The following is a 45,601-nucleotide window of genomic DNA, read 5'->3' as shown; positions in this document are numbered from 1 at the left end:
GCGCGGGCCTCGGCAGCGCATCGCGCACCGCTTCCGGCGTCGCCTCCAGCGCGAGCCGCGCCGCCGCGGCCGCCACGCCCTCGCGCGCAGCGCGGGCGCGGCGGCGCAGTTCGGGCAGTTCCTTCACCGCCGCAAGCGCCGTCGCCCGCAGCGGCTCCAGCGCGTCCACCGCGTCCTGCACGGCCAGCACCGCGGGATCGCGCGGCAGGGCGGCGAGTTCGGCCGCCAGCGCCGCCGCGGCGTCGGCTTCCCGCCGGGCATCCTCCGCCGCCTTCGCCCCGGTGGCCTTCAGCCCTTCGAGCGTCGCCGCGGCCTCGGGCGGCAGGCGCGGCGCGTCGGCCACCTCCGCCAGCTGCGCCCGCGCGGCGTCGAGCCGCAGCAGCACCGGCCGCACGCGCCGCAACCGCTGCAGGCGCGACGCCTCGGCCGCGAGCGCCAGCGCCTCGGCGCCGAGGGCCGCGATCTCGGCCTCGGTGCGGGCCAGTGCCTCGCGCGCCTCGTCCCATTCGGCGGGCCTGACCGCGGCATGGTCCAGCCGCTTCTGCGCCTCCTGCCAGGCATCGGCCGAGCGGGAGAGGCGGCGCGGCTTGCGCCGGTCGCCGTGCAGCTCGTCGGCGGCGCGGTCCAGCCGCTCGATGGCGCGGCGGAGATGCGGCAGGCCCATGCCTGCCGCGATCCCCGCGCCGGCCTCGCCCTTGTCCTCGACCAGCGCGCGCGCGCCTTCGCGCAGGCGCACCGAATCGAGGCCGTAGAAGCGCTGGAACAGGTCGCGCGTGGCGCCGCCGAGCAGGGCGCCGAGCGCCGCCTCGGGCAGCGGCAGCCCCGCGGCGTCCACCAGGCTGTCCTTGCGCTTCTTCAGCCGCACGAAGGACAGGCGCGACCCGTCCCGACCCTCGACCTCCATGCCGAGGCGGAGCTTCGGCCCGTCATGCAGGAAGGCGAAGCGGCTGCGTTCGGGGAAGCCGAACAGCGCATCGCCGATGGCGGCGAGGGCGGTGGACTTGCCCGCCTCGTTGGCGCCGAGCACGACGTGCAGCGCCGCGTCGCGCCGGAAGCGCAGCCGCACCCCGTCGAGATGACCGTAACGCTCCAGCTGGAGCGACAGCAGCCTCATGGCGCGGCCTCCGCGGTGATGGCCGCCGCGGCCGCGTCCCACGCCTCGTCCAGCAGCCGCGCCAGGCCCAGCACGTCCCTCGGCACGTCGAGGTCGCCCTGCACCGGCGCCGGCACACGGTTGCGCAGCGTCTCGAACTCCCTCAGCAGCGCGGCGGCGAGGTCGCGATCCTCGAGGCTGGCGCGGAAGGCGTCGCGCAGCGGCTCCAGCGTGTCGGCGGCGACCACGCGCGGCGGCATGGTGCGCAGCCTGAGCTTCTCGATCCAGAGCCGCCCGCCCGTGGCCGCCGCGGCGTCCAGGGCCAGCGCCATCACGCGGTCCGGCTCCAGCGCCGGCGTGCCGTGCACCGGGCAGTCGCCGGCCAGGACGAGCCGGGCGAGCAGCGGCCGCCCCTCGGCCTTCGCCAGGGCGTCGGCGACGGCGGCGGCGATGCGGCGCTCCAGCGCCGGCTCGTCGGCGCCCGCCGCGTCAACCTCCAGCATCGCCCAGCGGAGGATGTCGAGGCTGCGGTGCTCCACGGCCACCACGCGCCCGTCCTCCACCGTGACCAGGCTTGCCCCCTTCGCTCCCGTCTCCCGGATGTGGCGGCCCTGGAGATTGCCGGGGAAGACGATCCAGCAGGGTTCCCGGTGCAGCACGCGGCGCTGGTGGATGTGGCCGAGCGCCCAGTAGCCGTAGCCCTTCAGCCGCAGCGTCTCCGGCCTGCACGGGGCGTAGGGGTCATGCTCCCCGGGGTCGTCGCCCGAGGTGTGCAGCACGCCGATGTTGAGCAGGCCGGCGACCGGCGCCGGATAGGCGGCCGAGAGGTCGCGGGTCACCGCGCGCTCGGCGAAGGAATGGCCGTGCAGCGCAACGCCGAGATCGGGGCGCTGCACGGTCTCGCACCGGTCCGTGGCGAAGACGTGCACGTTGGGCGGCAGCGGCAGGCGCCGCGTGATCACCGACTCCGCGTCATGGTTGCCGCGCAGCAGGAAGCACGGACGGGCGAGCCGGCGCATCTGCTCCGCCACGAAGAGCCCGGTCGAGAAGTCCTTCCAGTCCCCGTCGTAGAGGTCGCCGGCGATCACTAGGAAGGCCACATCCTCCTCGATGGCGAGGTCGATCAGCTTCGCGAAGGCGCGGCGGGTGCAGCCCCGCAACTCCTCCCCCAGCGGCTCGGCACGCGCATGCAGGCCGGCCAGCGGGCTGTCGAGGTGGATGTCGGCCGCGTGCAGGAACTTCATGCCGGATACGGTATGGCCGCCTGTGGTCCCCCACAATGCCCGCCCGCGCGCCCGGCGCAAGCCCGCTCAGCGTTCCAGCACGTAGCTCCCGGGCGCGTCCATCAGCGGCTTGTGGCGCCGGCTGCCCATCGCGGGGGGCTTCACCCTCTCGCCGGAGCGTCCGGCCAGCCAGGCCGTCCAGTCGGTCCACCAGCTGCCCTCCTGCCGCCGCGCGCCCTCGCGCCAGGATCGCGCATCGACCGAGGGCGGGCCGTCCGGCGCGGTGAACCAGTAGCCCTTGCCGCCCGGCGGGTTGATGATGCCGGCGATGTGGCCGGAATTGGCCAGCACGAAGCGCACCTCGCCGCCGGCCAGGCGCGTGATCTCCCAGGCGGCGTCCCAGGGGACGATGTGGTCGCGTTCCGCCCCCACCGCGTAGACGGGCAGGCGGATGTCCTTCAGGTCCAGCTGCCGCCCCGCCAGCGTCACCCCGCCCGGCCGCACCAGCCGGTTCTCGACATAGGTGTTCCGCAGGTACCAGGAATGCGCCGCGCGGGTCATGCGCGTGCCGTCGGCGTTCCAGGTCAGCAGGTCGAAGGCGGCCGGGCGCTGGCCCATGAGGTAGTTGTTCACCACGTTCGACCAGATCAGGTCGTTGGCGCGCAGCAGGTTGAACATGTTCGACATCTCGCGCGCGTCGAGGTAGCCGCGCGCCATCATCTGCCGCTCGATCAGCTCCACCTCCGGCTCGCCCATGAAGACCGCCGTGTCGCCGACGCGGGAGAAGTCCTGCAGCGACACAATGAAGGTGGCCGCGTCGAAGCGCGCATCGCCTTCCTGCGCCAGCCAGGCCAGCGCCATCGCCAGCAGCGTGCCGCCGATGCAGTAGCCCATGACGTTCAGCGTGCGGGCCTTCGCGATCTCCCGCACCGCGTCCGACGTCTCCAGCACGCCGAGCCGCATGTAGTCCTCGAAGCCCAGCTCCTCCATCGTGGCGTCGGGGTTCTTCCAGGACACGACGAAGACCGTGAAGCCCTGCGCGACCAGGTGCCGCACCAGGCTGTTCTTCGGCTGCAGGTCGAGGATGTAGTACTTGTTGATCCAGGGCGGGATCAGCAGCAGGGGCGTCGCGTGCACCGTCTCCGTCGCCGGCGCGTACTGGATCAGCTCGCACAGCGCGTTGCGCAGCACCACCTTGCCCGGCGTCATCGCCAGGTTCCGCCCCGGCGCGAAGGCCGTCTCGTCCGCCATGGAGAGCCGGCCCGCAGCCAGGTCCTCCATCAGGTTCCGCGCCCCGTCCGCCAGGCTCGCGCCCCCCGTCTCCAGCGCGCGCTGCATCGCGGCGGGGTTGGAGGCGAGCAGCAGCGCCGGGCTCATCGCATCGGTGAACTGCCGCAGCTGGAAGACCAGGCGCTGCTTCTGGCGCGGTTCCATCTCCTCCTCCTCCGCCCGGCTCAGCAGCCAGTCGGAGGCGAGGAGATAGGCGTCGCGCAGCATCCGGTAGGCCGGGTTGGCCTGCCAGGCCGCCGCCGCGAAGCGCTTGTCGGCGGGCGCGGGCGCCTGCGCCTCGCCAGGGCCGAGCAGCAGGCGCCGCGCCGCGGCGGTCCAGGCTTCCGATGCGCTGCGCCACAGGTCGGCCTGGAGCGCGACCGATGCGGCGAAGGCGCGGCCGGGATGGGTGGCGCTGCGCAGGCCGATGGTCCGCAGCGCCCAGGCGACCTCCGCCCAGTCCACCGGGATGACCTGGCGGAAGGGGTTGGCGTTCCACAGCCGGTCGAGGCCCTTCAGCACCGGGTGCGCCGCCACGCCATCCGCCAGGCGTGCGGGATCGGCCAGGCAGTCCGTCCAGGCGGCGGCCAGGGGAGCGGCCGTGGCCCAAGGGGGCATCGGCGTCCGGGGCATCGGCATCTGCGGCATCGGGGCGCGTTCCCCGCCGCGGCGGCCGGCGTCGTCGTCTGGCATGGCGCATCCTCCCCAATCCCGCGTGAACGCGCGTCGGCGCCCGGCGTTGACCCGCCATCGCGACGGGAGGGCGGCGCATGGCGGCGAGGAAGCGGCAGCAGGAAGGCGGCAAGGCCGGGGGCGCGAAGCTCAACCCCGGCGACGTCGCCGCCCCCGGCACCCCCGGCACGGGCGAGGCGCTCTGCCCGCAATGCCAGGGCAAGGGTCTTTGGGAAGGCGCGGGCTGCCCCACCTGCGGCGGCACCGGCAAGGTGATCGAGGGCATCGCCGGCGGCTGATCTTCCCCGCGCCGCCGAACCGTCCTAGGTCGCGCCCGCATGACCGAGGCGCGACCCGTTCGAACCATGGAATCCCGGGCCTGGGTGCGCCTGCCCTCCGGCCGGCGGCTCGACCTGCTCGCGCCCACCCCCTTCGACTGGACGGATGAGGATCTGGCCGTCGGGCTCAGCCGCACCTTCCGCTGGGGCGGGCATTCCGTATGGCCCGCGCCGCTGTCCGTCGCGCAGCATTCGCTCGCGGTGCTGGCCCTGCGGCGGGCAGCCAGGCCCGCCGCCACGCACGACGCGCTGCGCCGCGAATTGCTGCACGACGCGGAGGAGGGGCTGACGAACTTCGACTGCATCTCCCCCCTCAAGCCGTTCCTCGGCGAGGGCTTCCGGCTGTTGCAGCAGCGCCTGTCCTCCGCCATCGCCTCCCGCTACGCCCTGCCGCCCTGGGGGGAGGAGGAGAGGAAGCTGCACAAGCGGCTCGACATCGCCATGGCTGCGGCGGAAGCGGTGCATGTCGCCGGCTGGGCGCGCGCCGAGGTGCGCGCCACCCTCGGCATCCGCGCCGCGGTGATGGAGGCCGACCCGCTGGCGGCCGGGTATGGCGGCACGCCGTGGGAACCCTGGCCCCCCGAGCTGGCGGCGGCGCGCTTCCTGGAGGCGCTCAGGACCCTCGCCTGACGCAGCGATCCGCAGGCCGCGGCTCGCAGAGCGCGCCGCGCAGCGCGCGCAGCCGGGTGTCGTCGAAGGGATGCGTGGGTACCAGGTGGCCGCCCTCGTCATTCTCGTTCCAGGCGTAGAGAAGCGCGGTGCGCGGCGCCTGGCGCGCGGCGAACTCCACCGCGCGCCCGACATGCGCGGCGAGTTCCGCGGGCGTCGCGGCCGCATACCAGCGGTCCATCCCCTCGCCGGGGCGCTGCCAGCCCTCCCACGGGACCGGGTTCTGCACCCGCGGGCGCCGGTCCCAGCCGGTCATGGCCGTCGGCACCACCGAAATGCCGAGCGCGGCATGCGCCGCCCAGGCGCGCTCGGCATGGGTGGCCAGGGCGGCATAGGGCGCTTCCCGCGCGCCGGCCTGGAGCGCATAGGCCGAGACCGCGTCGGCGCCCAGCAGCGGCACCCAGCGCCGCGCCTGGTCCGGCACCGGCGTCATGACGACGATGTAGGGGTTGCGCCCCCCGAAGGCCTGCACCCGCGCGCGGAACTCGTCGATCGCGGCCCGCAGCCCGGCCGTCCCGCCCCAGGCATCCGCCAGCGCCTCGTCCGACAGGAAGGCCAGGAAATACAGCGGCCGTCCCCCTGCCGCCGTCATGTAGTCGCGGTCGGTCATCAGCGGCGGGTGTTCGGCGAAGATGTCGGAAGGTGCCCCCGCGCGGCCCCAGCGCACCAGCTCGGTGACGAAGCAGAACCTCACGCGCGACCGCTGCGCGCTGGCGCGGTACAGCCGGAACCCCTCGCTCATGGAACTGCCGCGCGGATACGAAAGGAACGCCCAGTAGTCGAGGCCGGATCGCGCCGCGAGGTCGACCTGCCGGTCCATCACCGCCTGCGTGGGGGCCGGGAAGCGGACCGGCGCGCCATCGGCCGGCACCTCGGCGAAGAAGGGCGCCCGCGCCCGCCAGGGCGCGGGGGACAGCGCGCGCGCCATCGCCTCGGTCGGGCCGCTGCCCGGTGCGTACCAGGCGTCCCACCGGATCGCCCCGACGCTGACGGGCGGGCGGGGCTGCGCGCGCGACGGCGCGGCGGCAAGCACGCCGAGGCCGGCAAGGAGGCCGCGGCGGGTCGGCGTGCTCCGGGGGGCGTGCTGCGTCATCGCAACGCCGCCATGCGCCGCGCCGCCCCCCGCCGTCAACCGGCGCCCTTGCACCGGCGGCTCCAGGGTCTAGGTTGCGCCGCCATGGCCACCACGGAGCCCTTCTGGACGCGCAAGACCCTCGGCGAGATGACCCGCGCCGAATGGGAGAGCCTGTGCGACGGCTGCGGCCGCTGCTGCCTGCACAAGCTGCGCGACGAGGCGACCGAGGAACTCGGCTGGACCAACGTCGCCTGCCGCCTGCTCGACACCCATAGCTGCCGCTGCTCCGACTACGCCAACCGCAGGGCGCGCGTCCCGGACTGCGTGAAGCTCACGCCCGCGAAGGTCGCCGCGATCGACTGGCTGCCGCCCACCTGCGCCTACCGCCTGCTGGCCGAGGGGCAGGGCCTGCCCTGGTGGCACCCGCTGGTCTCCGGCACGGCGGAGACGGTGCACGAGGCCGGGATCTCCGTCCGCGGCAAGGCCGTGGCGGAGCGAGAGGCCGGCGCGCTCGAGGATCATCTCGTCACCTGGCCCGGCCGCATCCCGCGCGCCGCGCGTCCCCAGAAGCCAACCGGAAGGACCACGACCCCATGAAGGACGCATTGTTCGGCGGCATCAACGCCGCCGCCCTGACCGCGATGAAGCCGGACCTGTCGCCGGACCTCGACACCTATGCGGCGCATTGCAAGTGGCTGCTGGCCAATGGCTGCAACGGGCTCGGCATCCTCGGCACGACGGGGGAGGCGAACAGCTTCGGCTTCGACGAGCGGAAGCAGATCCTGGAAGGCATCGTCGCGCGCGGCGTGCCGGCCACGAAGCTGATGCCCGGCACCGGCACCGCGTCGCTGACCGACACGGTGGAACTGACGCGGCACGCGAAGGCGCAGGGCTGCCGCGGCGTGCTGGTGCTGCCGCCCTTCTACTACAAGGGACCGTCGGATGACGGGCTGTTCGCGTATTTCTCGGAAGTGGTGAACCGCATCGGCGGCGGCATCGCCATCTACCTGTACCACTTCCCGCAGCAATCCGCGGTGCCCTTCAGCCTCGACCTCATCGGGCGACTGCTGAAGGCCTTCCCGGGCACCATCAAGGGCGTGAAGGATTCGTCCGGCGACTACGCCAACATGAAGGCGATGATCGACAACTTCGCCAAGGACGGGTTCGAGGTCTATTCCGGCGCCGACAACTTCGTGCAGAAGATCCTGGCCGAAGGCGGCGCGGGCTGCATCACGGCCGCCGCCAACGTCAACGCCCGCTTCGGCCAGGTCGTCTGGCAGAAGCGCACGGGGCCGGAGGCGGATGCCGCGCAGGCGGTGCTGGACGCCACCCGCAAGGCCGCGACGGCGGTGGCGCTGATCCCCGGCCTGCGGGAGATCATCGCCCGCAGCACCGGCCATGACGGCTGGCGCACCATCCGCCCGCCGCACCTGCCGCTGCGCGGCGAGGAGGGCCAGAAGGCGTGGGACGCGATGCAGGCCGCCGGCGCGCTGCCCCTGCCGGGCCTCGGCATGAAGGCCGCCGCGGAATGACCGAGCCGCTGCGCTGCCGTGCCCCGGCCACGGGCACGGTGCAGATCGACGACGACAAGGTGAGGGTCACGCGCTGGGACTTCGATCCCGGCGCGGAGACCGGCTGGCACCGGCACGGCATGTCCTATGTGGTGATGCCCGTCACCGACGGCACGCTGCTGCTGGAACTGCCGGGCGGGAAGACCATGACGGCCGAACTGAAGGCGGGCATGAGCTACGCGCGCGCCTTCGGGGTGGAGCACAACGTGGTCAATGCCGGCACGCAGCCGCTGTCCTTCGTGGAAGTCGAGCTGAAGTCCCACCAGGGCTGACCCGCCCGCCGCCCGTTCCCCTGCCCCGCTCCGCGGGGGGAGGGGAACGGGTTCCGTCACCGCTTCCCCAGCGTCACCAGCACCACGCCGCCGAAGATCAGCCCCGCCGCCGGCAGCGTCAGCCAGCCCGGCACCTCGCCGAAGAAGGCGAAGCCCCAGCCCAGCCCCGCCAGGGTGATGAGGTAGCTGACCTGGCTGGTGAACACCCCGCCGCGCGCGACCAGCAGGCGGAAATAGACCAGGTAGGCCAGCGCCGTCAGCACGCCCTGCGCCACCAGCAGCAGCGCGATCCCCGCCGAGGGCGGCAGCCCGAGATGGCCGAGCGGCAGCGCGATGGCCACCGTCGACAGCGTCGCCCCCGCCAGCGTCCCCGCCGCCATCGACAGCGCGGATGCGCCGCGCGGCGCCAGCTTCACCGACAGCAGGTTCGCCACCGCGTAGCAGACCGGCGTCAGCAGCATCAGCGCCGCCCAGGGCAGCACCGCGGGGTCCGGCAGCGCCGCGCCCGGCGCCATGGCCAGCGCGACGCCGGCCACGCCCATCAGCGCGCCGAGGAGCACGCGCGCCGTCAGCCGCTCGATCCCGGCGAGTGCGAAGAACACCACGCTCAGCAGCCCCGACAGCGGCACGAGAAGGGCGAACAGCCCGGCCGGCGCGCGCGTCAGCCCGGTGAAGCCGAACAGGTTCGCCAACGCCAGGCCCACCAGCCCGCCCGCGCCGTAGTGCAGCAGATGCGCGCGCGTCCATCGCGGCGCGTCGCGCCGGCGCCAGGCAACCGCAAGCAGGGTGAGCGCGCTGACGGCGGCGGCGATGGCGGCGACGCCGAGGGGACGCATCCCCCCCGCCATGGCGAGCTTCGCCATGGCCGGGGTCAGCCCCCAGATGGCGCCGAGCACGACCAGGCCCAGGACGGCGCGCAGCAGGGGCGACATGACGGGGACGAGAAGCTGCGACGGAACGACGCTTGTCAAGCGGTTGAACGCGGACGGCGCGGCAGGCAAACCTGTGGCGATGAGGTTTCCCGAATCAGAGTTCGTCACGCTGCCCGCGCCCCCCGGCGCGCTGGCGCCGGCGATGGAGATTCCGGTGCGCTGGCGCGCCTCGCCGCGCGCGCGGCGCATCTCCATGCGGATCTGCCCGCGTGAGGGCGAGGTGGTGATCAGCATGCCGCCGCGCGCCACGCGCCGCGCCGGCCTGGCGCTGCTGGAGGAACACGGCGCCTGGGCGATGGAACGCATTGCGGCGCTGGCGCCGGCGGTGGACTTCGCGCCGGGGGCGGAGCTGCTGCTGGGCGGCGTGCCGCACCGCATCCGCCACGCGCCGAAAAGCCGCGGCGGCGCCTTCCTCGACGGCACCGACATCGTGGTGACCGGCGGGATCGCCTTCCTGAGGCGCCGCGTCGCCGATTTCCTGCGCGCGGAGGCGAAGCGGCGCATCACCGTGCGCGTCGCCCCGCATGCCGCGGCGCTCGGCGTCACGCCGCGCGCGATCCGGCTGAAGGACACCCGCAGCCGATGGGGAAGCTGCGCGCCGGACGGCACGCTCGCCTTCTCCTGGCGGCTGGTCATGGCGCCCGGCTGGGTGATGGACTACGTCGTCGCGCATGAGGTGGCGCATCTGCGCGAGATGAACCACTCCACCCGCTTCTGGGCGCATGTGGACCGCCTCGTGACGGTGCGGGAAGCCGCGGTCGAATGGCTGCGCGTCGAAGGCCCGGCGCTCTTGCGCGTGGGCTGACGCCGCCACACATGGCGCCTCCGGAAACGGGGGGCATCCCATGCCGCAGGGGGAAGACGGGTCGCGCGCGCTGCGGCGGGTGATGCGGTGGGTCGTCGCGGCCTCGGCCCTCAACACCGCGGGCTTCGTCGCGCTCAGCGTCGCGACCGGCGACTGGACCTGGTTCGCGCGGTCGGGCGCCGTCCTCACGGCACTCGGCCTGGTGCTGGCCAGCCGCAAGGTGCTGATCGCGCGGGCCGACCTGCTCTCGCTGCTGCATGACATGGAACGCGTGGACGGCGCCGAACGCACCGCCCGGCTCGACAGCTTCAAGCGCCTGCAGCGCGACATCGACCGCCAGACCTTCGAGAAGGCCGGCTTCGCGCTGCTGGTGCTGGGCACGCTCGTCTGGGGCTTCGGCGACCTGCCCGGCCGGCTGTAGGCGAAGCGGGGACAGGCCCTTCCCCGTGGCGGGGAAGGGCCGGATGCGCCCCTACCTGCCGGCCTCCGCCAGGTAGGCGGCGATGTCGGCGCGGTCGCGCGCATCCTCGACCCCGCCGAAGGGCATGCGGTTGCCGCGCACCACCGCCTGCGGGTCCTCCATGAAGCGCTCCAGGCTCCCGGGATCCCACACCACCGCCGCGCGGCGCATGGCCGGCGAGTAGCGGAATTCCGCCAGCCCCCCCGCGCGCCGCCCCAGCACGCCCTTCAGCGTGGGGCCGACGCCGTTCTCTCCATCCAGGGAATGGCAGGCCTGGCATTGCGCGTAGAGCTCCCGCCCCCGCGCCGCGTCGCCGGCCTGCGCGGCCCCCGCCGCGGCGCAGAGCAGCGCCGCGGCCATCGTCGCACGAAGCATCATCGTCCGCCGGCCCTCACGCCTGCACCAGCGGGCCGGGCGCGCGCATGTAGCTCCGCTTGATGGCGTCCGCCGTCCAGTAGGCCAGCGCGCCGACCGGGCCGGTCGGGTTGTAGGCGGCGTTGTGCGGGAAGACGCCGGCGCCCAGCACGAACAGGTTGTGCATCTGCCAGCTCTGCAGGTACTTGTTCACCACGCTGTTGCGCGGCGTGGTGCCCATGATGGTGCCGCCGGTGTTGTGCGTGCTCTGGTACGGCACCGCCGACCAGCTGCGCCGCGGCCCCGCCTGCGTCACCCGCGCCGCGCCCATGGTGCCGGCGATGCGGTTGATGACACCGGCCACGTGCTCCGTCATCCGCACCTCGTTCGGCTTGTAGTCGAAGGTCATCCGCATCAGCGGCTGGCCGAAGACGTTGCGGTAGGTGGGGTCGAGGTCGAGGAAGTTGGCCCGGTTCGGCATGACGCTGCCGGAGGAGCCGATGTTCATCGCGCCCTGGTACCACTTCCGCGCCGCCCGCTTCCATTCCGTGCCCCAGCGCGGCGTGCCGGGCGGCAGCGGCCGGTACTCGATCGGCCGCCCGTTGGACCCGCCCGCCGCGATGGTGCTGCCGCCGATGTAGTTGTGCGGCCGGCGGTCGAAGGCCCAGTTGGTGTTGAAGTCGTCGATGTTCTGGCCCCAGGACCCCGTGGCGATGAAGGGGTTGAAGAACTTGTCCTCGAAGAACAGCGTCGCGCCCGTGCCGGTCTGGTAGCAGTAGTTCTTGCCGAGCAGCCCTTCGCCGGTGGCGGGGTTGTAGATCTCCCCGATGCCCGACCACATCATCAGGGCCGCGTTGTTCAGCCCATAGGCCGCCAGGATCACCATCCCCGCCGGCTGCTCCAGCTCCTCGCCGTTCAGCATGTTGACGTAGCTGACGCCGGTGGCCTTCCGCCCGTCGCTGTCCTTGTTCACCTTCGTCACCCAGCTGTGGGTGCGCAGCGTCACGTTCGGGTTGCGCAGCGCGGCGGGGATGACGGTGACGTTCGGGCTGCCCTTCGCGTTGCTCTCGCAGCCGTAGCGTTCGCAGAAGCCGCAATACTGGCAGGCGCCGAGCCGCGCGCCGTCCGGGTTGGTGTAGGGGCGCGACGCGTTGGCGGACGGGCGCGGATGCGGGTTGTAGCCCAGCTCCTTCGCCGCCGTGGCGAACAGCACGCCCGACAGCGGGTCCTCGAGCGGCGGCAGCGGGAACTCGTTGGCGCGCGGGTCCTCGAAGACGTTGCCGCCCGCGATGCGCTGCCCGCGCAGGTTGCCCGCCTTGCCCGAGACGCCGGCCACCTTCTCGAACTTGTCGTAGTAGGGTTCGAGCTCGGCATAGGTGACGCCCCAGTCCTGGATCGTCATGTCCTCGGGGATGAAGTCGCGCCCGTAGCGCTCCTCGTATTTGCTGCGGATCTGCAGCTCCATGTCGCCCCAGCGCCAGGTGACGCCGTTCCAGTGGCTGCCCGCGCCGCCCACGCCCTCGCCCGGAAGGAAGGACCCCAGGCGGCGCATCGGCAGCGCCTCCTGGTCGGGCGTGTTGCGGATGGTCAGCGTGTCCTGCGCGGTGTTCATCATCAGGTCGGTGCGGTTGCTGAAGCGCAGCTCGTCGCGGATGCGCGGGACCTGGAAGTCCTCCTCCGGCCGGCGCATCGCGCCGCGCTCCAGCACCACCACCTTCATCCCGGCCTCGGACAGTTCCTTCGCCAGGATGCCGCCGGTCCAGCCCATGCCGACGATGACGACGTCGGTTTCGGGAAGCTTGCGTGCCATGGTCCTCGTCTCCCCTCAGCTCATGTCCGCGATGGAGACGGGGTCCGCCTCGTAGCGCCGGTTGCGATAGGCGACGACGTGGTTGCGGTTGTTCTGGATCACGCCGGGGAAGCCCACCATCCGCCAGCCGGCCTTGTCCTGGTTGCCGCCATAGATCGGGTCGCTGAACATCCCCTCCATGACGTTCTGGTAGACCACGCCCCAGAAGACCCGCGCCGGCAGCCCGCCCTCGAAGGTGACGCGCCCGGCATCGAGATCGGCCAGCACCGCGTTGCGCTGCGCCTCGGTCAGCTGATCGAAGGGCCGGCCATGCGCCTTCACGCAATGCGCGTTCGTCGCCTCGATCCCCGCGCGCCACAGCTGCGCGGGCGTCAGCGCCAGCTGGTAGCCCTGGTTGGGGTGGCCCTGCCGCCACGGCCCCTGCATGTAGAGCCGGTCGCCCTTGCCCCAGCCATCGGCCAGCGCGCGGTCGATGAAGATGTTGATCCCCACCTCGGTCCCGCGCGGGCTGAACTCGTCCGCCGGGATCATCGTGTCCACCAGCGCCTCGACGAAGGCGGCCTCGTCGGGCTTGAGGAACATGTAGCCGGCCGCGCCGGACGCCGCCGGCGCGGCGGCGGGTGCCGCGGCCGCCGCGCCGGCCGGAGCCGCGCCGCCCTGCGCGGCGGCGGGAAGCGCGGTGGCGATCGAGGATGCGGCGGCGCCGCCCGCGGCCGCGCCCTTCAGGAAGCCTCGGCGATGGAGGCCGGTGTCCTGTGTCATGTCGTCTCCTTCCCGTGGCGCGCCGTCGATGCGGCCCGCCTTCCTTGACCCGTGCGTCGCCGCACGGGCTGACCGGTATCGGAGCAAGACCGGCCGGTTCCGCGGCATGCCATTGCATCGTGGGAGCCATTCGCCATCCGCGCATGCCGGTGGCAACGGATGAACGGCGCTTCGGCGGAAGTGCCTGAGCGGAATGGAAGAAGGGTCGGGCGCCTGTCGGCGGCATGACGTGCCGGACATGATGCGCTGCGGCACACGCGGGCGCGAGGCGCGGCGGCGCGCCGCGCCGCGCCGAAGCGCCGCCGGCGCGGCGCTACGCGCCCGCCATGCGCTCCGCCTTCGCCACCATCGCCTCCGCCTGGCGGATGCTGGCGATGTCGAGCAGCCGGCCGTCCAGCGCCACCGCCGCGCGGCCCGCGGCCTGCGCCTCCTCCATCGCGGCCAGCACGCGCCGCGCCTGCGCCACTTCGCGCTCGTCGGGGGTGAAGGCGGCGTTGATGGAGGCGACCTGGCCGGGATGGATGGCCATCTTGCCCTCCGCCCCCAGCGCGCGCCCGCGCCGCGCCGCGGCCTCCAGCCCCGCCGCGTCGCGGAAGTCGCCATAGGGGCCGTCGATGGGGCGCACCCCGGCCGCCCGCGCCGCCGCGATCACCCGCGCCACCGCGAAATGCCAGGGGTCCAGCATCCCGCCCGGCCCCGCGTAGTCCGGGTTCAGCCCGCCGATCTGCGTCGTCCGCATCCCGAGGCTCGCCGCCAGGTCGGCGACGCCGAGGTGCAGGCTTTCCACCCGCGGCGAGGCGGCGGCGATCGCCTCGACCTGCGCCAGCCCCTTCGCCGTCTCGATCACCAGGCCGAGCCCGACGCGCCGCGCGCGCCCCGCCGCGGCCTCGACGCCGGTGCAGAGCAGGTCCATCGCGAAGACCTCCCGCGGGTCGCCGACCTTCGGCACCATGATGACGTCGAGCCGCTCCCCCCCCTCCTCGATCAGCGCGATCACGTCGCGATGGGCATGCGGCGTGTCGAGCCCATTGATCCGCACCGCGAGGATCTTCCGCCCCCAGTCGATCTCCCGCAGCGCCTTCACGACATTGGCGCGCGCCTCGGCCTTCTGCGCCTCCGGCACGCTGTCCTCGAGGTCGAGGAACACCGCGTCCGCCGGTCCCGCCGCGGCCTTCGGGAACAGCTCCGGCCGGATCCCGGGGACGGCAAGCTCACTGCGGTGCGGGCGCGTCATGGCGTGTCTCTCCGTTTCCGTCGGCCAGCGGGTGGTGGTCCTCCACCAGCTTCCGCAGCCGCTCCTCCAGGACCTTGGTGTAGATCTGCGTCGTCGCGATGTCGGCATGGCCGAGCAGGATCTGCAGGCTCCGCAGGTCCGCGCCCCGCCCCAGCAGGTGCGACGCGAAGGAATGGCGCAGCACATGCGGGCTCACCCGGTCCGGGTCGAGCCCCGCCGCCAGCGCCGCGTCCTTCAGGATGATGCCCACCGCCTGGCGGGTGATGTGCCCCCCCGCCGCGCGGGAGGGGAACAGCCAGCGGGACGGCCGCGCCCCTTCCTTCGGCGCCGGGCGCGCGGCCAGCGCCGCCTCCCTCGCGCGGTTGGAGACGGGGACCAGCCTTTCCTTGCCGCCCTTGCCCATCACCGCGACCAGCGGCGCACCGGGGCGGAGCGCGGCCGCATGCAGCGCCACCAGTTCCGACACGCGCAGCCCGCTGGAATACAGCAGCTCCAGCAGCGCCACGGCCAGCGGGCCGCGATGGCCGGGCAGGCGCGCGGCCGCGCCGATCAGTGCCTCGACCTCCGCCTCGGACAGGGCCTTGGGCAGGCTCGCGGGCAGCTTCGGGCTTTCCTGCAACTCGGTCGGGTCGTCGGGGCGCACCCCCTCCCGCGCGAGGAAGCGGAAGAACTGCCGCAGCGCGGAAAGCCGCCGCGCCGCGGTGCGCGCCGCGAGGCCGAGATCGGACAGGCCCCGCAGGTAGGACTGCACCAGCTCGGGCGTCGCATCCGCCGCCCGCATGCCGCGGGCGGTGCAATGGGCGGCGAAGTCCGAAAGATCCGCGGCATAGGCCGCGATGGTGTTGCGCGCCGCGCCGCGCTCGGCGGCCAGCATCTCCAGGAAGGCGTCGGCGTGGCGGTCCATCGGGGGTGGGCGGGGCCGTCCCGGCCCGCTCAGCTCCGCGGGCCGAATCGGTCGGCGGGGATGCTCCGCTCCACCGGCTGCGGCGTGACCGAGGGGGGGAAGGCCCCGATCGCGAGCAGCCCGAGCACCAGCACGCCGATGAGGATCCCGGCCAGCAGCAACAGGGGGTGACGGAACATCGGTGGGGCGGATCCTCGCGAGGCCGGTGCTGTGCTAGCCTTCGCCACCGTGTCACGCAACACCGCCCTTCCGGCCTGGCCCGAGGCCCCCGCCCAGCCCCCGCCGCCGGCCGAGCCGGCGGGCGAGGGTGCTGCGGCGCCGGCCGACCCGCGCCTGCGGGCGCGCGCCATCGTCCTCGTCGGCATGCCGGGGGCGGGCAAGTCCTCGATCGGGCGGCGGCTGTCCATCCGGCTCGGCCTGCCCTTCGTGGACGCCGATGCCGAGATCGAGGCCGCGGCCGGCCTGCCCATCACCGAGATTTTCGCCCGCTACGGCGAACCCCATTTCCGCGACGGCGAACGCCGCGTCATCGCGCGCCTGCTGGCCGGCCCGCCGCTGGTCCTGGCCACCGGCGGCGGCGCCTTCACCGATGCCCGCACCCGCGCGGCCGTGCGTGCCTCGGGCGCCGTCTCGGTCTGGCTGCGCTGCGGCCTCGGGACCCTGCTGCGCCGCGTGGCGGGGCGGGAACACCGGCCGCTCTTCCTCAACAAGGACCCTCGCGAGGTTCTCGACCGCCTGATGACCGCCCGCCACCCCACCTTCGCCGAGGCCGACGTGACCGTGGACTGCACCGACGAGGCGCCCGAGACCACCACCCGCAAGGTGCTGGACGCCGTGGCCGCGCATCGCGACCCTTCCCGCCTGGCCGTGCGCCTGGCGGAGCGGAGCTACGACATCGTGGTGGGGCAGGGGCTGCTGGCGCGGGCCGGCGCGCTGATCGCCCCCGTCCTGCCCGCCCGCCGCGTCGCGGTGGTCACCGATGCCAGCGTCGCCGCGCTGCACCTGCCCGCCCTGCTGGCGGGGCTGGAGGAGGCCGGGGTCGCCGTGGTCGCCACCCATGTCGTCCCGCCGGGGGAGGCCACGAAATCCTTCGCCGAGGTCGGCCGCGCGGTGGAAGCGGTGCTCGGCGTCGGGGCGGACCGGCGGACGGCGGTGGTCGCGCTCGGCGGCGGCGTGGTGGGGGACCTGGCGGGATTCGCCGCCGCCGTCGCGCTGCGCGGCCTGCCCTTCATCCAGGTCCCGACCACGCTGCTGGCGCAGGTGGACAGTTCGGTCGGCGGCAAGACGGGGGTGAACCTGCCGCTCGGCAAGAACCTGGTCGGCGCCTTCCACCAGCCGCGCCTGGTGCTGGCCGACACCGCGACCCTCGCCACCCTGCCGCCGCGCGAGTTGCGCGCGGGCTGGGCGGAGGTGGCGAAGCACGGCCTGCTGGCCGGCGGGCTGTGGTCCTGGTGCGAGGCGCATGGCCCGGCGGCGGTGGCCGGCGACGCCGCGGCGCTGGCGCATGCCGTACTCGAATCCTGCCGCCTGAAGGCGGCCGTGGTCGCGGCGGATGAGCGCGAGGAGAGCGAGGAGGGCGGCCGCGCCCTGCTGAACCTCGGCCACACCTTCGGCCATGCCCTGGAAGCCGAATGCGGCTATGGCGGCGAATTGCTGCATGGGGAGGCGGTGGCCGTCGGCCTCGGCCTCGCCGCCTCGCTCTCCGCCCGGCTCGGCCATTGCTCGCAGGAACTGCCGGGGCGCGTCATCAGCCACCTGCAGTCGGTCGGCCTGCCCGCCCGCCTGTCCGACCTGCCGCGGCGCTTCGCGGCCGACCGCCTGATCGGGCGGATGCGGAAGGACAAGAAGGCCCGCGACGGCGCCCTGCGCTTCGTGCTGACCCGCGGCCCCGGCGACTGCTTCACCGCCGGCGACGTCCCGGCGGAGAAGGTGGAGGCGCTGCTGCGCGACGAGGGCGCGAAGGGCTGACGCCGCCCCGCCGCAGGCGCGCGCCGCTGCTGCACCGCAACATGCCCTTCCTGGCGCACCGCCGCATGGCATGGCATACCCGCGGGTAAGATTGCCCCGGGTCCTGCCATGCCGCTGTCCACCCCCGTCGAGCGCGAGGCGCTCCACCGCCGCCGGATCGACATCCGGGGCTACCAGCGCATCGATGGCCTCTACGACATCGAGGCGTCGCTGGTGGACACCAAGGACTACCCGTTCGAGAACCTGGACCGCGGCGGCGTGATCGAGCCCGGGGAGCCGCTGCACGGCATGTGGATGCGCCTGACGGTGGACGACGACATGGTGATCCGAGCCTGCGAGGCCGCGACCGACTTCGCGCCCTATTCGGTCTGCCCCGAGGCCGCGCCGAACTTCGCCGCGCTGGCGGGCGCAAGCTGCGGGCCGGGCTTCAACCGCGTGGTGAAGGACCGCCTCGGCGGGGTGCGCGGCTGCACCCATCTGCGCGAATTGCTGGCGCAGATGGCGACCGTCGCCTACCAGACCATCGGCCCGATGCGGTGGCGCCGCGCCCGTGCCGAACGCGAGGCAGCGGTGGCGCGCGGCGAGAACCCGCCCCCCTTCCGCCGCACCCTGCCGCTGAATTCCTGCCATGCCTATGACGAGCACGGCCCGGTGGTGCGGCGCTTCCGTCAGGAGGCGGAGGAATAGCCGGGCGCCCGGCCGCGCCTACCGCCCTGCCTCCTCCGGCGTGCGCAGCACCAGCGACAGCGCGTGCAGCCCGCGCTGGAACTCCGCATCCAGCACCGCATGGACGGCGCGCGACCGCGCCACGCGGCCCATGCCCGCGAAGGCCGGCGAGACGACGGTGACGGTGTAGTGCGTCTCGCCTTCCGGCCGGGCGCCGGCATGGCCGATGTGACGATGGCTGTCGTCCTGCACCGCGACCTCGGCGGGCGGGAAGGCGGCACGGATGGCGGCGTCGATGCGCTCGGCGCGCGATGGGCTGCTGTTCATCTGGGTGTTCTGCCCCGCTTCGCCATCCCCCGCCAGGGCATGCCCGCCCCCCGCCCGGGCTGCTTGCGCACCCCAGGTGCCACCCCCATAAACGCCCGATGGCACGGAAGGGTGGGCGCCCGAGCGGACTGACCGAGGAGCCGGAGGCGCCGACCAGGCCCTGCGAGCATCCCGGCTGCCCGAATCCCGGCGAGTTCCGCGCCCCGCGCGACCGCAACCACCTGAACCAGTACCGTTGGTTCTGCCTGGACCATGTGCGCGAGTACAACCGCGCCTGGGACTACTACAAGGGAATGGGCCCGACCGAGATCGAGCAGCACCTGCGCGCCGATTCCGGCTGGCAGCGCCCCACCTGGCCGCTCGGACGGCTCGGCGGCTTCAACCCGTTCGAGAGCGAATACCTCCGCGATCCCCTCGGCATCCTGCGCGACACGCCGCTGCACCAGGCCCGCGCCCGGAAGGCGCGCGCCCCGCGGCCGGACGAGCCGCCGCCCGAACTGCGCGCCGCGCTCGACGTTCTGGACCTTGCCTGGCCGCTCGATTCCGCCACGCTCCGCGCGCGCTACAAGGAACTCGCGAAGCGTTTCCACCCCGATGCCAATGGCGGCGACCGCCAGGCCGAGGAACGGCTGAAGGACATCAACCGCGCCTACAGCCTGCTGCGCCAGCGCCTGCCCGCCCGCACGCGGGCCCAAGCCGCCGAGGACCAGCCCGCCGCCGGGTAGCGGGGGCCGCGCCATCGGCCTAGGATGCCAACCCTTTGCCACAGCCGGACCGAGAGATGAACAAGGTCGCCAGCCTCGCCGAGATCAGGCCCACCTCCGCCATCGACATGCCCGACACGCAGGTCAAGGTGCGCGACGTCTTCGGCATCGACAGCGATCTTGTCGTGCCGGCCTTCTCGACGCGGACCGAGCATGTCCCGGAGCTGGACGAGAGCTACCGCTTCGACCGGGACACCACGCTGGCCATCCTGGCGGGCTTCGCCTTCAACCGGCGCGTCATGGTCCAGGGCTACCACGGCACCGGCAAGTCGACGCATATCGAGCAGGTGGCGGCGCGGCTGAACTGGCCCTGCATCCGCGTCAACCTCGACAGCCACATCAGCCGCATCGACCTGATCGGCAAGGACGCCATCGTCCTGAAGGACGGCAAGCAGGTGACGGAGTTCCGGGAAGGCATCCTTCCCTGGGCGCTGCAGCACCCCTGCGCGCTGGTCTTCGACGAATACGACGCCGGCCGCCCCGACGTGATGTTCGTGATCCAGCGCGTGCTGGAAGTGGAAGGCAAGCTGACGCTGCTGGACCAGAACCGCGTCATCCGCCCGCATCGCGGCTTCCGCCTGTTCGCCACGGCCAACACCGTCGGTCTCGGCGACACGACCGGGCTCTATCACGGCACGCAGCAGATCAACCAGGGCCAGATGGACCGCTGGAACATCGTGGCGACGCTGAACTACCTGCCCCATGCGCAGGAGACGTCGATCGTCATGGCCAAGCTCGGCCTCGACGAGAAGGACCCGAAGGCGAAGCGCCAGACGGAGGCGATGGTGGCCCTGGCCGACCTGACGCGCGCGGGCTTCATCGCGGGCGACATCTCCACCGTCATGTCGCCGCGCACGGTCATCACCTGGGCCGAGAACGCGAAGATCTTCGGCGATGTCGGCTTCGCCTTCCGCATGACCTTCCTCAACAAGTGCGACGAGGCGGAGCGCGGGACGGTGGCCGAATACTACCAGCGCTGCTTCAACGAGGAACTGTCCACCGGCAGCCTGCTGCGCAAGGCGGGCTGAGCCCACCCGGACCAGGCAGCGCCGCCACCCCGGTTGCGGGCACCGCAGGCGCGAAGCGCCGGGAAGCGGTGCCCCGACCCGGCCGGCGGCCGGAGCGCAGCGGAGGCGACGGAGTGGCCGTCCCGATGACGGAGCACCGCAGGCGCGAAGCGCCGAGGAGCGAAGTCTGAATCGGGCCGGCGGCCGGAGCGCAGCGGAGGCAAGCAGAGTGTCGAAGCCGGACCAGACCCGCCAGGAAGAATTCAAGCGCGCCACCGCCGGCGCGCTGCGCGCCATCGCGCAGACGCCGGAGGTGCAGGTCGCCTACCAGCCGGGGCCCTCGGGCCTGGCCGGCAAGCGTGCCCGCCTGCCGCTGCCGACCCGCGCGCTGCCGCCGGCCGAGATGGCGAAGCTGCGCGGCGCGGCGGACGCCATCGCGCTGAAGCTCCGCCACCACGACGAAGGCGTCCACGCCGCCCGCATCCCCGCCCGGCGCGAGGCGAAGGAGGTGTTCGACGCGCTCGAGGATGTGCGGGTCGAGGTCGTCGGTTCGAAGCACATGTCCGGCGTCGCCGCCAACCTCCAGGCCCGCCTCGCCGACCAGTGCGAGGCCGAGGGCTATGACCGCATGACGCGGAAGGACCAGTTGCCGCTGCCCGCGGCGCTCGGCCTCCTCGCGCGGGAGAGGCTGTCCGGCACGCCCGCTCCCGCGGCCGCCCGCCGCGTGCTCGATCTCTGGCGCGACACGCTCGGCCCGAAGGCCGAGACGGCACTCGCGGAGATGGCGACCGCGCAGTCCGACCAGGACGCCTTCGGCCGCGCCGCCCGCAAGCTCCTTGCCGCCCTCGACCTTGCCGAGGCCGAGGTCGAGGCGGAATCCGAGCAGGACGAGGAGGAGGGGGAGGGCGGCGAGACCACCTCCCAGCAGGACCAGTCCGGCGAGGGCGAGGCCCAGGCACAGGACACCGAATCGATGCTCGGCGCCCAGCCCGAGACGATGCAGGGCGACGCCGCCGAGGACGAGACCGAGGAAGGCGAGGAGGAAGGCGCCGCCGCCGAGGGCGACGACCGCCCGGGCGGCCCGCAGCAGCGGCGCGAGGTGCCGAACATCGACGACCCCTCCGCCTACCGCGCCTACAGCAAGGCCTTCGACGAGGTGGTGGAGGCCGAGGACCTTTGCGACGCGGATGAGCTGAACCGCCTTCGCCAGCAGCTCGACCAGCAGCTCAGCCACCTCCAGGGCGTCGTCTCCAAGCTCGCGAACCGGCTCCAGCGCCGGCTGATGGCGCAGCAGCAGCGCGCCTGGGAATTCGACCTGGAGGAAGGGCTGCTCGACGTCGCGCGACTCGCCCGCGTGGTCGCCAACCCGACCCATTCGCTGAGCTACAAGCGCGAGCGCGAGGCGGATTTCCGCGACACCGTCGTCTCGCTCCTGATCGACAATTCGGGGTCCATGCGCGGCCGCCCGATCACGGTCGCCGCCATGTGCTGCGACATCCTCGCGCGCACGCTGGAACGGTGCAGCGTCAAGACCGAGATCCTGGGCTTCACCACCCGCGCCTGGAAGGGCGGGCAGTCGCGCGAGAGGTGGGTGCAGGAGGGCAAGCCCCGCAACCCGGGCCGCCTGAACGACCTGCGCCATGTCGTCTACAAGGCCGCCGACGCGCCCTGGCGCCGCGCGCGCCGCAACCTCGGCCTGATGCTGCGCGAGGGGCTGCTGAAGGAGAACATCGACGGCGAGGCCCTGGAATGGGCCTATCGCCGCCTGCTGGCGCGCACCGAGCGCCGGCGCATCCTGATGGTCATCAGCGACGGCGCGCCGGTCGACGATTCGACGCTCAGCGTGAACCCCGGCAACTACCTCGAACGCCACCTCCGCAAGGTCATCGGCGAGATCGAGGGGCGCGAGGCGGTGGAGCTGATCGCCATCGGCATCGGCCACGACGTCACCCGCTACTACCGCCGCGCCGTCACCATCGTGGATGCCGAGGAACTCGGCGGCACCATGATGAAGAAGCTCGCCGAGCTGTTCGACGAGGACGCCGCCCTCGCGTGGCAGCGCGCCGCCACCGAACGCGCGCCCCTCGTCGCATGACCCACGCCGGCGCGCTGCCCCGCTTCGATGGCCCGCGCGCCTGCGGCGTGACGCAGTGCGCCGCGTCCGAACGCGCGCCGCTCGTCGCATGACCCGGGGCGCCGTCGTCGAACATCACCCTCTTGTGGCCTGATCGGCGGCCCACTGCTCCCGCCGGGGCGGGGGAGGAGAGGGGCGGGAGCATCGCCGCCGCCGGCTTCCTGCCGCGCCGCGCGCTGCTCGCCTCCCTCCTCGCCGCCACCCTTCCGGCCTGCGCCGCCGCGGGGCGGGGTGCGCCGCTCGCCACCGCCTTCGCCCTGCCGGACCTGCCGGCGGGCTCGCCGCTCCGCCCCCTCGGCGGGCTCGAGATCGACCGCGCGGTGCTGGGCTTCGGGGGCCTGTCCGGCCTGCACCTCGCCCCCGACCTGACGCTGACCGCGGTCAGCGACCTGGCGCGCTTCGCGGAATTCACCCTTTCGCTCGATGCGGGTCTGCGCCCGCGGGGGCTCTCGCTGCGCCGCAGCGGCCATCTGGGCGACGGCGCGGGGCGGCCGCTGCCGCGCGGCTTCGCGGGGGATGCGGAGGCGCTGGCCCGGCTGCCCGACGGGCGCTGGCTGGTCGCCTTCGAACGGTGGCACCGCATCCGCGCCCATCGCGACCTGGCCGGCCCCGCCGCCTATGTGGAGGCGCCACCGGGGTTGGAACGCGCCCCGGCGAATGGCGGGCTCGAAGCCCTGGCGGTGCTGGCGGATGGGCGGCTGCTGGCCCTGTCCGAGGACCTGCCCATGGCGGATGCGCCGGGCGTCTCGGTGGGCTGGGTCGGCGGCCCGGGCGCCTGGCGGGCGGTCGGCTACCGTCCCGCGCCGGGCTTCGCCGCGGTGGATGCGGCCGGGCTGCCCGATGGCGGCGCGCTGGTGCTGGAACGCGCCTTCTCGTTTTTCACGGGCTTCGCGGGCCGGCTGTGCCGCCTGCCCACCGCGGCGTTGCGCGACCCCGCACCCGGTGCGGTGCTGGAGGGTGAGGAGGTGCTGCGGCTCGTCCCGCCGCTGCCGGTGGACAACTATGAAGGCGTCGCCGTGGCGGCCCATGCCGGCCGCAGGCTGGTCGCCCTCCTGTCGGACGACAACGAGAATCGCCTCCAGCGCACCCTGCTCCTGCTGTTCGAATGGGTGGGGTAGGGCATTTCCGGAGGGCCGGCCCCCGCCTCATGCGCCCAGCAGCCTTGGCTGACCCATGCGGCCGGCGCAGCCGGCCGAGGCCGCGGATGCGGCCGCCCGGCGCATGAGGGCACGGAAAGGCAGACGAGCGGTCATCGAAGATGACTGGTCGTGTCAGGCAGCCTCCAGCAGCCGGGTGCGCGGCAGGGTCAGCCAGGCGCGGGCGCCGATGCCGGGGGCGCTTTCCAGCTTGATGTCGCCGCCATGGGCGGCGGCGAGCGACCTTGCCAGGCTAAGACCGAGGTCGAGCCCGCGGGTCCCGCCGGCCGGGCTCGCCGAATCGGCCAGGATGTCGGCCGCGGCCAGGCCATCGCCCTCATCCTCGATGACGATGGCCAGCGTCTCGCTCGCGACCACATGGCGCAGCGCCACCACGTCGCCGTCGCGGGAATGGCGCGCGGCGCGGCGAAGCAGTGCGGCCAACGTGCCTTCCAGGGCGCGGCGGTCGGCGCGGATGGTCAGCCTGCGCAGGGCCGGGTCCACCTGCCACTGGCGGTGCCCCGGCCGGATCTGCGCTGAGACGGCGGCAACCGCCGCATCCACCACCGGGCCGAGCGGCCCCGGCAGTTCCTTCAGGGCGCGGCTTCCCGGCTCCCTCGCGAATTCTGCAAGGTCGTCGGCGACGCGCAGCAGGTGCTGCGCGATGGCGTGCAGCCCCTGGCCGCCGCTCCGCCCCGCTTCCGCCGCCTGCGCCATCAGGGCGAGGCCCGGCCCGCGCAGTTCGGCCGCGGCCAAGGCCAGCCCGCGGCCACGCGCGGCCGCCAGCCGTTCCGCCGCCGCTGCGCGCGTCTCCGCCGCGCGCCAGCCGCAGCGGGCGCGGAGAAGCAGGCCGCCGAGCAGGGCGACGAGAGCAAGAAGGGGAAGGATGGCGTCGCCAGGCTGCATGTCGCGCAACATGCCGCGAACTGGACTAAGAAAAAGTAAAGGCCGGTGCGCATCGCCTGACGGTGTCAGGTGATGCGTACACCGGCCCGCCGGCGCAACGGAATGCCGGGCGAGGGAAGGCGGCTCAGGCCGCCTTCTTCTCCTGCGCGCGCTCCAGCCGGCGCTTCAGCACCAGCGCCTCGGCCGGCAGGCGGCGGTCGGGGGTGCCGAGGAGGAAGGCGTCGAGCCCGCCATTGTGCTCCACCGTACGGATGCCGTTGACCGACAGGCGCATGCGCACCGGCGCGTTCAGGATCTCGGAGTAGAACGAGGCGTCCTGCAGGTTCGGCAGGTAGCGGCGTCGCGTCTTGTTGTTGGCGTGGCTGACGTTGTTGCCCGTCAGCACGCCCTTGCCGGTGATTCCGCAGCGGCGGGCCATGGTGGTGTTCCTGTCGTGCGCCTGGGGAATGGTCAGCCGGCCCGGCCGGTCCCCCACGCGCGAAGTGGTCCGGAGCGGGGGCGTATCGCGGAAACCGGCCTGGGCGTCAAGCCCGGCCCGGTCCTCCTGCCTGCTGCACGAAGGTTTCACCTTCCTGCCCCTCGGACGCCGGGCGGGCCGCATCCGCGGCCCTTGGCTTCGCGGCACCTGCCGCGGCGGCCATCCGGCCGCTCGGCCAGCTTCGCTGGCCGCAGGACAGTTCAGGGCTCGGCAGTATCACATGCTTCCCGCCGCGCCGGGGCCGGGCTTGCGCATCTCCGCCAGCTCCCCCGATTCCACCGAGGCGAGCGCGCTGCGCAGCACCTGCGCCACCGCGCGGTCGTCCATCGACCGCGACAGCATCCCCAGCGCGCCGCCCAGCAGCGCGGAGGCGACGGAGATCGGCGCGATCCCCTGCTCCATCATGTACTCGATGGCCTTGTCCACCACCGATCCGGCGTGGCTGAGATCTTCCGGGGCCACGCCCTGTGGATCGAACTGCATCGGCGCTCTCCTGTCCCGCCCGCCACATAGGCAGACCCTCGGGGGAGGGGAAGCCCCGTTGGGGCAAGTCAGGCCGGCGCGGCAGCGCCTTCCTCCGCCGCCCGCTCGGCCGCCTGCGCCGCCGCCGCGGCCTCGGCCGCCGCCACCGCCTCGGACTGGCGGCGCCACATGGCGGCGTAGAGCCCGTCCTTCGCGATCAGCGCGCCGTGGTTGCCGCGTTCCGCCACCTGCCCGTCCTGCAGTACGATGATCTCGTCCGCATCGACCACGGTGGACAGCCGGTGCGCGATCACCAGCGTGGTGCGCCCGCGCGCCGCGTCGCGCAGCGCCGCCTGGATCTCCTGCTCGGTGCGGGTGTCGAGCGCGCTCGTCGCCTCGTCGAGGATCAGGATGCGGGGGTCCTTCAGCAGGGTGCGCGCGATCGCCACCCGCTGCTTCTCGCCCCCCGACAGCTTCAGCCCGCGCTCCCCCACCATCGTGTCGTAGCCGTCGGGCAGGCGCAGGACGAAGTCGTGCACCTGCGCCAGCCGCGCCGCATGCTCGATCTCCTCCTGGCTCGCGCCCGGGCGGCCATAGGCGATGTTGTAGCGGATGGTGTCGTTGAACAGCACGGTGTCCTGCGGCACCACGCCGATCGCCGCCCGCACGCTGTCCTGCTTCACCGCGCGGATGTCCTGCCCGTCGATCGCGACGCGCCCGCCCGTCGCGTCGTAGAAGCGGAACAGCAGGCGCGAGATGGTGGACTTGCCCGCCCCGGTCGGCCCGACGATCGCCAGCGTCCGCCCCGGCGGCACGGTGAAGGACACGCCCTTCAGGATCACCCGGTCGGGGCGGTAGCCGAAGCGCACATCCTCGAACGCGACCTCGCCCGCGCGCACGGCCAGCGGCTGCGCGCCGGGCGGGTCCTGCACCTCGCGTTCCTGCCGCATCAGGCGGAACATCGCCTCCATGTCGGTCAGGGACTGCTTCATCTCGCGGTAGACGAAGCCCAGGAAGTTCAGCGGCAGGTAGAGCTGGATGAGGTAGGTGTTCACCAGCACGAAGTCGCCCACGCTCATCCGCCCCGCCGCCACGCCGTTGGCCGCCATCAGCATCACGACGGTCAGGCCGACCGCGATGATCGCGGCCTGGCCCATGTTCAGCGCGTTCAGCGTCACCTCGCTGCGGATATAGGCCTTCTCGTACCGCGCGAGCGAGGCGTCGTAGCGCCGCGCCTCATGCGCCTCGTTGCCGAAATACTTCACCGTCTCGTAGTTCAGCAGGCTGTCCACCGCCTTGGTGTTGGCGTCCTGGTCGGTCTGGTTCATCTCCCGCCGGAAGCGCAGCCGCCAGTCGGTGAAGACCAGCGTGAAGGCGATGTAGGCGCCGATGGTGCCGAGCGTGACGGCCGCGAAGCTGAAGTCGAACATCGCCCACAGGATCACCGCGACCAGCAGGATCTCGATCAGCGTCGGCACGATCGAGAACAGCATGAAGTCCAGCACGAAGATGATGCCCCGCGTCCCGCGCTCGATCACCCGCGACAGGCCGCCGGTCTGCCGGTCCAGGTGGAAGCGAAGGCTCAGCGCATGCAGGTGCCCGAAGACCTGCAGCGCGATCCGCCGCGACGCGCGCGCCTGCACCTGCACGAAGACCGCGTCCCGCAATTCCCCGAAGGCGGCCGACGCCACCCGCAGCAGGCCGTAGCCCAGCACCAGCCCGATCGGCACGGCGGCGATCGCCGCGCCCGGCACCTGCGGGCTCAGCGCATCCACCGCGCGGGCCAGCGCGATCGGCACGACCACGTTCGCCGCCTTGGCCGCGACGAGGAAGACCAGCGCCAGCACCACCCGCAGCCGCAGCCCCGGCTCCCCCGGCGGCCACAGATAGGGGGCGAGGGTCGCGAGCGTCCTGAGGTGGTTGGTCTCGTCGGGCGTCTTCTGGTCGGGGGAGGGGGGCAACGCGGTCTCCGGTGGGTCCGTTCGGCGCCAGACTTGGGCATCCCGGCTCCGGGGGGAAGGCATGGCTGCCCCGCGTCCCCCGCTTGCGGGGCAGGGCAGGGTGGGGGCATCACCGCGCCCACACACCGCCGCGCGGACCCCCATGCCCCCCTTCGCCGCCCTCTGGCGCCATGTCGAGGCCTGCAACAACATCGCCTCGCCCGCGCATCTGCTGCCCTTTCGCATCGCCGGCCGGCAGGTCGGCTGGCTCGGCCCCGACCTGGCCCGCGCCCTCGCCTTCTTCCCGCGCGACGTGCATTTCGACCGCGACGGCGTCACCCTCGCCGGGCGCCTGCGGGGCGAGGCCGCCTGCACCGCCGCACTCGAACGCCTCGCCACCGCGCTCGCCGGGCGCGGGCACTTCGTGCTGCGCGGGGAAGCCTTCGACGTGCGGGAGGCACCGGACGGTCCCGTCCTCGCCCGGCTCGACCGTGGCGCGCTGCCGGCCTTCGGGGTCATCAGCCAGGGCGTGCACGTCAACGGCTTCGTCCGCCGCCCGGACGGGCTGCACCTGTGGTGCGGCACGCGGTCGCGCCGCAAGCCGGTCGCGCCCGGCAAGCTCGACCACCTCGTCGCCGGCGGCATCCCCGCCGGCCTCTCGCCCGTCCAGTGCCTGGTGAAGGAGGCGGAGGAGGAGGCGTCCCTGCCCCCCGAGATCGCCGCCCGCGCCGTGCCCGCCGGCCGCGTATCCTACGTCATGGCGACGGAGGAGGGGCTGCGGCGGGACGTGCTGCACTGCTTCGACCTCGAACTGCCCGCCGACGTAACCCCCTGCCCGAACGACGACGAGGTGGAACGCTTCGACCTCCTCCCCGCGCGCGAGGTCCTCGCCCGCGTCGCCGGGACCGAGGAGGTGAAGTTCAACGTCAACCTCGTGCTGATCGACTTCGCGCTTCGCCACGGCCTGCTCTCCCTCGCCCCCGAGGAGGAAGCGCGCCTGCGCGCGGGCCTCGACCAGGTGGGGTGAGCCGCCCCGCCCGGCCTGCCGCTATTCCCGCCGGCGCAGCCGGGCGGCGGGGATGCGGATCTCGCAGCTCAGCCCCTCCGGCTTCCAGTCGAAGGCGATGGTCCCGCCCAGCTGGCCGCGGATCGTCGCCTCCAGCAGCCGCGTCCCGAAGCCGCGCCGCGTGGGCGGGGCGAGGACCGGCGGGCCGCCCCGCTCCACCCAGCGCAGGACGAGGGTCTCCCCTCCCCCCTCGAACCCCCAGGAGACATGCAGCCGCCCCTCGGCCTCGCGCAGCGCGCCGTGCTTGGTGGCGTTGGTGGCCAGTTCGTGGATGGTCATCGCCATCGGCTGCACCGCATGGGGCGCGAGCGAGACCGGCCCGCCCTGCAGCAGCGGGGGCTGGCCGGGGCGGCGGTGGAAGGCCCGCAGCTCGCCCTCGATGATGGTGCGCAGGTCCGCCCAGGCCCAGCGCCCTTCCGCCAGCACCGCATGGGCGCGCGCCAGGGCGGCGATGCGCCCCTCGATCGCCGCGGCATAGGCCTGCGGATCGTCCTTCGGCGTCAGGTGCAGCGCCGCCTGCACCACGGCCAGCGCGTTCTTCGCGCGGTGGTCCACCTCGCGCGCCAGCAGCAGCCGCGCCTCCTCCGCCTGCTGGCCCGCGGTGATGTCCTGCACCACGCCCGTCATCCGCCGCGCGGGCCCGGCCGGGCCGCGGCGCGGGTCCAGCACGGCGCCGCGCGCCTGCAGCCACCGCACCTCGCCCCCGGGCAGCACGACGCGGTAGCGGTGGTCGAAGGTGCCGCCTTCCCGCGTCAGGCGTTCCCGCGCCTCGGCCAGCGCGGCGCGGTCGGCGGGGTGGACGACGGCGAGCACGGTGTCGAAATCGATCGGCACGTCGGGCGCGATGCCGTAGAGTGCGCGCAGCGCCGGCTCCGCCTCCGAAGCGCCGCCGGGGCCGAATTCGAAGGCGACGATCCCGGCGGATTCCTGCGCGCGCCGCAGCCGCGCCTCCGCCGCCAGCGCCGCCTCCGCCTCCCGCCGGCGGAGGCGCAGTTCCATCTCGTCCACCGCGATCGCGGCGAGGCTGGCCAGCCAGCGCGGCCCGGCCGGCGGCAGCCCCTGCGGGCGCGGCGCGAAGTCCAGCACGCTGACCGTCCCCACCCGCTCGCCCCCCGGCGCGACCAGCGGCGTCCCGGCGTAGAAGCGCAGATGCGGCGGCCCGGCGACCAGCGGGCTGTCGCGGAAGCGCGGGTCGGCCGTGAGGTCCGGCACCACCAGGACGCGCCCCGGCCCCTCCAGCCGGATCGTGTGGTCGCAGACCGCATGGGCGCGCGGCCATTCGTGCCGGTCGAGTCCGACCCCCGCCTTCACCCATTGCCGGTCGGAATCCAGCAGGGAGACGAGCGCGACCGGCACCTCGAACAGGTCGCGCGTCAGTTCCGCCACGCGCGCGAAGGCGGGCTCATCCGGCGTGTCGAGGATTCCGTAGCGCCGGAGCGCCTCCAGCCGGGCCTCCTCGGCCGGCACCCCGCCGCCTCCGCCGCTCGACAGGACCGTCTCGGGCCTCATGGACGTGCCTGTCCCGGTTGCGGATGGTCTGTGTGGCCATGCAGCCTATGCGGGTGCGGCCTGCAAGTCACGACTCCGTTCCATGTGCCGGCGCCGCGCTGGCCTAGCCGCCCATGGCGCCTTCGCGCGCCAGCACCCCTTCCGCGATCTCCCCGCGCGTCCCGATCCAGACCTCCGGCGTGCGCGCGGCGAGCTCGGCGATGCGTTCCACGTACCACGCGCCGCGCGGGCGGCCGAAGATGTGGGCGTGGATCGTCACGTCGATCAGCCGCGGGCCGTCGCCGGGCCGCGCCAGCGCGATCTCGATGTTCTCGCGGAAGCTTTCCAGCATCAGCGCGGGCGGGTTGCCGTATTTCATGAACGGCATGTCGTTCACGTCGGTGACCAGCGGGATGGTGACGATGGGTCCCGCCGCGGTCCGCGTCAGGTAGGGCAGGTCGTCGTCCAGCGTGTCGCCGATCCAGCGGTATCCCGCCTCCGCCAGCAGCCGCGCGGAATTCATCCCCGATGTCGCGCGCGGGCTGAGCCAGCCCGTCACCCGCCGCCCCGACGCCTGCTCCAGCAGGTCGGTGCAGCGGCGGATGTTCGCCCTCTCCTGCGCCTCGTCCAGCATCAGCGGGATGACGTCCATCGCGTAGGAATGGCTGGCGATCTCGTGCCCCGCCTCGGCCGCCGCGCGGATCACCTCCGGCCGGCGCTCCGCGATGACCGCATTCGCCAGCACGGTGGAGCGCGCGCCGTAGCGGCCGAGCGCCTCCATCAGCCGCCCCATCCCGCGCTTCGGCCCGTACTCCGCCCAGGAGATCGCCATGCTGTCGAGAAGGCCCGCCGGCAGCGGGTTGCCCATCGGGCTGATCCCCGGCGCCTTGCCGTCCGACCACGCCTCCAGGCAGATGTTGAACACCACCGCGATCCGCCGCCCGCCGGGCCACAGCCAGTCCGCGCGCTCCATCCCGTCCTCCCCTTTCCCCGGAACCTCTCGCGCCGATCCTTCCCCGCCGCGCGCGCGGCCGCAAGCGGGCCTTGCCGGTCCCCGCGCGCCGGTCCATCGTTCCCGACAAGGACAGGTGGAGGAACGCGGCGTGCGCATCGTCATCCCGGACGACTATCAGGATGTCGTGCACCGCCTCGACTGCTTCCGCCTGCTCGACGGGCACGAGGTGGTGCGCCACCGCATCCCCGCCCGCGACCTCGACGAACTCGTCGGGCGGCTGCGCGACGCGGAGGTGGTGGTCGCCATCCGCGAACGCGTCGTCTTCTCCCGCGCGCTGCTCGAACGCCTGCCGCGCCTGCGGCTGATCGCGCTTGTCGGGCGGCATGCCAGCACGATCGACCACGCCGCCTGCACCGAACTCGGCATCGCGGTGGCGACCGGCCACAGCGCCTCCGTCGTCGCGCCGGCCGAGCTGACGATGGCGCTGATCCTCGCCGCGCGCCGCAACGTCGCGATCGAGGCGGAGCGGATGCGCCGCGGCGAATGGCCCTGCACGCTGTCCCACCGGCTGCGCGGCAGCACGCTCGGCATCGCCGGCTTCGGGCGGATCGGCGCGATGGTGGCGGAGGCGGGGCGGGGGCTCGGCATGCGGGTCCTCGCCTGGGGGCGGGAAGGCTCGCGCGAACGCGCCGCCGCGGCGGGCTTCGAGGCGACGGCGGACAAGGACCGCTTCTTCGCGGAGAGCGACGTGCTTTCGCTGCATCTCCGCCTCGGCCCCGCCACGCGCGGCATCGTCGGGGCCGACGACCTCGCGCGGATGAAGCCCACCGCGCTGCTGGTGAACACCGCCCGTGCCGAGCTGGTCGCGCCCGGCGCGCTGGAAGCCGCGCTCCGCACCGGCCGCCCCGGCTTCGCCGCGGTCGACGTGTACGAGGACGAGCCGGTGGTGGACGGCGACCATCCGCTGCTGCGCCTGCCCAACGCGCTCTGCACGCCCCATATCGGCTGGGCCGAGTGGGAGTGCTTCGAGCAGTATTTCGGCGAGACCTTCGCCGAGATCGCCACCTTCGCCGCCGGCGGCCGCCCGCGCCTGGCCAATCCGGAGGTGGTCCTGCGCGCCTAGTGCCTGATCCGCGGAGGCGGAACCGCCCGGGCGACCGGCCCGGCCACGAGGGAGGGGAGAGGAACGACCATGCACGGGAATGGACGCATCGGCGCCGTCACGCGCCGCGCCGCGCTGCTGGGCACCGCGGGGCTCGGCCTGTCGGGACCCGCTCTCGCTCAGGCCGAGACCTGGCCAGACCGCCCGGTCCGCATCGTCGTCCCCGTCCCTCCGGGCGGCATCGTCGATGTCGTCATCCGCCTGGTGGGGCGGGAGATGGCGTCCCGCACGGGCCAGGGCATGGTGATCGACAACCGCCCGGGTGCCTCGACCAATGTGGGCAGCGAGTTCGTCGCGCGGTCCCGCGGGGACGGCTACACGCTGCTGACCAATTCGCTGCCGCTGGTGGTGAACCCCGCGCTGATCGGCCCCGCCGGCTTCGACGTGCGGACGGACCTGCGCCCCGTCTCCCTCATCGCCGCCATCCCGCTGGTGCTGGTGGTGCATCCCTCGGTCCCGGCCGCGTCGGTGGCGGATCTGCTGGCGCTGGCGCGCGCCCGGCCGGGGGCGCTGACCTATTCGTCGGGCGGCAACGGCACCAACCAGCATGTCGCGGCGGAGCTGATGAAGTCGCTCGCGGGGGTGGACATCCTGCACGTCCCCTATCGCGGCGGCGGCCCGGCGCAGGTCGCGCTGATCTCGGGCGAGGTGAATGCCAGCCTGCTCTCCGCCGTCGCGGTCCTGCCCATGCTCGGCACCGGCCAGCTGCGCGCGCTGGCGGTGACGGGGGCCGAGCGGCTGGCGCTGCTGCCCGACGTGCCGACGCTGGCCGAGGCCGGGGTGCCCGGCTACGAATTCACCAGCTGGGTCGGCATCCTCGCCCCCGGCAGCACGCCGCCCGCGCTGGTGCAGCGCATCAACCGCGCGGTGGTGGAGGCGACGCGCGCCCCCGCCGTCAGCGACCGCCTGGTCGCCGATGGCGCGCAGGTGGTGGCCAGCACGCCGGAGGTCTTCGCCGCCCAGATCGACACCGAACTCGGCCGCTGGGCGCGGCTGGTGCGGGAGACGGGGATGAAACCGGACTGACGCCGTACTGCGTTCCTGCGCCAGCGCGGACGCTGGACGGCATCACCCCGCCGCCTCCTCCTTCTTCCAGGCCTGCAGCTTGCGGTAGATGGTGGAGGGGTTGATGCCGAGCATCGCCGCCGCCCGCGGCACGTCCTGCCCGGTATGGTCCAGCGCCGCCAGGATGTGGCGCTTCTCCACCACCGCCAGCGGTTCGAAGCCGTCGGCGGCGGGCGGGGCAGGGGCGGGGCGTTCCGGGGGGGCGGGCGGCTCGGGCCAGGGGGCGGCGGCGGGCTCCGGTGCCACGGGCGCGGGCGGCGCCTCGGCCGCCGGTTCCGCCGGCGCGGCGGTGGCCCGCGGCGCGCCCGCGCCGCGCAGCAGCATCGCCGGCAGCATCCCGCGCTCCACCCTCTCGCCGTCCTGCAGCACGACGATGTTGCGCACCACGTTCTGCAGCTGCCGCACGTTGCCCGGCCAGGGATAGGCCATCAGCGCCGCCTCCGCCTCGCGCGCGAAGCCGCGGAAGCGGCGGCCTTCCTCCTTCGCGAAGCTGGCCAGGAAATGCCGCGCGATCAGCAGCACGTCCTCCCCCCGCTCGCGCAGCGGCGGCATCTCCACCGGCACGACATAGAGCCGGTAGTACAGGTCCTCGCGGAAGCGCCCCGCCTCCACCTCCGCCCAGGGGTCGCGGTTGGTGGCGGAGACGATCCGCACATCCACCTTCTCCGCCCGCGACGCGCCGACGGGCTGGAGGATGCCGGTCTGCACGAAGCGCAGCAGCTTCACCTGCATGTCGAGCGGCATCTCCCCGATCTCGTCGAGGAACAGCGTCCCGCCATCCGCGAGCTTCGCCGCGCCGGTGCGATTCTCGGTCGCGCCGGTGAAGGCGCCCTTCACATGGCCGAAGATCTCGCTCTCCAGCAGGTCGCGCGGGATGGCGCCGCAGTTCAGCGCGACGAAGCCGCGCCCGCGGCGCGGGCTCGCGCGGTGCACCGCCTCGGCCGCCAGCTCCTTGCCGGTGCCGCTCTCGCCGGTGATGAAGACATTGGCCTTGGATGCCGCCACGCTCTCCACCGTGCGGTAGACCGCCTGCATCGCGGGCGACGCGCCGATGAAGCCCATGAAGCGGTCGCGCTGCAGCTGCGCCTTCACCTCGCGCAGCTCGCTCGCCAGCGCGCGCTTCTCCAGCGCGTTGCCCAGCGTCACCGTCAGGCGCGTCTTGGCGAAGGGCTTGACGATGAAGTCCACCGCGCCCTCGCGCATGGCCTCCACCGCGTGGTTCACGCTGCCATGGGCGGTCACCACGATGACCGCCGCCTCCAACCCCTCGGCGCGGAGCTTCCGCATCGCCTCGAAGCCGGAGAAGTCGGGCAGCTCGATGTCCATCAGGATGGCGTCGGGCAGCCAGGCGCGCGCCTGTTCCAGCGCGGCGGTCCCGGTTTCCGCGACGCGGATCTCGTGGCCCAGGTCGCGCAGCAGCGCGCGGGCCACTTCGGCCTGGGTCGGCGTGTCCTCGACGATCAGGACGCGCGCGGGGCCGCCAGCCATGCGGCTCCTAGGCGGAGCCCGGCGGATGCTCCGCCAGCGCCGACAATTCGGCCAGCGCGGAGGACGCCTCCTGCCGGACCTGGGCGGCGAGGCTGCGGGGGTCCTCGGTCCGGCGGTGGTCCATGGCGATGCGCGCCACCGCTTCCAGCCGGCGCGCGCCGACCGCGGCTGCGGCCCCGGCCAGGCTGTGCGCGGCGCGGCGGTAGCCGTCGAGGTTGCCCGCGGCCACGCAACGGTCCAGCTCCACCGCGAGCCGGCCGAGGTCATCCTCGAAGGTGCGCAGGATGCGCACGAAGTCGTCGCGCGGCAGGTCGGCCGCGAGCTGTCCTGCCACGTCGGGATCGATTGCGCTCACGTCGAACCCTTCGCATTGCAGGCGGCCGCGGTCAATTCGCCAGCGTGCGGCGGAAGCGGTGGCGACGTACATCCCGGATCCTCAGGGCTGGGTCACGGGCTGCGCGGCGCGGCGGCCGAGGAGGTCCCAGGCGGCGGCGCGGCTCGGCGCGGCGGCGAAGGCGGACAGGCGCAGCAGCGCCGCCCGCGCATGCCGCCCCGCGAGTTCGGCGCCGTCCGCCTCGAGCGCGAGCTGCGTGGTGCGGCACAGCCGCGCCGCCTCGGGGTCGAGAGCGGTGGCGGCCGGGGCATAGGCGTCGGCGACGCGCCGGCGTGCGCTGCGGCGCGTCAGCCCCTCCTCCGATTCCGGGGCGACCGCGCGCACCAGGCGGTCGGTCAGGCGGCGCGGGATGCAGCCCACCGGGCCGCAGGCGGCCAGGTGCAGCCAGAGGTCCCAGTCCTCGGCCCGCGCCAGCTGCTCGTTGAAGCCGCCGACGGCGCGCAGCAGCGCGGTGCGGGCCATGACCGTGGAGGTCGCGACCAGCGGCTCGGCATAGATCTGCGCCTGCGCGTCGCGGTCCAGCAGGAAGCCTTCCTGCCGCATCGTGTGGCGGGCGGCGAAGCCGGTGCAGCGGGCGAAGCCGCCGGACAGCTCGGTGCCGTCCTCGGCGAAGCGGCGGTGGTCGGTGAAGGAGAAGCCGATCTCCGGGTGCAGCCGGTGCAGCTCCATCTGCTGCGCCAGCTTGCCGCGGCGCCAGCGGTCGTCCGCGTCGAGGAAGGCGACCAGCGGCGCTCGCGCGGCGGACAGTCCGGCGTTGCGCGCGGCCGCGGGGCCGAGGCCGGGGGTGGACAGCGCCCGCACCCGCCGGTCGCTCGCGGCGATGGAGCGGAGGTAGTCGGCGGTCCCGTCGCTCGACCCGTCATCCACCACGATGATCTCGATGGCGGCGCCCCCGCCGACGGAGGCGATCGCGCCCGGCAGCCAGCGCAGCGCGTTGCGCGCCGGGATCACCACGGAAAGCTTCGGCTGGGCGGTCACGTCCGGGCCTCTCGATCTGCATCCGGCGACCCCTGCGGAACGGGCGGGGCGGCCGGCTGGGCGGGGCGGTGCATCCGGCATGCCGGCAATCCGCGTTGCGAAATGCGAGATCTGGTTCGGTTCTCCGTCGATCTGTTTTCATTCCGGCAACATGTTGATGAAATCTGATCGCAAAATGCGGGGCCGGCGACTGGCACGCCGGATGCGTCGGCATCGCCACGGCCGCGCCGCGGAAGCCGCGCGACCGCGGAGTGCGAGACATGCCATTCGATGCCGGACGCCGGGTCCACCTCCCGGCCGGCGCGGGGACCGCCCCCCCGGTGCTCTACGTCCTGCCCGCCCCGGGTGCCGAGCCGCCCGAGACGGAGCAGGCGACCGCGGCCGAGATGGAGGGCCTGCGCGGCCTCGGCCGTCCCGTCGTGGCCTTCCGGCTGGGGATGCCGGCCGCCGATGCGCCCTGGCGGGCGGCGGCCCACGCCGCGATGCGCGGCGGGCGGCTCGGCGCGATGGCGCGCAACCCGCTCGGCCTGGCGCGGGCCACGTCCTTCGCGATGGCGCAGCGGGCCATGCCGCCGCGCGCGGCGCTGCGCCTCGGCGCCCGCGTGGCGGCGGCGGCGCGGCTGCATGGCTGCGGGCGCGTCCACGCCGCCTCCACCGACGCGGCGGCGACGGCGGCGCTGCTGGGCGCGCGGATGGCGGGGCTGCCGGCCTCCATCGCCGCGACCGGCCGCGACGTCTATGCCGATGCGACGGACCTGCCGCTGAAGCTGCGCGCCGCCGACCTGGTGCTGGCCGCCTGCACCGAGATGGCGCAGGACCTGCGCGACCTTGCGCCCCGGTCGCGCGTGCGGGCGGTGAACCGCGGCGTGGACACCGACCTGTTCCGGCCAGAGCCCGGCATCGAGCGGAACGGAAGGCTGCTCTGCCTGGCGCCGCTGGTGCCGCGGTCCGGTGTCTCGACGCTGCTCGCCGCGCTCGGCGAATTGCCGCCGGAGCAGCGCCCGGTGGTCGACGTGATCGGCGCCGGGCCGCTGCTGGAGGCGCTGCGCGCCGAGGCGCTGGAGAGGCAGGTGTCGGACCATGTGCGCTTCCTCGGCCGCCGCGGCCGCCGCTGGATCGCGGAGGAGGCGCAGCGGTATCTCGGCCTGGTCGCGCCGGGGGTGGTGGCGCCGGACGGCGACCGCGACCCGGCGCCGGTCGGCGTGCTGCAGGCGATGGCGCTGGAACTGCCGGTCGTCGCCTCCGCGCTGATGGCGATGCGGGAGGTGGTGCAGCCCGATTGCGGCCACCTGGTCCCGGCGGGGGAGGCGACGCCGCTGGCGCGCGGGATGCGCTGGCTGCACGCGATGCCGGAGGACCTGCGCCGCCGGCTGGGCCGCGCCGGGCGCGACCGCGTGCTGGCCGGCTACACCATGGTCCAGCGCGCGACCCGGCTGGCGCAGGCGCTGGGCTGAGGGCGGAAGGGGCGCGCGGCGGAAACATGCGGGGCGGGGCTGGTGCAGGCCGGAAGCGGGGCACCATCTCCAGCCTCCACCCGTCATCGAGGTCCGTGGTGAGCTGTTCCGTCCTGCTGCATGAACTGAAGGCCGAGGCACGGCGCGTCGCCCTTGCGCGGCGCGCGGCGATGGACCCCGCGCTCGGCGCGCGGCTGGCCGGGCATGTGCTGCGGGACGCCCCGCCGCCGGCGGGCGCCGTGGTCGCCGGCTTCTGGCCGATGGGGCCGGAGATCGACATCCGGCCCCTTCTCCACGCGCTCCACGCGCGCGGCCATGCGCTGGCGCTGCCCGTCACGCCCGGGCGCGGCCGGCCGCTGCTGTTCCGCCGCTGGCGGCCGGGCGATGCGCTGGCGCGCGGGCCGATGGGCACCAGCCAGCCGGGGCCGGAGGCGGAGGCGACCGTGCCGGACTGGCTGCTGGTGCCGCTGCTGGCCTTCGACGGCGCGGGCCGGAGGCTGGGCTATGGCGGCGGCTACTACGACCGGACGCTGGCTGCGCTGCCGGGCGCGCGGCGGCTCGGCTGCGCCTATGCCTGCCAGCGGCTTGACGAGGTGCCCGCGGGGCCGGAGGACATGCCGCTCCACGCCGTCGCCACCGAGGCCGGCGTCACGACCTTCGGAGCATCCCCGGCTTGAGAATCCTGTTCCTCGGCGATCTCGTCGGCCGCGCCGGGCGCGATGCCGCCGGCGAGGCCATCCCCGCGCTGCGCCAGCGGCTCGGCCTCGACCTCGTGGTGGTGAATGCCGAGAATGCGAGCCACGGCTTCGGCCTGTCGCCGGAGATGGCGCGGGCGCTGTTCGCGGCGGGGGCGGATGTGCTGACGCTCGGCAACCACGCCTGGGACCGCAAGGAGATCATCCCCTACATCGAATCGGAGCGCCGGCTGATCCGCCCGCTGAACTACCCCCCGGGCACGCCCGGCCAGGGCAGCGTCGTCGCGGAACTGCCGGACGGGCGTCGCGCGCTGGTGGCGCAGGTGATGGGGCGGCTGTTCATGGACGCGCTCGACGATCCCTTCCGCGGGCTGCAGGCGGTGCTGGCGGCGCACCGCATGGGCGCGGGCGGCACGGTTGCGGCCATCGTGGTGGATGTTCATGCCGAGGCGAGCAGCGAGAAGCTGGCCATGGGCCACAGCTTCGACGGCCGCGTCTCCCTCGTCGTCGGCACGCACACGCATACGCCGAGCGCGGACCACCAGGTCCTGGCCGGCGGCACCGCCTTCATGAGCGATGCGGGCATGTGCGGCGACTATGACAGCGTGATCGGCATGGAGAAGGGCGTCGCCAGCCTGCGCTTCTGGAAGAAGGTCCCGGGCGAGAGGCTGGCGCCGGCGGAGGGCGAGGCGACCGTCTGCGGCGTCTTCGTCGAGACCGACGACGCGACCGGGCTGGCGCGGCGGGTGGAGCCGCTGCGGATGGGCGGGCGGCTGAGCCAGGCGGTGCCGGCGGCCTGACGGCGGGCGGCTGCGGGGGCGGGTCAGGCCTGGGCGGCGCTGTGCGCGGGCTGGCGGGTGCCAAGCTCGGCCTCGATCAGGGCGCGGGCCTGGGCGGGGGGCATCGGCCGGCCGAACAGCCAGCCCTGGCCCTCGGCGCAGCCCTGCGCGCGCAGCCATTCCGCCTGCTGCTCCGTCTCCACGCCCTCGGCCACCACCACCATGTCGAGCGTGCGGCCGAGGCCGAGGATGGTGGCGACGATGGCCTGCACCCGGCGGTCCTCCGGCAGGTCGCGCAGGAAGGCACGGTCCACCTTCAGCTTGCCGAAGGGGAAGCGCCAGAGATGCGCGAGCGAGGACCAGCCCGTGCCGAAATCGTCCATCGCGATCCCGACACCGAGGTCGCGGAGGTCCCGCAGCAGGCGCTCGGTCGAATCGAGGTCGCGCTGGAGCAGGCTTTCCGTCACCTCCAGTTCCAGCCGGTGCGCGGGCAGGCCGCTCTGCGCCAGCGCCTCCGCCACCGTCGCGACCAGCCCGCCATGGCGGAACTGGGCGGGGGAGAGGTTCACCGCCACGCCGATGCCGCCGGGCCAGGCGGAGGCCTCGGCGCAGGCGGCACGGACGACCCAGGCGCCGAGCGGCACGATCAGGCCGGAGGCCTCCGCGATCGGGATGAATTCGTCGGGCGGGACCATCCCGCGTTCCGGATGCGGCCAGCGCAGCAGCGCCTCGAACCCGACCAGGCGGCCGTCGGACAGGCGGCGCTGCGGCTGGTAGTGCAGCAGGAACTGGCCTTCCGCGATCGCCTGGCGCAGGTCCTGCTCCAGCGCGCGGCGGCGGCGCAGCGCGGTGTCCTGCGCGGGCTCGAAGCAGCAGACCCCGGCTTCGGGCCGGGCGCGGGCATCGGCCAGCGCGCCTTCGGCGCGGGCCAGCAGCACGCCGGCTTCCGCCCCGTCCCCCGGCGCGATGGCAAGCCCGATGTCGAGGGCGCAGTCCAGCCGCTGCCCCGCCACCAGGAAGGGGCGCGACATGGCGGCCAGCAGGCGCGAGGCAAGGCGCATGGCGCCTTCCGGCTCGGGCAGGGCGGTCTGGACCACCGCGAAGCGGTCGGCGCCGAGCCGCGCGACCGTGTCCTCCCGCCGGACGGTCTGGCGCAGCCGCGCCCCGACGAGTTCGAGCACGGCATCGCCGCCCGCCCGACCCAGCGTCTCGTTCACCAGGCGGAACTGGCGGATGTCGAGGACCAGCACGCCGACATGCCAGCCCTGGCGGGTGGCGAGGGAGAGCGCCTCCTCCAGCCGGTCCCGGCATTCCGCCTCGCCGGCCAGGCCGGTGCGGAGGTCCCGCCCCGCGATCCGCCGCGCCAGCGCCGCCCCCACGCGCCGGTGCAGCAGCCGCGCGCCGAACGCGGCGCCGCCCGCCGTCACCACCACCAGGCCCAGGAACAGTGCGACCAGCCCCGCCCGCTGCCCGGTGGCGACCATGGCGACATGCAGGGCGAGGATCTCGGGCAGGGCGAGGGCGCCGAGCAGCAGCCCCGCCAGGGCAGCGAGCAGGGGCAGCCGCGCGGCACCCGTGGGCGGCGGGGCCACGGCGGGGACAGGCGGCGGGGTGGGCGCTGATCCGACCATGGCGGAATAGTGCGGCGCTGTTTGTGAACACCGCGTTGAGCGGCCGGGCTTCCGGCCGTGGGAGGCCCGCCGGCACGCCCCCACGGCCCGCGGCGGACCGCGGATTTGCCGCAGGCCCCGGCGCGCCGGTATAGGGGCGCCATGGCGGGCCCGCCCGCCCCGACCCGGACCGACGACCGGACCGACAACGAGACGAGAGAGAGGCGGCGATGGCCGGCCATTCCCACGCGAAGAACGTGATGCACCGCAAGGCGGTGCAGGGCGCCAAGCGCGCCCGCGCCTATGGCAAGCTGATCCGGGAGATCACCGTCTCCGCCAAGACCGGGCTGCCCGACCCGGCGCACAACCCGCGGCTGCGGGCGGCGGTGAAGGCGGCGCTGACCGCCAACATGACCCGCGACACGATCGACCGCGCCATCAAGCGCGTGGCGCAGGGCGCGGCCGGGGAGAATTACGAGGAGGTGCGCTACGAGGGCTACGGCCCGCACGGCATCGCGGTGATCGTGGAGGCGCTGACCGACAACCGCAACCGCACCGGCGGCGACCTGCGCAGCATCTTCGCCAAGGGCGGCGGCGCGCTCGGCGAGACCGGCTCCGTCTCCTTCCAGTTCGAGCGCAAGGGCGTTCTGCGCTACCCCGCCGCCGCGGCCAGTGCGGATGCGATGCTGGAAGCTGCGATCGAGGCCGGGGCCGAGGACGCGGAGAGCGACGCGGATGGCCATGAGGTCAGCACCTCGGTGGAGGATTTCGCCGCCGTGCGCGATGCGCTGGAGGCGAGGTTCGGCACCGCGGAGGCCGCGCGGCTGGAATGGTGGCCGAGCACGAGCCTCACCCTCGATGCCGAGAAGGCGGCCGAGGTGATGAAGCTGCTCGACGCGCTCGACGACCATGACGACGTGCAGCAGGTCTACGCCAACCTCGAGGCGGACGAGGCGGCGATGGAAGGGCTGGGCGCGTAGGGCGCCGCCGGCCGTCCGCGTTCTGGTAGGAAGGCCGGATGGCAGCCACCCCGATTCGCATCCTCGGCCTCGATCCCGGCCTCCAGCACACCGGCTGGGGGCTGATCGAGCATGACGGATTCCGGCTGCGCTTCGTGGCCGATGGCGTGATCTCGACCCAGGCAGCGGACGACCTGCCGCAGCGACTGCTGGCGCTGCACCGCGGGCTGGCGCAGGTGATCGCGGGGATGACGCCGGACGAGGCGGCTGTGGAGCACACCTATGTCGCGCGCAACCCGGAAAGCGCGCTGAAGCTGGGCCAGGCGCGGGGCGTGGTGCTGCTGGCGCCGGCGCTGGCCGGGCTGCCGGTGCGCGAATACGGCGCGATGGAGGTGAAGCGCGCGGTGGTGGGCACCGGGCATGCGGCGAAGGAACAGGTGCAGGCGATGGTCCGCCAGCTCCTGCCCGGCGTGACCTTCCGGCGCGCCGATGCGGCCGATGCGCTGGCCATCGCCATCTGCCACGCCCATCACCGCAGCACGCGCAACGCCTTCGCGAAGGCCGTCGCGAGGGCGGGCGCATGATCGGCAGCCTCACCGGCCGGGTGGAGTCGACCCATGAAGGGGGCTGCGTGCTGGATGTGGGCGGGGTCGGCTACCTCGTCGCCTGTTCGCGCAAGACGCTCGACCGGCTGACGGCGCGGGAGGGGGTGCAGAAGCTGCTGGTGGAGACGCGGGTCAGCCAGGACGCCATCACCCTGTTCGGCTTCGCCGACGCGACGGAACGCGAGGCCTTCCGCGCGCTGATCGAGGTGAAGACGGTGGGCCCGCAGAAGGCGCTGCTGGTGCTGTCCGGCCTGTCCCCCAACCAGCTCGCCGCCGCCATCGCCGCGAAGGAACGCAAGCGCCTGGCGGAGGTGAAGGGCCTCGGCGCCGCCACCGCCAACCGCATCATCGACGAGCCGGCGATGCAGAAATGGGCGGTCGGCCGCGCCACGCCCGATCCCGACGGGCTCGGCGGCGTTGCCCTCCCTGCACCCCCGGCGCCGCAGGGCAACGAGGCGGATGCGGTCTCGGCGCTGGTCAATCTCGGCATGAAGCGGCCGGAGGCGGCGGCCGCGGTGGCGCGGGCGGCGAAGCGCATGGACGACGCCGCGGAACTCACCGCCCTGATCACCGAGGCGCTGAAGGAGATGGCGCCGCGATGAGCGAGCGGATGACGGACGGCGCGCGGCAGGAGGAGGACGCGACGGAGGGCAGCCTCCGCCCGCAGTCGCTGCGCGACTTCATCGGCCAGAAGTCGCTGCGCGAGAACCTGGAGGTCTTCGTGGGCGCCGCCCGCCAGCGCGGCGAGGCGATGGACCACGTCCTGCTGTTCGGCCCGCCTGGCCTCGGCAAGACCACGCTGGCGCAGATCGTCTCGCGCGAGCTGGGCGTCGGGTTCCGCGCGACCTCGGGCCCGATCCTGCAGCGGGCGGGGGACCTGGCGGCGATCCTGACCAACCTCCAGCCGCGCGACGTGCTGTTCGTGGACGAGATCCACCGCCTCCAGCCCGCGATCGAGGAGACGCTGTACCCGGCGATGGAGGATTACCGCCTCGACCTCATCATCGGGGAGGGGCCGGCGGCGCGGACGGTTCGGATCGACCTTCCCCCCTTCACGCTGGTGGGCGCCACCACGCGGGCGGGGCTGCTGAGCCAGCCGCTGCGCGACCGCTTCGGCATCCCGCTGCGGCTGCAGTTCTACGACGTGGAGGAGCTTCTGCTGATCGTCCGCCGCGGCGCCGAGAAGCTGGGCTTCGCGCTGGCCGAGGACGGGGCGATGGAGATCGCGCGGCGGTCCCGCGGCACGCCGCGCGTGGCGGGGCGGCTGCTGCGCCGGGTGCGGGACTTCGCGCAGGCCGCCGGGCGCGCCGCGGACCGGGCGATGGCCGATGCGGCGCTGGCGCGGCTGGAGGTGGACCGCCTCGGGCTCGACGCGCAGGACCGCCGCTATCTCCGCCGCATCGCCGAACACCATGGCGGCGGGCCGGTGGGGGTGGAGACGCTGGCCGCCGCGCTGGCCGAAAGCCGGGACACGCTGGAGGAGGTTGTCGAGCCCTTCCTGATCCAGGAAGGGCTGGTGCTGCGCACCCCGCGCGGGCGGATGCTGGGGGAGCCGGGGTGGCGGCATCTCGGCATGGCGCCGCCGGCCGGGCTCGGCGCGCAGCTCGACCTGCTGGCGGGGATGCCGCCGGAGGCGGAGGGGTGATGCGGGCCGGAAAGGGCGCGCCCGCCATGAAAACACCACCCGGACACCGCTTTCCCGTCCGCGTCTATTTCGAGGATACCGATGCGGGGGGCGTGGCCTATCACGCCAACTACCTCAGATGGGCCGAAAGGGCCCGGACCGAATCCTTGCGTTCCATGCACTTGCCCCATGCGCTTATGATGGAGCGTCACAATTCGATGCTCGTGGTGCGGCGCATCGAAGTGGAGTATGTGCGGCCCGCCCGGCTCGACGAGGCCCTCCTCGTCGAGACGCGCATCCGCGATGTCGGCGCCGCCACCCTCGACCTGGAACAGGATGTTCTGCGGGAGGAGGGGGAGGAGGTGCTGGCGCGGCTGCGGGTCGGGCTGGTCTGCGTCGCGGCCTCGGGCCTGCGTCCCGTGCGGCTCCCCGAGCCGTGGCGGGGGCGGCTCGTGGCGCTGGTTCGGGGGGCCGACGCCCCCTGATGGGATGAGCCGGGTCTGAGCCCCGGCGGATGTGAGGAGTTCCTGGCCTTGGGCAACGTCGGCGCAACCGCGCTCGCCCCCCTGGCGCACGACCTGTCGCTCTGGGCGCTGTTCTGGCAGGCGGACTGGGTGGTGAAGGGGGTGATGCTCGCCCTCCTGCTCGCCTCGGTCTGGGTGTGGGCGATCGTCTTCGAGAAGGTGACGACGCTGCGCCGCATCCGCCGCGCGGCCGACGAGTTCGAGGACCGCTTCTGGTCGGGCGGCAGCCTCGAGGAGCTGCACAACGCGGAAGGCGAGCGCCCGGGCCACCCGATGGCGGCTGTCTTCGGCGCGGGGATGCGCGAATGGCGCCGCTCCGCCGGCCGCGGCGCCTTCAGCGACCTGGCGGTGACCGGCATGAAGGAACGCGTGGACCGCGCCATGGGGGTGGCGGTGCAGCGGGAGATGGAGCGGCTGGAGCGGTGGATGGTGTTCCTCGCCACCATCGGATCGGCCGCGCCCTTCATCGGCCTGTTCGGCACGGTCTGGGGCATCATGAACAGCTTCTCCGCCATCGCGGGGATGCAGAACACCAACCTCGCCGTCGTCGCGCCCGGCATCGCGGAGGCGCTGTTCGCCACCGCCATCGGCCTGGTCGCCGCCATCCCGGCGACCATCGCCTACAACAAGTTCGCGTCCGACTTCGCGCGCTTCGCCGGCCGGCTGGAAGCCTTCGCGGCCGAGTTCGGCGCCATCCTGTCCCGCCAGTCCGAAGCGGCGGCCGAGCCCGGGCGCACCGGCCGCGCGCCCGCGCCGGTGGCGGAGTAGGGACGATGGCCGGGCCGCTTCTCGGCGGGCGGGGGCCGCGCGGCCGCTACCGGCCGATGTCGGAGATCAACGTCACGCCCTTCGTGGACGTGATGCTGGTGCTGCTCATCATCTTCATGGTGGCCGCGCCGCTGATGACCGTCGGCGTGCCGGTGGACCTGCCGCGCACCAACGCGACCCCGCTGAACCAGGAACAGGAACCGCTGACCATCACGGTGAACCCGGAAGGGCGCATCTTCCTCCAGGAGACCGAGGTGCAGCTGGAAGGGCTGGTGGCGCAGCTCCAGGCCATCCTGGGCAGCCAGCAGCAGCAGCCCGGCCAGCCGGAGCGGCGGATCTTCGTCCGCGGCGACCGCGCCATCAGCTACGGCCGCGTGATGGAGGTGATGGGCACGGTCAGCGCCGCCGGCTTCACCCGCGTGGCGCTGCTGGCCGAACAGCCGCAGGGCCGCCCGGCCGCCGCCCCGGCCCCCGCACAGCCGCCGCGCGGCCAGCGCCCCGCCCAGCCGGCGGGCCGCTGAGCGGGGGGACGGCAGGGGTGGGCGTCCTCGCGCTGCGTGGCGACGACCGGCAGGACCAGGCGCTGCGGCGCTGGGCGATGGTCTCGCTCGGCCTGCATGTCGGGCTGGCGGTGGCGGGCCTCGTCTATGGCTATGTGAAGCCGCTGCCGCCGCCGCTGGAGATGGCGGTGACGGTGGAGTTCACCTCCCCCGTCCCGGCGCAGCAGGCGCGCGGCGACCAGCCCGCGCCCGCGCC

Annotated in this window: 49 protein-coding genes; 27 read left to right on the top strand and 22 right to left on the bottom strand. The window is 73.8% G+C overall.

Features of this window, described 5'->3' with window-relative positions:
• From ACK8OX_RS21940 to ACK8OX_RS21930, 3 genes are all read right to left on the bottom strand, one after another.
• The coding region (locus ACK8OX_RS21940) for an AAA family ATPase (RefSeq protein WP_430666392.1) at window positions 1-1,114 on the bottom strand (1,114 nt) is incomplete at its 3' end.
• Window positions 1,111-2,337, bottom strand: coding sequence for a metallophosphoesterase family protein (locus ACK8OX_RS21935; RefSeq protein ID WP_430666391.1), 1,227 nt, complete (start codon window positions 2,335-2,337; stop codon window positions 1,111-1,113). The genes ACK8OX_RS21940 and ACK8OX_RS21935, both read right to left, overlap by 4 nt.
• 66 nt (window positions 2,338-2,403) lie before the next feature.
• Entirely contained in the window at window positions 2,404-4,278 is a 1,875-nt protein-coding gene (locus ACK8OX_RS21930; RefSeq protein WP_430666390.1) for a PHA/PHB synthase family protein, read from the bottom strand.
• 77 nt (window positions 4,279-4,355) lie between these two features.
• Here ACK8OX_RS21930 and ACK8OX_RS21925 point away from each other — a divergent pair, with 77 nt between their 5' ends.
• On the top strand, window positions 4,356-4,556 hold the full coding sequence (locus ACK8OX_RS21925) for a hypothetical protein (protein ID WP_430666389.1): 201 nt from the start codon (window positions 4,356-4,358) through the stop codon (window positions 4,554-4,556).
• Between the two features lie 66 nt (window positions 4,557-4,622).
• A complete protein-coding gene (locus ACK8OX_RS21920; protein WP_430666388.1) occupies window positions 4,623-5,225 on the top strand; it encodes a hypothetical protein in 603 nt (200 codons plus the stop codon).
• Here ACK8OX_RS21920 and ACK8OX_RS21915 read toward each other — a convergent pair.
• Window positions 5,209-6,357, bottom strand: a complete 1,149-nt coding sequence (locus ACK8OX_RS21915; protein ID WP_430666387.1) for a hypothetical protein — start codon at window positions 6,355-6,357, stop codon at window positions 5,209-5,211. The genes ACK8OX_RS21920 and ACK8OX_RS21915 overlap by 17 nt on opposite strands.
• 84 nt (window positions 6,358-6,441) lie before the next feature.
• On the opposite strand from ACK8OX_RS21915, the gene ACK8OX_RS21910 reads away from it, so the two are divergent.
• From ACK8OX_RS21910 to ACK8OX_RS21900, 3 genes are read left to right on the top strand one after another with little or no spacing between them, the layout of a single operon-like run.
• Window positions 6,442-6,936: a YcgN family cysteine cluster protein gene (locus ACK8OX_RS21910; protein WP_430666386.1), complete on the top strand. Its 495-nt coding sequence runs from the start codon at window positions 6,442-6,444 to the stop codon at window positions 6,934-6,936.
• Window positions 6,933-7,871 carry a dihydrodipicolinate synthase family protein gene (locus ACK8OX_RS21905; RefSeq protein ID WP_430666385.1) on the top strand — a complete coding sequence of 313 codons (939 nt, stop codon included), beginning with the start codon at window positions 6,933-6,935 and terminating at the stop codon, window positions 7,869-7,871. The genes ACK8OX_RS21910 and ACK8OX_RS21905 overlap by 4 nt, the downstream gene beginning before the upstream one ends.
• Window positions 7,868-8,182: a cupin domain-containing protein gene (locus ACK8OX_RS21900; protein ID WP_430666384.1), complete on the top strand. Its 315-nt coding sequence runs from the start codon at window positions 7,868-7,870 to the stop codon at window positions 8,180-8,182. Before ACK8OX_RS21905 ends, ACK8OX_RS21900 begins: the two co-directional genes overlap by 4 nt.
• A gap of 56 nt (window positions 8,183-8,238) precedes the next feature.
• On the opposite strand, the gene ACK8OX_RS21895 is transcribed toward ACK8OX_RS21900, so the two are convergent.
• Complete coding sequence (locus ACK8OX_RS21895; protein ID WP_430666383.1) at window positions 8,239-9,114, bottom strand: DMT family transporter; 876 nt, start codon at window positions 9,112-9,114, stop codon at window positions 8,239-8,241.
• Between the two features lie 79 nt (window positions 9,115-9,193).
• Here ACK8OX_RS21895 and ACK8OX_RS21890 point away from each other — a divergent pair, with 79 nt between their 5' ends.
• The gene (locus tag ACK8OX_RS21890; RefSeq protein ID WP_430666382.1) at window positions 9,194-9,919 is read left to right on the top strand and encodes a M48 family metallopeptidase; all 726 of its coding nucleotides are present in this window, start codon (window positions 9,194-9,196) and stop codon (window positions 9,917-9,919) included.
• 40 nt (window positions 9,920-9,959) lie between these two features.
• On the top strand, window positions 9,960-10,340 hold the full coding sequence (locus ACK8OX_RS21885) for a hypothetical protein (protein ID WP_430666381.1): 381 nt from the start codon (window positions 9,960-9,962) through the stop codon (window positions 10,338-10,340).
• Window positions 10,341-10,391: 51 nt separating this feature from the next.
• Here the strand turns inward: ACK8OX_RS21885 and ACK8OX_RS21880 are convergent, their stop codons facing one another.
• The 6 genes from ACK8OX_RS21880 to ACK8OX_RS21855 all read right to left on the bottom strand — a co-directional run bounded on the left by ACK8OX_RS21880 (window position 10,392) and on the right by ACK8OX_RS21855 (window position 15,622).
• Window positions 10,392-10,757, bottom strand: a complete 366-nt coding sequence (locus ACK8OX_RS21880) for a c-type cytochrome (RefSeq protein WP_430666380.1) — start codon at window positions 10,755-10,757, stop codon at window positions 10,392-10,394.
• A 13-nt stretch (window positions 10,758-10,770) separates the two neighbouring features.
• Window positions 10,771-12,543 carry a GMC family oxidoreductase gene (locus tag ACK8OX_RS21875; RefSeq protein ID WP_430666379.1) on the bottom strand — a complete coding sequence of 591 codons (1,773 nt, stop codon included), beginning with the start codon at window positions 12,541-12,543 and terminating at the stop codon, window positions 10,771-10,773.
• Between the two features lie 15 nt (window positions 12,544-12,558).
• Complete coding sequence (locus ACK8OX_RS21870; RefSeq protein WP_430666378.1) at window positions 12,559-13,305, bottom strand: gluconate 2-dehydrogenase subunit 3 family protein; 747 nt, start codon at window positions 13,303-13,305, stop codon at window positions 12,559-12,561.
• Between the two features lie 313 nt (window positions 13,306-13,618).
• Window positions 13,619-14,539, bottom strand: coding sequence for an HpcH/HpaI aldolase/citrate lyase family protein (locus tag ACK8OX_RS21865; protein ID WP_430666377.1), 921 nt, complete (start codon window positions 14,537-14,539; stop codon window positions 13,619-13,621).
• On the bottom strand, window positions 14,517-15,443 hold the full coding sequence (locus tag ACK8OX_RS21860) for a site-specific tyrosine recombinase XerD (RefSeq protein ID WP_430666376.1): 927 nt from the start codon (window positions 15,441-15,443) through the stop codon (window positions 14,517-14,519). The genes ACK8OX_RS21865 and ACK8OX_RS21860 overlap by 23 nt, the downstream gene beginning before the upstream one ends.
• Before the next feature lie 29 nt (window positions 15,444-15,472).
• Window positions 15,473-15,622: a hypothetical protein gene (locus ACK8OX_RS21855; RefSeq protein ID WP_430666375.1), complete on the bottom strand. Its 150-nt coding sequence runs from the start codon at window positions 15,620-15,622 to the stop codon at window positions 15,473-15,475.
• A 49-nt stretch (window positions 15,623-15,671) separates the two neighbouring features.
• Between ACK8OX_RS21855 and aroB the strand changes: the two genes are divergently transcribed.
• Together aroB and ACK8OX_RS21845 are read left to right on the top strand one after the other, a co-directional pair.
• Window positions 15,672-17,411: a 3-dehydroquinate synthase gene (gene aroB, locus ACK8OX_RS21850; RefSeq protein WP_430666374.1), complete on the top strand. Its 1,740-nt coding sequence runs from the start codon at window positions 15,672-15,674 to the stop codon at window positions 17,409-17,411.
• Between the two features lie 108 nt (window positions 17,412-17,519).
• The gene (locus ACK8OX_RS21845) at window positions 17,520-18,098 is read left to right on the top strand and encodes a DUF2889 domain-containing protein (RefSeq protein WP_430666373.1); all 579 of its coding nucleotides are present in this window, start codon (window positions 17,520-17,522) and stop codon (window positions 18,096-18,098) included.
• 18 nt (window positions 18,099-18,116) lie between these two features.
• Here ACK8OX_RS21845 and ACK8OX_RS21840 read toward each other — a convergent pair whose 3' ends face one another.
• Window positions 18,117-18,404 (bottom strand): BolA family protein, encoded by a 288-nt coding sequence (locus ACK8OX_RS21840; protein ID WP_430666372.1) that lies wholly within the window; start codon window positions 18,402-18,404, stop codon window positions 18,117-18,119.
• A 98-nt stretch (window positions 18,405-18,502) separates the two neighbouring features.
• Here ACK8OX_RS21840 and ACK8OX_RS21835 point away from each other — a divergent pair, with 98 nt between their 5' ends.
• The 4 genes from ACK8OX_RS21835 to ACK8OX_RS21820 all read left to right on the top strand — a co-directional run bounded on the left by ACK8OX_RS21835 (window position 18,503) and on the right by ACK8OX_RS21820 (window position 23,427).
• Window positions 18,503-19,129, top strand: coding sequence for a J domain-containing protein (locus ACK8OX_RS21835; RefSeq protein WP_430666371.1), 627 nt, complete (start codon window positions 18,503-18,505; stop codon window positions 19,127-19,129).
• 56 nt (window positions 19,130-19,185) lie between these two features.
• Window positions 19,186-20,196, top strand: a complete 1,011-nt coding sequence (gene cobS, locus ACK8OX_RS21830; protein ID WP_430666370.1) for a cobaltochelatase subunit CobS — start codon at window positions 19,186-19,188, stop codon at window positions 20,194-20,196.
• A 208-nt stretch (window positions 20,197-20,404) separates the two neighbouring features.
• On the top strand, window positions 20,405-22,270 hold the full coding sequence (gene cobT, locus ACK8OX_RS21825) for a cobaltochelatase subunit CobT (protein WP_430666369.1): 1,866 nt from the start codon (window positions 20,405-20,407) through the stop codon (window positions 22,268-22,270).
• 122 nt (window positions 22,271-22,392) lie between these two features.
• Complete coding sequence (locus ACK8OX_RS21820) at window positions 22,393-23,427, top strand: esterase-like activity of phytase family protein (RefSeq protein ID WP_430666368.1); 1,035 nt, start codon at window positions 22,393-22,395, stop codon at window positions 23,425-23,427.
• A gap of 153 nt (window positions 23,428-23,580) precedes the next feature.
• Here the strand turns inward: ACK8OX_RS21820 and ACK8OX_RS21815 are convergent, their stop codons facing one another.
• The 4 genes from ACK8OX_RS21815 to ACK8OX_RS21800 form a co-directional block, all read right to left on the bottom strand.
• Window positions 23,581-24,351, bottom strand: coding sequence for a sensor histidine kinase (locus ACK8OX_RS21815; protein WP_430666367.1), 771 nt, complete (start codon window positions 24,349-24,351; stop codon window positions 23,581-23,583).
• Between the two features lie 124 nt (window positions 24,352-24,475).
• Entirely contained in the window at window positions 24,476-24,769 is a 294-nt protein-coding gene (gene rpmB, locus ACK8OX_RS21810; RefSeq protein ID WP_430666366.1) for a 50S ribosomal protein L28, read from the bottom strand.
• A gap of 276 nt (window positions 24,770-25,045) precedes the next feature.
• On the bottom strand, window positions 25,046-25,312 hold the full coding sequence (locus tag ACK8OX_RS21805; protein ID WP_430666365.1) for a hypothetical protein: 267 nt from the start codon (window positions 25,310-25,312) through the stop codon (window positions 25,046-25,048).
• Between the two features lie 68 nt (window positions 25,313-25,380).
• Complete coding sequence (locus ACK8OX_RS21800) at window positions 25,381-27,315, bottom strand: ABCB family ABC transporter ATP-binding protein/permease (protein WP_430666364.1); 1,935 nt, start codon at window positions 27,313-27,315, stop codon at window positions 25,381-25,383.
• Between the two features lie 79 nt (window positions 27,316-27,394).
• Between ACK8OX_RS21800 and ACK8OX_RS21795 the strand changes: the two genes are divergently transcribed.
• Window positions 27,395-28,258, top strand: coding sequence for a DUF4743 domain-containing protein (locus ACK8OX_RS21795; protein WP_430666363.1), 864 nt, complete (start codon window positions 27,395-27,397; stop codon window positions 28,256-28,258).
• Window positions 28,259-28,279: 21 nt separating this feature from the next.
• Here ACK8OX_RS21795 and ACK8OX_RS21790 read toward each other — a convergent pair whose 3' ends face one another.
• Window positions 28,280-29,806: an HWE histidine kinase domain-containing protein gene (locus ACK8OX_RS21790; protein WP_430666362.1), complete on the bottom strand. Its 1,527-nt coding sequence runs from the start codon at window positions 29,804-29,806 to the stop codon at window positions 28,280-28,282.
• 103 nt (window positions 29,807-29,909) lie between these two features.
• On the bottom strand, window positions 29,910-30,758 hold the full coding sequence (locus ACK8OX_RS21785; RefSeq protein WP_430666361.1) for a polysaccharide deacetylase family protein: 849 nt from the start codon (window positions 30,756-30,758) through the stop codon (window positions 29,910-29,912).
• Window positions 30,759-30,888: 130 nt separating this feature from the next.
• Between ACK8OX_RS21785 and ACK8OX_RS21780 the strand changes: the two genes are divergently transcribed.
• Window positions 30,889-31,863, top strand: a complete 975-nt coding sequence (locus tag ACK8OX_RS21780; RefSeq protein WP_430666360.1) for a D-2-hydroxyacid dehydrogenase family protein — start codon at window positions 30,889-30,891, stop codon at window positions 31,861-31,863.
• A 69-nt stretch (window positions 31,864-31,932) separates the two neighbouring features.
• Window positions 31,933-32,928, top strand: a complete 996-nt coding sequence (locus ACK8OX_RS21775; RefSeq protein ID WP_430666359.1) for a tripartite tricarboxylate transporter substrate binding protein — start codon at window positions 31,933-31,935, stop codon at window positions 32,926-32,928.
• Between the two features lie 42 nt (window positions 32,929-32,970).
• Here the strand turns inward: ACK8OX_RS21775 and ACK8OX_RS21770 are convergent, their stop codons facing one another.
• The 3 genes from ACK8OX_RS21770 to ACK8OX_RS21760 all read right to left on the bottom strand — a co-directional run bounded on the left by ACK8OX_RS21770 (window position 32,971) and on the right by ACK8OX_RS21760 (window position 35,827).
• On the bottom strand, window positions 32,971-34,455 hold the full coding sequence (locus tag ACK8OX_RS21770) for a sigma-54-dependent transcriptional regulator (RefSeq protein WP_430666358.1): 1,485 nt from the start codon (window positions 34,453-34,455) through the stop codon (window positions 32,971-32,973).
• A 7-nt stretch (window positions 34,456-34,462) separates the two neighbouring features.
• Entirely contained in the window at window positions 34,463-34,810 is a 348-nt protein-coding gene (locus ACK8OX_RS21765) for an Hpt domain-containing protein (RefSeq protein ID WP_430666357.1), read from the bottom strand.
• Window positions 34,811-34,891: 81 nt separating this feature from the next.
• The gene (locus ACK8OX_RS21760) at window positions 34,892-35,827 is read right to left on the bottom strand and encodes a glycosyltransferase family 2 protein (RefSeq protein ID WP_430666356.1); all 936 of its coding nucleotides are present in this window, start codon (window positions 35,825-35,827) and stop codon (window positions 34,892-34,894) included.
• Window positions 35,828-36,087: 260 nt separating this feature from the next.
• Here ACK8OX_RS21760 and ACK8OX_RS21755 point away from each other — a divergent pair, with 260 nt between their 5' ends.
• The 3 genes from ACK8OX_RS21755 to ACK8OX_RS21745 all read left to right on the top strand — a co-directional run bounded on the left by ACK8OX_RS21755 (window position 36,088) and on the right by ACK8OX_RS21745 (window position 38,776).
• Entirely contained in the window at window positions 36,088-37,281 is a 1,194-nt protein-coding gene (locus tag ACK8OX_RS21755) for a glycosyltransferase family 4 protein (protein ID WP_430666355.1), read from the top strand.
• Between the two features lie 98 nt (window positions 37,282-37,379).
• Window positions 37,380-37,958, top strand: coding sequence for a 5-formyltetrahydrofolate cyclo-ligase (locus tag ACK8OX_RS21750; RefSeq protein ID WP_430666354.1), 579 nt, complete (start codon window positions 37,380-37,382; stop codon window positions 37,956-37,958).
• Window positions 37,955-38,776 carry a TIGR00282 family metallophosphoesterase gene (locus ACK8OX_RS21745; RefSeq protein ID WP_430666353.1) on the top strand — a complete coding sequence of 274 codons (822 nt, stop codon included), beginning with the start codon at window positions 37,955-37,957 and terminating at the stop codon, window positions 38,774-38,776. The genes ACK8OX_RS21750 and ACK8OX_RS21745 overlap by 4 nt, the downstream gene beginning before the upstream one ends.
• Before the next feature lie 23 nt (window positions 38,777-38,799).
• Here the strand turns inward: ACK8OX_RS21745 and ACK8OX_RS21740 are convergent, their stop codons facing one another.
• Window positions 38,800-40,347 (bottom strand): putative bifunctional diguanylate cyclase/phosphodiesterase, encoded by a 1,548-nt coding sequence (locus ACK8OX_RS21740; protein WP_430666352.1) that lies wholly within the window; start codon window positions 40,345-40,347, stop codon window positions 38,800-38,802.
• Window positions 40,348-40,595: 248 nt separating this feature from the next.
• Here ACK8OX_RS21740 and ACK8OX_RS21735 point away from each other — a divergent pair, with 248 nt between their 5' ends.
• The 8 genes from ACK8OX_RS21735 to ACK8OX_RS21700 all read left to right on the top strand — a co-directional run.
• On the top strand, window positions 40,596-41,345 hold the full coding sequence (locus ACK8OX_RS21735; protein ID WP_430666351.1) for a YebC/PmpR family DNA-binding transcriptional regulator: 750 nt from the start codon (window positions 40,596-40,598) through the stop codon (window positions 41,343-41,345).
• 38 nt (window positions 41,346-41,383) lie between these two features.
• Window positions 41,384-41,908 (top strand): crossover junction endodeoxyribonuclease RuvC, encoded by a 525-nt coding sequence (gene ruvC, locus ACK8OX_RS21730; RefSeq protein WP_430666350.1) that lies wholly within the window; start codon window positions 41,384-41,386, stop codon window positions 41,906-41,908.
• The gene (gene ruvA / locus ACK8OX_RS21725; protein WP_430666349.1) at window positions 41,905-42,531 is read left to right on the top strand and encodes a Holliday junction branch migration protein RuvA; all 627 of its coding nucleotides are present in this window, start codon (window positions 41,905-41,907) and stop codon (window positions 42,529-42,531) included. Before ruvC ends, ruvA begins: the two co-directional genes overlap by 4 nt.
• The gene (gene ruvB, locus ACK8OX_RS21720) at window positions 42,528-43,574 is read left to right on the top strand and encodes a Holliday junction branch migration DNA helicase RuvB (protein WP_430666348.1); all 1,047 of its coding nucleotides are present in this window, start codon (window positions 42,528-42,530) and stop codon (window positions 43,572-43,574) included. The genes ruvA and ruvB overlap by 4 nt, the downstream gene beginning before the upstream one ends.
• Window positions 43,574-44,038, top strand: coding sequence for a YbgC/FadM family acyl-CoA thioesterase (locus tag ACK8OX_RS21715; protein ID WP_430666347.1), 465 nt, complete (start codon window positions 43,574-43,576; stop codon window positions 44,036-44,038). Before ruvB ends, ACK8OX_RS21715 begins: the two co-directional genes overlap by 1 nt.
• Window positions 44,039-44,086: 48 nt before the next feature.
• On the top strand, window positions 44,087-44,845 hold the full coding sequence (gene tolQ, locus ACK8OX_RS21710; RefSeq protein WP_430666346.1) for a protein TolQ: 759 nt from the start codon (window positions 44,087-44,089) through the stop codon (window positions 44,843-44,845).
• Window positions 44,846-44,850: 5 nt separating this feature from the next.
• Window positions 44,851-45,366 (top strand): protein TolR, encoded by a 516-nt coding sequence (gene tolR, locus ACK8OX_RS21705; protein WP_430666345.1) that lies wholly within the window; start codon window positions 44,851-44,853, stop codon window positions 45,364-45,366.
• Between the two features lie 17 nt (window positions 45,367-45,383).
• A partial coding sequence (locus tag ACK8OX_RS21700) for a hypothetical protein (RefSeq protein WP_430666344.1) occupies window positions 45,384-45,601 on the top strand: 218 nt, incomplete at its 3' end.

The sequence above is a fragment of the Falsiroseomonas sp. CW058 genome, from assembly GCF_050563535.1.
GTDB lineage: Bacteria > Pseudomonadota > Alphaproteobacteria > Acetobacterales > Acetobacteraceae > Falsiroseomonas.
The sequence above is the reverse complement of the archived record's forward strand: the minus strand, read 5'-3'. Positions and strand labels throughout refer to the sequence as shown.

Excerpts from the sequence above, each read along its gene's own strand:
- ACK8OX_RS21865 (WP_430666377.1), bottom strand. The coding sequence starts at position 14,539 with ATGACGCGCCCGCACCGCAGTGAGCTTGCCGTCCCCGGGATCCGGCCG.
- ACK8OX_RS21895 (WP_430666383.1), bottom strand. The coding sequence starts at position 9,114 with ATGTCGCCCCTGCTGCGCGCCGTCCTGGGCCTGGTCGTGCTCGGCGCC.
- ACK8OX_RS21925 (WP_430666389.1), top strand. The coding sequence starts at position 4,356 with ATGGCGGCGAGGAAGCGGCAGCAGGAAGGCGGCAAGGCCGGGGGCGCG.
- ACK8OX_RS21835 (WP_430666371.1), top strand. The coding sequence starts at position 18,503 with ATGGCACGGAAGGGTGGGCGCCCGAGCGGACTGACCGAGGAGCCGGAG.
- cobS (WP_430666370.1), top strand. The coding sequence starts at position 19,186 with ATGAACAAGGTCGCCAGCCTCGCCGAGATCAGGCCCACCTCCGCCATC.
- ACK8OX_RS21870 (WP_430666378.1), bottom strand. The coding sequence starts at position 13,305 with ATGACACAGGACACCGGCCTCCATCGCCGAGGCTTCCTGAAGGGCGCG.
- ACK8OX_RS21845 (WP_430666373.1), top strand. The coding sequence starts at position 17,520 with ATGCCGCTGTCCACCCCCGTCGAGCGCGAGGCGCTCCACCGCCGCCGG.
- rpmB (WP_430666366.1), bottom strand. The coding sequence starts at position 24,769 with ATGGCCCGCCGCTGCGGAATCACCGGCAAGGGCGTGCTGACGGGCAAC.
- ACK8OX_RS21800 (WP_430666364.1), bottom strand. The coding sequence starts at position 27,315 with ATGCCTTCCCCCCGGAGCCGGGATGCCCAAGTCTGGCGCCGAACGGAC.
- ACK8OX_RS21860 (WP_430666376.1), bottom strand. The coding sequence starts at position 15,443 with ATGGACCGCCACGCCGACGCCTTCCTGGAGATGCTGGCCGCCGAGCGC.
- ACK8OX_RS21920 (WP_430666388.1), top strand. The coding sequence starts at position 4,623 with ATGGAATCCCGGGCCTGGGTGCGCCTGCCCTCCGGCCGGCGGCTCGAC.
- tolR (WP_430666345.1), top strand. The coding sequence starts at position 44,851 with ATGGCCGGGCCGCTTCTCGGCGGGCGGGGGCCGCGCGGCCGCTACCGG.
- ACK8OX_RS21755 (WP_430666355.1), top strand. The coding sequence starts at position 36,088 with ATGCCATTCGATGCCGGACGCCGGGTCCACCTCCCGGCCGGCGCGGGG.
- ACK8OX_RS21715 (WP_430666347.1), top strand. The coding sequence starts at position 43,574 with ATGCGGGCCGGAAAGGGCGCGCCCGCCATGAAAACACCACCCGGACAC.
- ACK8OX_RS21855 (WP_430666375.1), bottom strand. The coding sequence starts at position 15,622 with ATGTTCCGTCACCCCCTGTTGCTGCTGGCCGGGATCCTCATCGGCGTG.
- ACK8OX_RS21880 (WP_430666380.1), bottom strand. The coding sequence starts at position 10,757 with ATGATGCTTCGTGCGACGATGGCCGCGGCGCTGCTCTGCGCCGCGGCG.
- ACK8OX_RS21790 (WP_430666362.1), bottom strand. The coding sequence starts at position 29,806 with ATGAGGCCCGAGACGGTCCTGTCGAGCGGCGGAGGCGGCGGGGTGCCG.
- ACK8OX_RS21840 (WP_430666372.1), bottom strand. The coding sequence starts at position 18,404 with ATGAACAGCAGCCCATCGCGCGCCGAGCGCATCGACGCCGCCATCCGT.
- ACK8OX_RS21930 (WP_430666390.1), bottom strand. The coding sequence starts at position 4,278 with ATGCCAGACGACGACGCCGGCCGCCGCGGCGGGGAACGCGCCCCGATG.
- ACK8OX_RS21815 (WP_430666367.1), bottom strand. The coding sequence starts at position 24,351 with ATGCAGCCTGGCGACGCCATCCTTCCCCTTCTTGCTCTCGTCGCCCTG.
- ACK8OX_RS21735 (WP_430666351.1), top strand. The coding sequence starts at position 40,596 with ATGGCCGGCCATTCCCACGCGAAGAACGTGATGCACCGCAAGGCGGTG.
- ACK8OX_RS21935 (WP_430666391.1), bottom strand. The coding sequence starts at position 2,337 with ATGAAGTTCCTGCACGCGGCCGACATCCACCTCGACAGCCCGCTGGCC.
- ACK8OX_RS21885 (WP_430666381.1), top strand. The coding sequence starts at position 9,960 with ATGCCGCAGGGGGAAGACGGGTCGCGCGCGCTGCGGCGGGTGATGCGG.
- ACK8OX_RS21795 (WP_430666363.1), top strand. The coding sequence starts at position 27,395 with ATGCCCCCCTTCGCCGCCCTCTGGCGCCATGTCGAGGCCTGCAACAAC.
- ACK8OX_RS21890 (WP_430666382.1), top strand. The coding sequence starts at position 9,194 with ATGAGGTTTCCCGAATCAGAGTTCGTCACGCTGCCCGCGCCCCCCGGC.
- ACK8OX_RS21915 (WP_430666387.1), bottom strand. The coding sequence starts at position 6,357 with ATGACGCAGCACGCCCCCCGGAGCACGCCGACCCGCCGCGGCCTCCTT.
- ruvC (WP_430666350.1), top strand. The coding sequence starts at position 41,384 with ATGGCAGCCACCCCGATTCGCATCCTCGGCCTCGATCCCGGCCTCCAG.
- ACK8OX_RS21775 (WP_430666359.1), top strand. The coding sequence starts at position 31,933 with ATGCACGGGAATGGACGCATCGGCGCCGTCACGCGCCGCGCCGCGCTG.
- ACK8OX_RS21770 (WP_430666358.1), bottom strand. The coding sequence starts at position 34,455 with ATGGCTGGCGGCCCCGCGCGCGTCCTGATCGTCGAGGACACGCCGACC.
- ACK8OX_RS21805 (WP_430666365.1), bottom strand. The coding sequence starts at position 25,312 with ATGCAGTTCGATCCACAGGGCGTGGCCCCGGAAGATCTCAGCCACGCC.
- ACK8OX_RS21785 (WP_430666361.1), bottom strand. The coding sequence starts at position 30,758 with ATGGAGCGCGCGGACTGGCTGTGGCCCGGCGGGCGGCGGATCGCGGTG.
- ACK8OX_RS21910 (WP_430666386.1), top strand. The coding sequence starts at position 6,442 with ATGGCCACCACGGAGCCCTTCTGGACGCGCAAGACCCTCGGCGAGATG.
- ruvA (WP_430666349.1), top strand. The coding sequence starts at position 41,905 with ATGATCGGCAGCCTCACCGGCCGGGTGGAGTCGACCCATGAAGGGGGC.
- ACK8OX_RS21875 (WP_430666379.1), bottom strand. The coding sequence starts at position 12,543 with ATGGCACGCAAGCTTCCCGAAACCGACGTCGTCATCGTCGGCATGGGC.
- ACK8OX_RS21905 (WP_430666385.1), top strand. The coding sequence starts at position 6,933 with ATGAAGGACGCATTGTTCGGCGGCATCAACGCCGCCGCCCTGACCGCG.
- ACK8OX_RS21900 (WP_430666384.1), top strand. The coding sequence starts at position 7,868 with ATGACCGAGCCGCTGCGCTGCCGTGCCCCGGCCACGGGCACGGTGCAG.
- ruvB (WP_430666348.1), top strand. The coding sequence starts at position 42,528 with ATGAGCGAGCGGATGACGGACGGCGCGCGGCAGGAGGAGGACGCGACG.